At 65.5% G+C, this 57,671-nt stretch carries 40 protein-coding genes (1 of these 40 running past the window's edge); 17 read left to right on the top strand and 23 right to left on the bottom strand.

Annotated elements, in window-relative coordinates; genetic code table 11:
• Positions 1 to 485: 485 nt before the first annotated feature.
• Positions 486 to 1,376 (top strand): alpha/beta hydrolase, encoded by an 891-nt coding sequence (locus ABDW49_RS21925; protein ID WP_343615235.1) that lies wholly within the window; start codon positions 486 to 488, stop codon positions 1,374 to 1,376.
• A gap of 49 nt (positions 1,377 to 1,425) precedes the next feature.
• Here the strand turns inward: ABDW49_RS21925 and ABDW49_RS21920 are convergent, their stop codons facing one another.
• The 4 genes from ABDW49_RS21920 to ABDW49_RS21905 all read right to left on the bottom strand — a co-directional run bounded on the left by ABDW49_RS21920 (position 1,426) and on the right by ABDW49_RS21905 (position 10,186).
• Positions 1,426 to 2,928, bottom strand: coding sequence for a glycosyl hydrolase family 8 (locus ABDW49_RS21920; protein WP_343615233.1), 1,503 nt, complete (start codon positions 2,926 to 2,928; stop codon positions 1,426 to 1,428).
• Positions 2,929 to 2,979: 51 nt separating this feature from the next.
• On the bottom strand, positions 2,980 to 5,637 hold the full coding sequence (locus ABDW49_RS21915) for a glycoside hydrolase family 3 C-terminal domain-containing protein (protein ID WP_343615231.1): 2,658 nt from the start codon (positions 5,635 to 5,637) through the stop codon (positions 2,980 to 2,982).
• Between the two features lie 33 nt (positions 5,638 to 5,670).
• Complete coding sequence (locus ABDW49_RS21910; protein ID WP_343615229.1) at positions 5,671 to 7,215, bottom strand: tryptophan halogenase family protein; 1,545 nt, start codon at positions 7,213 to 7,215, stop codon at positions 5,671 to 5,673.
• Between the two features lie 70 nt (positions 7,216 to 7,285).
• Positions 7,286 to 10,186, bottom strand: a complete 2,901-nt coding sequence (locus tag ABDW49_RS21905; protein ID WP_343615227.1) for a TonB-dependent receptor — start codon at positions 10,184 to 10,186, stop codon at positions 7,286 to 7,288.
• A gap of 326 nt (positions 10,187 to 10,512) precedes the next feature.
• Between ABDW49_RS21905 and ABDW49_RS21900 the strand changes: the two genes are divergently transcribed.
• From ABDW49_RS21900 to ABDW49_RS21890, 3 genes are all read left to right on the top strand, one after another.
• Positions 10,513 to 10,806: a hypothetical protein gene (locus ABDW49_RS21900; protein ID WP_343615225.1), complete on the top strand. Its 294-nt coding sequence runs from the start codon at positions 10,513 to 10,515 to the stop codon at positions 10,804 to 10,806.
• Positions 10,807 to 10,966: 160 nt separating this feature from the next.
• Entirely contained in the window at positions 10,967 to 11,656 is a 690-nt protein-coding gene (locus tag ABDW49_RS21895; protein ID WP_343615223.1) for a SapC family protein, read from the top strand.
• Between the two features lie 12 nt (positions 11,657 to 11,668).
• Positions 11,669 to 12,700 carry a cupin-like domain-containing protein gene (locus ABDW49_RS21890; protein WP_343615221.1) on the top strand — a complete coding sequence of 344 codons (1,032 nt, stop codon included), beginning with the start codon at positions 11,669 to 11,671 and terminating at the stop codon, positions 12,698 to 12,700.
• A 41-nt stretch (positions 12,701 to 12,741) separates the two neighbouring features.
• On the opposite strand, the gene ABDW49_RS21885 is transcribed toward ABDW49_RS21890, so the two are convergent.
• Positions 12,742 to 14,322: an alpha-L-arabinofuranosidase C-terminal domain-containing protein gene (locus ABDW49_RS21885; protein ID WP_343615220.1), complete on the bottom strand. Its 1,581-nt coding sequence runs from the start codon at positions 14,320 to 14,322 to the stop codon at positions 12,742 to 12,744.
• 332 nt (positions 14,323 to 14,654) lie between these two features.
• Here ABDW49_RS21885 and ABDW49_RS21880 point away from each other — a divergent pair, with 332 nt between their 5' ends.
• Positions 14,655 to 15,716, top strand: a complete 1,062-nt coding sequence (locus ABDW49_RS21880; RefSeq protein WP_343615218.1) for a LacI family DNA-binding transcriptional regulator — start codon at positions 14,655 to 14,657, stop codon at positions 15,714 to 15,716.
• A 15-nt stretch (positions 15,717 to 15,731) separates the two neighbouring features.
• On the opposite strand, the gene ABDW49_RS21875 is transcribed toward ABDW49_RS21880, so the two are convergent.
• Positions 15,732 to 17,387: a glycoside hydrolase family 43 protein gene (locus ABDW49_RS21875; RefSeq protein ID WP_343617355.1), complete on the bottom strand. Its 1,656-nt coding sequence runs from the start codon at positions 17,385 to 17,387 to the stop codon at positions 15,732 to 15,734.
• 276 nt (positions 17,388 to 17,663) lie between these two features.
• On the opposite strand from ABDW49_RS21875, the gene ABDW49_RS21870 reads away from it, so the two are divergent.
• The gene (locus ABDW49_RS21870; protein WP_343615217.1) at positions 17,664 to 18,680 is read left to right on the top strand and encodes an alpha/beta hydrolase-fold protein; all 1,017 of its coding nucleotides are present in this window, start codon (positions 17,664 to 17,666) and stop codon (positions 18,678 to 18,680) included.
• A gap of 12 nt (positions 18,681 to 18,692) precedes the next feature.
• Here ABDW49_RS21870 and ABDW49_RS21865 read toward each other — a convergent pair whose 3' ends face one another.
• From ABDW49_RS21865 to ABDW49_RS21855, 3 genes are read right to left on the bottom strand one after another with little or no spacing between them, the layout of a single operon-like run.
• Positions 18,693 to 20,051 carry a Gfo/Idh/MocA family oxidoreductase gene (locus tag ABDW49_RS21865; protein ID WP_343615216.1) on the bottom strand — a complete coding sequence of 453 codons (1,359 nt, stop codon included), beginning with the start codon at positions 20,049 to 20,051 and terminating at the stop codon, positions 18,693 to 18,695.
• A gap of 16 nt (positions 20,052 to 20,067) precedes the next feature.
• Positions 20,068 to 21,219 (bottom strand): Gfo/Idh/MocA family oxidoreductase, encoded by a 1,152-nt coding sequence (locus tag ABDW49_RS21860; protein WP_343615215.1) that lies wholly within the window; start codon positions 21,217 to 21,219, stop codon positions 20,068 to 20,070.
• Positions 21,220 to 21,236: 17 nt separating this feature from the next.
• A complete protein-coding gene (locus tag ABDW49_RS21855; RefSeq protein WP_343615214.1) occupies positions 21,237 to 21,683 on the bottom strand; it encodes a cupin domain-containing protein in 447 nt (148 codons plus the stop codon).
• Between the two features lie 200 nt (positions 21,684 to 21,883).
• Between ABDW49_RS21855 and ABDW49_RS21850 the strand changes: the two genes are divergently transcribed.
• On the top strand, positions 21,884 to 22,930 hold the full coding sequence (locus tag ABDW49_RS21850) for a LacI family DNA-binding transcriptional regulator (RefSeq protein WP_343615213.1): 1,047 nt from the start codon (positions 21,884 to 21,886) through the stop codon (positions 22,928 to 22,930).
• 212 nt (positions 22,931 to 23,142) lie between these two features.
• On the opposite strand, the gene ABDW49_RS21845 is transcribed toward ABDW49_RS21850, so the two are convergent.
• The 6 genes from ABDW49_RS21845 to ABDW49_RS21820 all read right to left on the bottom strand — a co-directional run bounded on the left by ABDW49_RS21845 (position 23,143) and on the right by ABDW49_RS21820 (position 32,799).
• A complete protein-coding gene (locus ABDW49_RS21845) occupies positions 23,143 to 25,035 on the bottom strand; it encodes a sialate O-acetylesterase (RefSeq protein ID WP_343615212.1) in 1,893 nt (630 codons plus the stop codon).
• Positions 25,036 to 25,092: 57 nt separating this feature from the next.
• Positions 25,093 to 26,136 carry a glycoside hydrolase family 43 protein gene (locus tag ABDW49_RS21840; RefSeq protein WP_343617353.1) on the bottom strand — a complete coding sequence of 348 codons (1,044 nt, stop codon included), beginning with the start codon at positions 26,134 to 26,136 and terminating at the stop codon, positions 25,093 to 25,095.
• A gap of 270 nt (positions 26,137 to 26,406) precedes the next feature.
• Entirely contained in the window at positions 26,407 to 28,461 is a 2,055-nt protein-coding gene (locus ABDW49_RS21835) for a glycoside hydrolase domain-containing protein (RefSeq protein ID WP_343615210.1), read from the bottom strand.
• 89 nt (positions 28,462 to 28,550) lie between these two features.
• The gene (locus ABDW49_RS21830) at positions 28,551 to 29,615 is read right to left on the bottom strand and encodes a carotenoid 1,2-hydratase (protein WP_343615208.1); all 1,065 of its coding nucleotides are present in this window, start codon (positions 29,613 to 29,615) and stop codon (positions 28,551 to 28,553) included.
• On the bottom strand, positions 29,615 to 32,128 hold the full coding sequence (locus ABDW49_RS21825; protein WP_343615207.1) for an FtsX-like permease family protein: 2,514 nt from the start codon (positions 32,126 to 32,128) through the stop codon (positions 29,615 to 29,617). The genes ABDW49_RS21830 and ABDW49_RS21825 overlap by 1 nt, the downstream gene beginning before the upstream one ends.
• The gene (locus ABDW49_RS21820) at positions 32,125 to 32,799 is read right to left on the bottom strand and encodes an ABC transporter ATP-binding protein (RefSeq protein WP_343615205.1); all 675 of its coding nucleotides are present in this window, start codon (positions 32,797 to 32,799) and stop codon (positions 32,125 to 32,127) included. The genes ABDW49_RS21825 and ABDW49_RS21820 overlap by 4 nt, the downstream gene beginning before the upstream one ends.
• A 134-nt stretch (positions 32,800 to 32,933) precedes the next feature.
• Between ABDW49_RS21820 and ABDW49_RS21815 the strand changes: the two genes are divergently transcribed.
• Positions 32,934 to 33,848, top strand: coding sequence for a TIM barrel protein (locus ABDW49_RS21815; protein ID WP_343615203.1), 915 nt, complete (start codon positions 32,934 to 32,936; stop codon positions 33,846 to 33,848).
• 17 nt (positions 33,849 to 33,865) lie between these two features.
• Here ABDW49_RS21815 and ABDW49_RS21810 read toward each other — a convergent pair whose 3' ends face one another.
• From ABDW49_RS21810 to ABDW49_RS21785, 6 genes are all read right to left on the bottom strand, one after another.
• Entirely contained in the window at positions 33,866 to 34,261 is a 396-nt protein-coding gene (locus ABDW49_RS21810; protein ID WP_343615201.1) for a YccF domain-containing protein, read from the bottom strand.
• Positions 34,262 to 34,340: 79 nt separating this feature from the next.
• Positions 34,341 to 36,815, bottom strand: coding sequence for a TonB-dependent siderophore receptor (locus ABDW49_RS21805; protein WP_343615199.1), 2,475 nt, complete (start codon positions 36,813 to 36,815; stop codon positions 34,341 to 34,343).
• 104 nt (positions 36,816 to 36,919) lie between these two features.
• On the bottom strand, positions 36,920 to 37,831 hold the full coding sequence (locus ABDW49_RS21800; RefSeq protein WP_343615198.1) for a FecR domain-containing protein: 912 nt from the start codon (positions 37,829 to 37,831) through the stop codon (positions 36,920 to 36,922).
• Positions 37,832 to 37,907: 76 nt separating this feature from the next.
• A complete protein-coding gene (locus ABDW49_RS21795) occupies positions 37,908 to 38,420 on the bottom strand; it encodes an RNA polymerase sigma factor (RefSeq protein ID WP_343615197.1) in 513 nt (170 codons plus the stop codon).
• A 97-nt stretch (positions 38,421 to 38,517) separates the two neighbouring features.
• A complete protein-coding gene (locus tag ABDW49_RS21790; RefSeq protein WP_343615195.1) occupies positions 38,518 to 38,772 on the bottom strand; it encodes a hypothetical protein in 255 nt (84 codons plus the stop codon).
• 92 nt (positions 38,773 to 38,864) lie between these two features.
• Complete coding sequence (locus ABDW49_RS21785) at positions 38,865 to 39,035, bottom strand: hypothetical protein (protein ID WP_343615193.1); 171 nt, start codon at positions 39,033 to 39,035, stop codon at positions 38,865 to 38,867.
• Positions 39,036 to 39,252: 217 nt separating this feature from the next.
• On the opposite strand from ABDW49_RS21785, the gene ABDW49_RS21780 reads away from it, so the two are divergent.
• Complete coding sequence (locus ABDW49_RS21780; protein WP_343615191.1) at positions 39,253 to 39,585, top strand: RcnB family protein; 333 nt, start codon at positions 39,253 to 39,255, stop codon at positions 39,583 to 39,585.
• A gap of 495 nt (positions 39,586 to 40,080) precedes the next feature.
• Entirely contained in the window at positions 40,081 to 48,888 is an 8,808-nt protein-coding gene (locus tag ABDW49_RS21775; protein ID WP_343615189.1) for an autotransporter outer membrane beta-barrel domain-containing protein, read from the top strand.
• 51 nt (positions 48,889 to 48,939) lie between these two features.
• Here the strand turns inward: ABDW49_RS21775 and ABDW49_RS21770 are convergent, their stop codons facing one another.
• A complete protein-coding gene (locus tag ABDW49_RS21770; RefSeq protein ID WP_343615187.1) occupies positions 48,940 to 49,422 on the bottom strand; it encodes an Lrp/AsnC family transcriptional regulator in 483 nt (160 codons plus the stop codon).
• Between the two features lie 125 nt (positions 49,423 to 49,547).
• Here ABDW49_RS21770 and ABDW49_RS21765 point away from each other — a divergent pair, with 125 nt between their 5' ends.
• Both ABDW49_RS21765 and ABDW49_RS21760 read left to right on the top strand, forming a co-directional pair.
• On the top strand, positions 49,548 to 50,612 hold the full coding sequence (locus tag ABDW49_RS21765) for a Glu/Leu/Phe/Val dehydrogenase dimerization domain-containing protein (RefSeq protein WP_343615185.1): 1,065 nt from the start codon (positions 49,548 to 49,550) through the stop codon (positions 50,610 to 50,612).
• A gap of 7 nt (positions 50,613 to 50,619) precedes the next feature.
• On the top strand, positions 50,620 to 50,862 hold the full coding sequence (locus ABDW49_RS21760; protein ID WP_343615183.1) for a hypothetical protein: 243 nt from the start codon (positions 50,620 to 50,622) through the stop codon (positions 50,860 to 50,862).
• A gap of 11 nt (positions 50,863 to 50,873) precedes the next feature.
• Here ABDW49_RS21760 and ABDW49_RS21755 read toward each other — a convergent pair whose 3' ends face one another.
• The gene (locus ABDW49_RS21755; protein ID WP_343615181.1) at positions 50,874 to 52,895 is read right to left on the bottom strand and encodes an energy transducer TonB; all 2,022 of its coding nucleotides are present in this window, start codon (positions 52,893 to 52,895) and stop codon (positions 50,874 to 50,876) included.
• Positions 52,896 to 52,989: 94 nt separating this feature from the next.
• Between ABDW49_RS21755 and ABDW49_RS21750 the strand changes: the two genes are divergently transcribed.
• The 5 genes from ABDW49_RS21750 to ABDW49_RS21730 all read left to right on the top strand — a co-directional run.
• Positions 52,990 to 53,412: a hypothetical protein gene (locus ABDW49_RS21750; protein ID WP_343615179.1), complete on the top strand. Its 423-nt coding sequence runs from the start codon at positions 52,990 to 52,992 to the stop codon at positions 53,410 to 53,412.
• Positions 53,413 to 53,568: 156 nt separating this feature from the next.
• Positions 53,569 to 54,204 carry an aldehyde dehydrogenase iron-sulfur subunit PaoA gene (gene paoA, locus ABDW49_RS21745; RefSeq protein ID WP_343615178.1) on the top strand — a complete coding sequence of 212 codons (636 nt, stop codon included), beginning with the start codon at positions 53,569 to 53,571 and terminating at the stop codon, positions 54,202 to 54,204.
• Complete coding sequence (locus ABDW49_RS21740) at positions 54,201 to 55,151, top strand: xanthine dehydrogenase family protein subunit M (protein WP_343615177.1); 951 nt, start codon at positions 54,201 to 54,203, stop codon at positions 55,149 to 55,151. The genes paoA and ABDW49_RS21740 overlap by 4 nt, the downstream gene beginning before the upstream one ends.
• Positions 55,148 to 57,355, top strand: coding sequence for an aldehyde oxidoreductase molybdenum-binding subunit PaoC (paoC, locus tag ABDW49_RS21735; RefSeq protein ID WP_343615176.1), 2,208 nt, complete (start codon positions 55,148 to 55,150; stop codon positions 57,353 to 57,355). Before ABDW49_RS21740 ends, paoC begins: the two co-directional genes overlap by 4 nt.
• Positions 57,355 to 57,671, top strand: the 5' portion of a protein-coding gene (locus ABDW49_RS21730) for an XdhC family protein (RefSeq protein ID WP_343615175.1). 706 nt of this gene lie beyond the right edge of the window; only the first 317 of its 1,023 coding nucleotides appear in the window; it begins with the start codon at positions 57,355 to 57,357; its stop codon lies off the right edge, out of view. Before paoC ends, ABDW49_RS21730 begins: the two co-directional genes overlap by 1 nt.

Below are 57,671 nucleotides of genomic sequence, written 5' to 3'. Positions count from 1 at the left end.
CTTCCACGAAAAATTCATAACACGAGCAGCAATCAACAATCGATTTTCCGCCGGGGCTAAAACTGGACGAGCCAAGACGATCTGGATCGACAAGCGTGGAATCACGCCTCATCTCATGGCCGGATCCGTAGGCAACCTGGCGCCTGAGCCGCAACCGCATATCCTCTCGCAACCATAAAAGAGCGAGATTGTCCCAGGAAGCGCGATCCGAGATTGCGCGATGGTAACGCTATCTGTAAACTTGAGGCATAAGAAAAGCCGGGAGATCCATCATGATTCGCGCGCCAGAGATGCTGCCCGACGCAGGCTTGGGATCCCGACTTATTGCATATTGATCGGCATGATATCGCGCCAATGCGATACGAATATCATTTTCGATACGGCGATGAACGTCACCAGCAAGGACGAACACATGGCAAGCACGACCGCTGCCTGTATTCCAGCCGCGCACAAGGCGATAAACACAGTGATGGAGATCCTATGATATGATGCGCGCCTTCCTTCTCGGCCTTTCGCTGCTGACCGCCACGTCCGCCATCGCTCAGCCCAATGCGCAAGACCCCGCCCCCGAGCAAAAGCCTGCCTACACCCCGATCCCCCTGTGGCCCAATGGGGCCCCCGGTTCAGCCGCGCGCCGCCATGAGGCAGAGGTCGGGCGCGACTATTGGGTGCGCAACATCCACGATCCCTCGCTCCTCGCCTTTCCGGTCGACCCCGCGCATCGCAATGGCGCGGCGGTGGTCATCATCCCCGGCGGCGGCCACAAACTGCTGGTGTGGACCAATGAGGGCACCAAAGTGGCCACCGCTCTGGGCCGGATGGGGATCACGACCTTCGTGCTCAAATACCGCCTCGCGCATGAGCCCGGCTCGCATTACTCGGTCGATGCAGATGCGGCGGACGATGCGCGCCGGGCCATGCGATGGGTGCGCGCCCATGCGAAGGACTATGGCATCGATCCTGCCCGTGTCGGCGCCATGGGCTTTTCCGCCGGCGGAGAGCTGGTATCCCTGATCGCCGACAACCCCGAACCAGCCAGCCGCCCCGTGACCGATGCCATCGATCGCCTGTCGGCACGGCCCGATTTCCAGATCCTGGTGTTTCCCGGCCCGCATGGCATTCCGGCCACCGCCGCGTCCACCGCGCCTCCGGCGTTTCTGGTGGCTGGAAGCCTCGATCCCTGCTGCGCGGCGCCCTCGGTGCAACTCTATGAGCAATTGCGCAAGGCCGGCATCTCCGCCGAACTTCACATGTATGCCGACAGCACGCATGCCTTCAATCTGGATGAATCGAACCGTATTTCGATCCTGCACTGGCCAGATCGCCTGAACGACTGGCTGGCCGATAGCGGATGGCTGTCACCGCGCACCAAATAAGATCATCGCAGCCATCGCGCCCGCTCTGAGTGCGATGGCTGGCAAGCCGTCAGTGCCGATTGCGCGGCTGAATGATGCGGAACTCGCCGGAGAGATGCATCATGCTCATCAGATAGACCATGCCATCGAAATAGCGCTGTTCTCCCGCAGGCGTGGGCATCGCCCAGACCGCGCGCAGAAAGCCGCGCGAGGCATCCCCCGGCGTTCCCGCCAGGCCCGCCACGGCGGTTGCCGCCACCATGCCCGGCGAATGACGGGTGGAGAGCGGCTTGCCATCCAGCGTATAGCGGTCGGGAAAACCATTCACGCCCTGCTGGGTCAGGAAGCTCTGGATAGCATCGCTGAGCCCCTTCTGGCGCTGATCCTTGCCCCACCAGTTGCTGTCCACCGACCAGTTGCTGGCGGTGCGCCAACTGTCATAGCCGAAGGGGTAGGGCTGGCCGTCATAGGTCTGCATCGCGCTGGCGTCGAGATAGCTGCGATCCGGCGCCAGTCCGGTATGCGGATTGGTCACCTTCACGAAGAAGTCACGGCTGACATCCGCCGCCTTGGCCCAGAAGGCGCGATCCTCCACCGGCCCCCAGCGCGACCATAGTTCGTAAAAGGCAGGCAGGTGATAGGAGGCATCGGTGCCCGGCACCTCGGTCTCGGCCACGAAGCGCACCATGGCGTGGCTCTCATCCACCATCGGCCCCACGCTGGCGGGGCGAGGCGGATGCGGCTTGCGGACAGGCGGCCAGGGGCGACCTGCGGCCCTGGCCTCGGCGGCCTCGGCGCGGTTGTTGATGCTGGGCCATGGCTGGTCGGGCTCAACAAAGGGCGCGTCGCCCGGATGGATGCGGAAGGGCGGCGTTCCGGTCTTCACCGCGCGGTGGCGCATCGCACGCAGGATGCGGTCGGCCTGAGCGCGGTAGTCGTAAATTCCCTTGCCATTGCCCCAGCGGTTGGCCGCGAAATAGAGCGCCATGGCGTAATATTGCTCGCCATCGGGCGCCGCGCCGGTGCTGCGCGGCGTGCCGTCGGTGTTCATCGACCAGGCGAAATAGCCATAGGAGGGATTGGCCGGATCGGTCACCTCCATATAGGTTTTCGACCAATTCCACAGCGCATCGAACTCGCGCTTGTGGCCAAGCTGGACGGCAATCATCATGCCATAGCTCATGCCCTCGCTGCGGGCATCATTGTTGGCCCAGTCGGTGATATAGGCCAGCGGGCCATTGGCATTGGCGCCGGTCTCGAAATAGAGCCGCTGCTCCTGCCCGTCGCCATGGAAGAGTTGCCGGTAGATGGCATCGATGCGCGCATGCGTCTCCTGGGGCGAGACACCCAATTGCTGCGCGAAAAGATTGGGGTATCGGCCGGTATGATAGGCCCCGGTGCCATCGCCGGGGCGCCGTTCCACCGCCCAGAGCGGCGCCTCCACATGATGCCCCATCGCCACGGCAGGCGGCGGGGTGGAGGCGGCGGTGACCTGCCCGGCAGGCTGCGCCCAAAGCGGGCCGGACACACCGGACAAGGCAGCCAGCAGGATCAGATGGCGAGCGGATAGCATGGCAGGTCTCCTGCGCCGCACCGGGCGCATCCGGGATGATCGAAAATGGGTTTAGCGGGGGATCGGCGCGCCATGGCTGACGGTGAAGCCGGTCTCCACCGTGGGCAGGCCCTGCCCCGGCTGCCCGCCGCCGAGGCTGAGTTGATACTGCCCCGCCAGCACCGCGCGCACCCCATCGGGATCGACCGAGCTGAGATCACGCGGGGTCAGATCGAAGCTGACCTCACGCGCTTCGCCGGCCTTCAGCGTCACGCGCTGGAAGCCGCGCAGCGCGATATTGGGCACGCCGGGCGCCTGAGGGAAGCGCAGGTAAAGCTGTACCACCTCGTCACCCGCGCGCTGGCCGGTGTTGCGCAATTGCGCGGTGACATGCAGGCCCTTTGCAGCATCGCCTTCCAGCGGCGTGACGTTCAGCCCCGCATAGGCAAAGCTGGTGTAGCTGAGCCCGAAACCAAAGGGATAGACCGGCTTGCCGGTGAAATAGCGGTAGGTGCGCCCGGCCATGGCATAATCGTCGAAAGCGGGCAGATCGGCCAGCGTGTGATAGAAGGTCAGCGGCAGGCGCCCCGCCGGATTGGCCTCGCCCGAAAGCACATGGCCCACCGCAAGACCGCCCTGTTCGCCGGGATACCAGGCCTCAAGGATGGCATTGGCATTGTCGCGTGCCCAGCTCAGATCGATGGCGCTGCCGTTCATCGCCACCACCACCAGCGGCTTGCCCAGTGCTTTGGCGCTTTCCAGCAAGGCCCGCTGATCGGCGGGCAGGTCGAGCGAGGTCTTGTCGCCACCGGAGAAGCCATCGACCTTGACCGGCATCTCCTCGCCCTCAAGATCGGAGGTGAGGCCCACGGCGGCCAGCACCACATCGGCATTGGCAACGGCACGGTGCAGATCGCCAGCCTCATCGCGCGAGATGCGCTTCCATACGAAGTTGGGCTCTGCCGCGCCGCCTGCTTCCATCTCGAAATGCAGCGGATAGCGCTCGCCCTTTTTCAGCTCCACCTCGACCAGCTTGGGCGCCTCGCCCCATTGCGAGTAATGGTCGGAGGCCACGGCAGGCTTGCCGCCGACGGTGATGGCGCCCTTCACGCCGGTAACGCCGAGGCGGTAGGTGCCCGTTTCCGGCACCACGAAGGAGCCGCTCCACACCACCTTATAGGCATCCGACGCCTGCTTGAGGCGAGACGCATAGGAGACCAGACGGTCTTCGGTGCGCCTTGCGATGGGCGTGGCGGCATAGGTCCGCTCGCCGCGCGGCTTGGCGGGATCGACCGCGTTGAAATAGTCGGCATGCAGGCCGGGCTTGCCGTCGGGCGTCAGGAAATGCCCGGCGGGCACCGGGTCGCCATCGGTGATCGAGGCGGTGAAGGGCACCAGCGTGATCTGCGCATCGGGCATGGCGCGCCGGATGCCCTCCACAATCGAAACGGGCGGCGCGGAGGCGGGCGAGGAGTAATTGCCGCGCAGCACGCGCGTCGCATCGCCCAGCGGCCCGATCACCGCCACACGGACACCCTTGCGCAGCGGCAGCGTGCCGTCGTTCTTGAGCAGCACCAGACTTTCGACCGCAGCGCGCAAAGCCATGGCGCGATGTTCGGGCGTGTCCACCATCGTGGCCGGGACAGGTTTGGTGTTGGGTCCGGCAATGCCGGGCAGATCGCCGTTGCGATATCGCGCAGCAAACAGGCGCACCAGAGCGCGATCCAGATCGTCCTGGGTGAGCAATCCGCGTTTCAGCGCCTCGGCATAGCGCGCGCCAAGGCCGGGGACCTCACCGATGGTGCCGGTGTGGCATTCATTGTCCACCCCCGCGCGGAAGGCCGCAGCCACCCCCGCCGCCGGGTCGGTGGCATATTTGTGATGGTCAGCGATATCGACCACCGCATCGCAGTCCGACACGACATAGCCCTTGAAGCCCCATGCTCCGCGCAGATGGTCTTTCAGCAGATTGTCGCTGGCGCAGGCCGGCTGTCCATCGATGCGGTTGTAGGCGCACATGATCGAACCGGCTTTGCCTTCCACAATCGCGGCGCGGAAGGCGGGCAGATAGGTGTCTTCCAGATCATGGCGCGAGACGAAAACGTCAGCGACATGGCGGGTGGATTCCGGCCCCGAATGCACCGCGAAATGCTTGGGTGTGGCGATCACCAGCGGATGGGCGGGATCGGGCCCCTGCATGCCGGTGACGAAAGCCACGCCCATATGCGCGGTAAGGAAAGGGTCCTCGCCATAGGTTTCCTGCCCCCGGCCCCAGCGTGGATCGCGGAAGATGTTGATGTTGGGCGACCAAGTATCGAGCCCGGTGCCGATCTTGCCCAGATGGCCGGTCTCGCGCCCCAGCGTGTGCATGGCGCGCACTTCGGTGCCGATGACGCCTGCCACATCATGCAGCAGCGGCGGGTTGAAGGTAGCCGCAAGGCCGATGGGCTCGGGGAAGTTGGTGGTGGGCACCGGCCCGAAAGCGCCATGGAGCGATTCCGTCCACCAATTGTAGGCCGGAATGCCAAGGCGCGGGATCGCCGGAGCCACATTGACCAGTTGCGCGATCTTCTCGTCCACCGTCAATTTGGCCACGGTCCCGGTGGCCAGCTCTTCGGGGGTCATCTGCGTCGTTTCGGCAGCAAAGGCCTGTCCAGCGAAGCTGGCGGCCAAAGCGGCGGCCGGAAGCAACGCGCGCAGACAGGCGCGCGCGGCAGGTGATGCGTGCATGGTCAACTCTCCCCGGTTTCGGTGACTGCAACCTCAGACGGGCTGCATGCCATAATCGACAATTTTGCGGATCAATTCTCGGTGGCGCGGCAGGCGCAGGCTGAGCCCATCGATCCGGGCGCGATTTTCGCGCAGAGCCCGCTCTGCCATGCGTTCGTCGGCAGCCAGCATCGCAGGATCCACCTCGGTGCGGAAGTCCATGCCATAGAGCACATATTGATAGCTGGCGGCGGGAAAGACCTCGTCCAGCCGGTCGAACTCATCGTGAAACCATGGGCCCTGATAACGCCACAGATGCAGCAAATCCTGCAGGCGCTCGGGGATGGTGGCCGGATCGCGGTTGTCACGCCAGAAGGCGCTGTCCTCGCGCTTTGAGAGCACATAATGCAGCTTCAGGAAATCGATGATGCGGCCCCAGCGGTAATGGGTCGTCTCGTTGAAGCGCTTGGCCACGATATCCATCACACCGCGCGTCATCGGCATCTGCTCGGCGATCAGCTTGGCCGACAGCTCGATCAGCACGATGGCGGAGGCTTCGAGCGGTTCGAGGAAACCGGCCGCCAGTCCGACGGCGACACAATTGCCCTTCCAGAAGGTCTCGCGATGGCCCGAGCGGATAGGAATCTTGCGGATCGGCAGATCGGCGCCCGCCGGGCCAAGATAGGCGCGCAATTCGCGTTCGGCCTCGCCCTCGCTGATATGGCGGCTGGAATAGACATGGCCCGTGCCCCGGCGCGCGGGCAGGCCGATGTCCCAGATCCACCCGGCGCTTTGCGCGGTCGAGATGGTGTGGGTGGGGATCGGCGCATCCTCGCTCTCGTAAGGCAGTTGCACCGCCAGCGCTGTGTCGCAAAACAGCACGTCGGAGCAGTCGCGAAAGCCCACGCCCATCGTCTGCCCGATCAGCAGCGCGCGAAAGCCGGTGCAATCGACGAAAAGATCGCCCGCGATGATGCCCGCCCGGTCGGTCTCGATGCTGGCGATATCGCCATTGTCGGCCCGGTTGACCTTGGTCACATTGGCCAGCACATGGCGCACGCCCAGCTTTTCGCAGCAATGCTTCTGCAGGAAGGGCGCGAATTTGCCCGCATCCAGATGATAGGCGTAATTCGCCGCGCCTTCATATTCGGGCGTGGTGATGGATTTGGGGGCAAGGCCGTTGTCGCAGATCACGCCCTGAGGGCAGACTGCGTCGCAAAAGCTGCCATTCGTCTTGCCGCTCAGCCAATGGGGGGCAAGGTTCACCTGCTCGAAGCCCTGAGGCAGCATCAGCGGGTGGTAATAGGCATCATTCTCCGCGCCCGTCGTCCAACGGGCGAATTTGGCGCCTTGCTTGAAAGATGCATCGCATTCGCGGAAGAAATCGGTCTCCGACACGCCCATCTTCTGCAGGGTGGAGCGCAAGGTCGGCCAGGTCCCCTCACCCACGCCGATGATCGGCGTGTCGGGCGATTCCACCAGCGTCACGGTAAAGCCCGCAGCCATGCGCCCCTGATGGCGCGCGGCAATGATCCCTGCGGCCAGCCAACCGGCGGTGCCGCCGCCCACGATGACGATATGTCTTGTCTTTTCAGTCATGGATCGCCTGCGGTGTCCGGGAAAGAAGTGGCCGGCCGGTGATCCCTCACCGGCCCGCCGTCAGCTGTTATCAGAAATGATAACGTGCACCGAATGTAAAGCGACGACCATAGCTGTAGGCATCAAGCAGTTGGTTGCTGAAACGCCCATGGGTGCTGTAGGTCGAATTGTTGATGTTGGTGATGCCGCCGAACACCGAGACCTGCTTGGTGATGTCATAGCTCGACGACAGGTCGACCTGCACCTGACTGTTGACGAAGGTCGGCTCGGCGCCGAACTGGCCGGTGTTCTGGTTCTGGCCGAACTGCAGCAGATAGCTGTCGCGCCAGTTGACCGCGACACGCGCCTGGAAGCCGTGCTTGTCGTAGAAGGCCACCAGGTTCGCCGAATTGGCCAAGCCCGTCACGGCAAAGCCGCTCTGGCTGATGTCGCTGGAATCGTAGGGCTTGTTGGTGCCAACGAAAGTGGCGTTGGCGGTGAAGCCGAAGCCGCTGCGGCCAAACACATGCTGCAGGGCGATTTCCACGCCGCGCACCGTCGCGTCGGGTCCGTTGACATTCTGCGAGACGGCAAATTGCGCAAGCTGACCGGTCGTGGGATCGACCACGCCGTTGATCGTCTGCCGCTGCACGCCCGCCACGATGAAGTTGCTGACATGCTTGAGGAAGAAGTCGACCGAGAAGTAGGAGTTGGGCGCATAATACCACTCGGCGGCGGCGTCGAAATTGTCCGAGAGGTAAGGCTTGAGGTTGGGGTTGCCGCCCGTCGCCGTCAGGGCGCCCACGCGCTGGCCCGAGCCCACATTGAGCACCGGATTGAGCTTGGAGAGACCCGGACGCGTCAGCGTGCGCGAACCATCGAGGCGCAGATGCAGCTTGGGCGTCAGCTCCAGCTTCAGATCCATGCTGGGCAGCAGATAGTTGTAGCTGCTTCCCGCCACGATCGTGTTGGTCGCCCCATTGTTGGCATAGACCGTGGTCAGCAGCGTCGGGTCGGCGGTGCTGGTGGTCAGGGCGGTAGGCGTCTGGCCCAGCGCCAGCGTGTCGAGATGGGTGTTCTCGTAACGCAGGCCCGACACGAAGTGGAAGGGCATGCTGGCGATATCGGTGGTGAAGCTGCCGCGCACATAGGCCGACCAGCTCTTTTCCCTGATGGTCGCCACGCTCGAGGGGCTCAGCGCCAGATTGAGCGCGCCGGTAAAGCCCGTGCAGCAGCCATAGTTGTAGCCGGGCACATTGGTCGTCTGCGGATTGCCCAGGCTCTGCAGATAGGCATACACGGCCAGCGGATTGTAGGTCAGGATGCCCGGCGCCAGATTGCCGCTGTAACCCGGAATGAAGTTGGCGGTGCTGATCGTGCCGCCATAGATGCTCGAGGGCAGCGCCACGCCCGTGGTGCGGCCCGAAGCGGTGCCGTAACCGGCATAGGCCTGCCAGTAATTGTTGGTGAAGGTATCGCTGGCCTGCAGGCGGAAGGTGTCTTCCGTATAGGAACCACCGAACTGCAGCTTGAAGTTCTCCTGCTCCCACGTGCCCTTGGCGTGGAACTGGCGCACCACGTCGGTGTTCTGCTGGGCCTGGCGCACCATCACATGCGAGCCGATCACCGAGGTGTTCAGGAACTGCCCGGCATTGCCCGAGGGCCCGATGTCATGCAGCACCGGCAGCGTGTTGCTGCTGTTGCCCGTGACGGCAAGGCCGGTGTTGGCGCCCAGAATGCCGCCATAGCCGATATCGGAGCTGTTGTTGCCGATCTCGCCATTGGGGTTGAGCCAGCTCTTGGCGAAGGCGGCGTCGAAGTCGAACTTCAGATGCTCGGTCGCCTCATATTTGAGGTTGGCGCCCAACTGGTTGGTGTTGATCAGCGAATGGGCGATGCCGGCATTCATGTCCATCGGTGTGCCGGGCTGGTTGAAGTCAACCGTGGTGCCGTTCTTGTCCAGCTTGACGTTGGTCAGGCTGCTCATGTTGAACCATGCGGCATAGCCATAGCTGTTGGTCTGCACGACCTGGCTGCTGAAATTGTCATCGACGGTCAGCAGCAGCTTGTCGGTCGGCTTCCACTGCAGCACGAGGCGTGCATCGACGCGCTCGTCGCGGGTGGTGGTCTGCTCGGCGCCGGCCTGCTGCGGGAACCAGCCCAGCACATTCTGCTTGTCGCTGGCGAGGCCACTGGTGGTCGAGCCCGGATTGCAGGTGGCCGCCGTGCTTCCCGAGAGCTGGCAAGGGGCGTAATAGCCGCCTTCCCAGCCATTGACGAAGACATGGTTGGTGGTGGTGTCGTGGCGCGAATAGGCGATGTCGCCCAGAATGCCGATGGTGTCGTCGGCAAAGGTCTTGCTGACCAGCAAGCCGCCCGAGGGCACGACATTGCCCTTGCGATCCTGGATCGAGCCCGACATCGCGGCCGCCACATGGAAGCCGGGGTGATCGAAGGGCTTGGGGAAGGCGATGTCGATGGTGGCGCCGATGGCGCTGGCCGACACCGAAACGTCGGGCGTCTTGTAGACGCTGAGCTGGCCGACGAAATCGGAGCCAACGGTCGAGAAATCGACCGAGCGCTGGCCGGTGGCCGTCGAGATATGGCGCCCGTCATAGAGCGTTTCGTTGAAGTCGCCGCTGAAGCCGCGCACGGTCACGCCGGTCGCCTCGCCGCGGTTGCCCGAAATCTGCACCGACACGCCCGGCAGGCGCTGGAGCGAGGCGGCCACGTTGGGATCGGGGAACTTGCCGATATCTTCCGCTGAAATGGCGTCAACAACGCCCGGCGCCGCACGCTTGATATCCAGATTGCGCTGCAACGATCCGCGAATGCCCGTCACGATGATGCTCGGCGCGTCCTCAGGCGCAGGGGCCGCGCTCGCCGTAGGTGACGGCGATGCATCCTGCGCAAAGGCCGGCGTGCTGATGGCCGCAACCATGGCGCATGTCGCGCCCGAAACCATCAACCCCCAATTAAGCTGCCAGGCCATACCCTCTCCTCTGTTTTTTTGACGGAATTGCCCTCCGCCCAGGTCCACGCACGACGCACAACTCCCGCTGCAGAGCACCCCCGAAGTTGCCTGCGTCGCTATTCTTCAAATTTTCAAATCGTGATGTTCGGCGCCTTGAAAAAAGCGCGTCCCTTCCCCTGCTTGCGCCTGCTTCGACGCCTTATGCATTGTGGGATAGACCATAACGGTAGCGCTATCAATAGCTATTTGTAGGGGTAAAGTCACGCGATCTGAACTGTCACCCGGAAGCCTCAATCTTGTAAGTTCGATGGCATGGCTGGCGCGGAGTCCATCGGGTAAAGCAGATGCTTCGCGGCAAGAAAATTGATATTTTCTCTTATCTTAGCCCTGCCATTCAACCTCCCACAATTGGCGCGACTGTGCAGACCGCGCTTGAGACAATATCGATCAAGACCTCCGTTCGAACAGAGAAGAACAAGCCGCACGTCACCTTCACCACGCATGGCAGCACATGCAGCATTCCGCGCAACATCAATGTGCAGGCCGCGCCCTCGCGACTCAACCTGAGGACGACGGAGTTGAAGGCCCACACCATGCCTTTGAGACACAAGAGCGACAGAGCGCTGGATCACCGTTGAGCCGCGCGCTACTCTGGACAGGGAGTCGAGGTAGCGCTATCGAAATGGCAACTTATCTGCGCTGGAGTCTGGTCGGCAAAGACCATGGGCCGGACCATCTCACAGACCAGATAGACATCCTGCGCAGAACAGACTTTATAACAGACATAGGGGAGGAAACATGGGGATCGAGAAGCTGGAACTGCTCAACAGCGAGCGCCATCGCAATGTGTCAATGCATGTCGCCGCGACCGATCGCCCGCATTGCGTTCAGGTCATCATCGGCGAATTCGGTCTCGCCGCGACCTCCTGCCCGCTGTTCCTCGTGAAAGACCCGGAGACCGGGCGGTTCAATGTGGTGGCGCTCTTCGGCTTCAGGCCCGGTGAACTGCTGGTGGATGGTGCGGACAAGGGCAAGGCCCTGTTCGTGCCGCTGGAACTGGCGCGGCAGGGCTTTTTCATCGAGGGCGACACCATTGCCATCGACCTTGAAAACCCCCGTTTCGGTGAAGGTGCCAGCGTGCCGCTCTTCGACGCATCGGGCGAACCGAGTGATGAAACGCGCCTGATCCAGCGCATCATCGGCACGCTGGTGCAGGGGCGTGAGGCCACGCGGACCTTCATCGAGGACATGGTGCGCCTGCGGCTGGTCGAACCCGTCGACATCAGCCTGCGCTTTGACGATGGTGAAAGCCTGACGCTGGAAGGGCTCTACACCATCAGCCTCGACGCGCTGCAGGATCTCGACGATGCAACTGCGCTCAGCCTGTTCCGCAACGGCCATCTGGCGGCGGCACTGTGCATTCAGGGATCGCAACGCCAGGTGATGGCGCTGGCCAAAAGGCGCAACGATCTGATCGGCAAGGTCTGAGGACAGCAGGCCGTGGCTGACACGCTGACCACCCCGCCCGGCGTCATGGAGATCGAGGCCGCGAAGCGCGATCCCTCCACCTGGCTCGAGACGCTGACGGCGGGCGCACGTCCGGTCATCTTGCGCGGGCTGGTGAGCGATTGGCCCCTCTGTCACGCCGCGCGCCAATCGCCCGAAGCGCTGTGTGCCATGCTGACGGGTTTCGCCAGCCCGCAGATGGCAGAGGTGTTTCTGGCCGATCAGGCGGTTGCCGGGCGCTATTTCTATGGGGAGAAGCTGGAGGGGTTCAACTTCACCCGCATGCCCACCACGGTCGCCGGCGCGCTCACCACGATCATGGAACGCATGCGCGATCCTGCGCTGGGCTCGGCCTATCTGGGTTCCTTGCCGACGCCAGCCTATCTGCCCGGCCTTGCCGATGCCAATCCGCTGCCGGGCATGGTCAAGGGCGTCCAGCCACGGATCTGGATCGGCACGGCCTCGCACATCGCCGCCCATTACGATGCGGTGGACAATCTGGCCTGCGTGGTGGCCGGGCACCGGCGCTTCACGCTCTATCCGCCACAGGCGATTGCCGACCTTTACGCCGGGCCCATCGACCATACGCTGGCCGGGCAGCCGGTCAGCATGGCCACCGAGGACCCGGACCATCCCGAACGCTATCCCAACTTTCCGCGCGCGCGGGAACAGGCGCTAACCGCCGATCTGGAACCGGGCGACGCGCTCTATCTGCCCAAATTGTGGTGGCATCAGGTCGATGCCGAGGCGCCTTTCAACGCGCTGGTCAACTATTGGTGGGATGCCCATGCCACCGGGCCAGATGCGCCGATGCTCTCGATGCTGCTGGCGATGATCACCATCGCGGAACGCCCCCAGGCCGAGCGCGACGCCTTCCGCGCCTTTTTCGAGCATTATGTGTTTCGCGGGCAAGGTCATCCGCTGGCGCATCTGCCGGAAGACCAGCGCGGCGTTCTCGCCAACATCGACCGCGCCGCTTATGGCCGTATCCGCGCGACCATCATGCGCGAGATGCGGGATGTCTGAACAGGCCGCCGCCCGGATAGCGGGCGGCGGCACAGTTCGGCTCAATCCACCCGCACGACCATCACGGATTTGGCAGGCACCTCGATCACCAGTCCGCCCGTGCCGGACTGCACCTTGACCGCGCGCGGCGCCACCTGATCGGGCGCGGCGAAGGTGTTGACCGCATCGACCTTCGCCGCCGTCAGCACCTGACCGCTTGCCGAACGCCCATGGTCCAGCGCAACACGGACCGGCGCATTCGGGTCGATGTTGATCAAGGACAGCCACAGATGCCCCTCGGCATCACGCGCAGCCACCGCATCGAGACGCGGCATACTGTCCTTGCCATGCTCGTAACGGCCCGCATCGAAGCTGACGGGAACCAGTTTCGCATCCTGGAAAGGCACATACATGCGATAGACATGATAGGTGGGTGTCAGCACCATGCGGGGCCCATCGGTCAGGATCATGGCCTGCAGCACATTGATCATCTGGGCGATGTTGGCGTTCTTCACGCGGTCGGCATGGCGGGCAAAGATGTTGAGGTTGACCGCTGCCAGAATCGCATCGCGCAAACTGTTCTGCTGCGCCAGAAAGCCCGGATGCGACCCCGGCGTGGGGGCCAGCCAGGCGCCCCATTCGTCCACCGAGAGAAACACCTTCTTGCCCGGATCATATTTGTCCATGATCGCGGTCTGCTGGACGATCAGCTTGTCCATGTTGAAGGCTTCGCGGATGGTGGCGGCATAGTCATCCTCGCCAAAGCCCGTGGCCGGGAAATGCGGCGGCCAGCCGCCCACCACGTAATTGTGCAGAGAAACGCCCTCGATGTCCCAGCTATAGACCTTGTCGGCCCAGGCCTTCATCACCTGTTCGGTGTAATCGCTCTTGCCCGAATCCCAGCCCACCGCGACGCGCTTCATCTGCCCGGCATCATGCTGCGCGGGATTGAAGTTGTGAACGTAATGGGCGAAGCGCTTCATCTCCTCGACATAATGGTCGGGCGACATCGCGCCGCCGCAGCCCCAATTCTCATTGCCCAGCCCCAGCAACGCGACCTTGTAGGGCTGGGGATGGCCATTGGCGGCGCGCTCCTTGGCCAGCGTTGTTTCGGTGGGGGCGGTCATATACTCCAGCCAGTCGGCCGCTTCCTCGGGGCTGCCCGAACCGACATTGACCGAGACGTAAGCATCCGCGCCGATCTGATCGGCAAAATCCATGAATTCGTCGGTGCCGAAGGTGTTGGCCTCGGGCACGCCGCCCCAATTGCTGTTGACGTGAACCTTGCGCGCAGCAGCCGGACCGATGCCGTCGCGCCAGTGATATTCGTCGGCAAAGCAGCCGCCCGGCCACCGCACATTCGGCACCTTGATCGCCTTGAGCGCCGCCACCACATCAGACCGGATGCCGCGTACATTGGGAATGGCAGAGTCCTTGCCCACCCAGACGCCGCCATAGATCCCCTGCCCCAGATGTTCGGCGAACTGGCCGAAGATGTTGCGGTCGATGGCCTGTGTGGGCGCAGCATCGGTTGCAATATGCACCGCGACGCGCGCCGTATCGGCCTGTGCCGGGGCAACCGTGACCACGGCACCGATGACGCTCAACGCCGATGCCAGACGCAGGGATTTCAAGCTTTTCATAACAGCCTCTCGATCGGTGGATACATGCGGAAGCGTGGAGGTGTGACGGATGCCCACGGCGATAGCGAAATCGGAAGCCGTCAGATCGCGCCCGGCCGCAGCGAAACGTTTCGGCCCTCGGCGTTGCAGCCGAAGGACACCACGGTCTCCCCCTCAGATTTATATCGGATGTTCACAGTATCCGATCTGTTAGCGCTATCTTGTAACAAGTCGGAGTATTTCCGCAAGCTGCTTTCGACAAGGCTCTTGCGATCAGCGGGCATCTCGTTGCAAGAAACGCGGCCTATAAGCCAACAAACGACTGGCAAACCCGGAGCTCAGATAAGCGGATCATGGCAGACAAGAAAAACAACCGTCGCCAGTCGGGCCGCCCGACGATCAGCGATGTCGCGCGGCTGGCGCAATGCTCTCCCATGACGGTCAGCCGGGTCGTCAATGGCGTGCCGGGCGTGCGCACCCAGGCGCGCGAGGCCGTGGAAGCGGCCATCGCGCAGCTCAACTATGCCCCCAACAAGGCCGCCCAGAGCCTGGCCGGTGCGGTCCAGATCCGCATCGCCCTGCTCTACACCAACCCGTCCGATGCCTATCTGACCGAATTGCTGCTCGGTTGCCTCGACAAGGCCAGCCAGATGGATGCGCATCTTGTCGTCGAACGCTGCAGTTTTGACGGCAATGAAGAGGCCATCATCGACGGCTTGATCGCCTCGGGGATCGACGGTTTTCTGCTCCCGCCCCCGCTTTGCGATGATCCCGCGCTGCTGGACGTGATGCGGCGCCTGCGCACGCATAGCGTGTTGATCGGGCCGGGGCGGGCGGATGCCCATCTGGGCGCCGTGATGATCGATGATTATCAGGCGGCTTACGACATGACCCAATATATCATCAATCTGGGCCATAAGCGCATCGGCTTCGTGATCGGCGATCCCCGGCAATCGGCCAGCAGCCTGCGCCATTCCGGCTTTCGCGACGCGATGGCCGCAGCGGGTCTGTCGATCGACCCTCTTCTCGTGCGCGATGGCCTCTTCACCTACCGCTCGGGGTTTACCGCGGCGACCGAGATGCTGGAGGCCCCTCATCCGCCCACCGCGATCTTCGCCTCCAACGACGACATGGCCGCAGGCTGCGTTGCCGCCGCGCATCGCAAACATCTGGAGGTTCCCGGGGATCTGACGATCTGCGGCTTCGATGACACAGCGACGGCGACCAAGGTCTGGCCCGAACTGACCACCATCCGGCAGCCCATTCATGGCATGGCGCAGCACGCCGTGGACCTGCTGGCCAGAAGCATCCGCGCCGACCGGACAGGGGCATCACAGGACTCCAGAATTATCGTGCTGGACTATTCCTTTGTGCAACGCGGATCGGATGCGGCGGCGCCTGCCAAACGCGGCTGACGCCCGAGGCCGGCCCTATTGCGAATGGGTGTAAGGCCCCACAATCGTACCGACAAAGCCGCCTGCTTTTTCGGTGCTCAGCAAAGCTGCGTCCATGGGGGCGCCAAGCTTCCTGGTCCGGCCGCCGACCGCATAGTCAAAGCCCAGATGCGCTCCTTGCGAACGGAAGGTCAGCCTGACAGGCCCCATGGGCAGCGGCGCCGAAGCGACGAGCGTTTCGCCATGCCCGGCCTCGCGCGTGAACAGGGCCACCACGCGCTTGCCCTCCAACCTTGTCACGCCGAAGAACACATAGGCCTCATCATTCTGCAGGGCGACCAGCCCGGCCCGATCGCCATCCTTGCGCGGCGCGAAGGAGACGTTGACCGAGACCACCGCATTCTGATGCTGCTGACGCCGGGCGATCAGCGCGGGAACCCCATTCCTGTCTCCCAGCGCCGCTGCCGATGACAAGAGCAAAGCCCCGTTTTCCAGCCGATAGAACGGCTTTTGCGGGTTACGCAGCCCTACCCAGGCGTTCGACAGATGCCTGCCCCTGAAATCATCGACATAGGCAAAATCCCCGAGCAGCGGCAGGGAGGGCTTCACACCGACAGGCAAATCGGGGCGCCGGGCCACCAGTGGAATGGCTTTTCCATGGTCGAGAATGGTGGGCCAATCGTCCTTCCAGCTCACCGGCAGCAGGAAGGTTTCCCGACCGATGTTGTACAGGCCCGGACTGTAGGGGCGCGTTGCCAGAAACACCGACCACCAGTCGCCCTTTTGCGTCTGCACCATCATCGCATGGCCCGACGACGTCACCGGATGGGGCCGCGCGGGATCGAGATCGCGCTGCGTCAGGATGGGATTGCCCGCAAAGGGCTGAAAAGGCCCGGTGGGAGCAGAAGCGCGGAAGACCACCTCCGAATGGTTCTCGGCGGTGCCGCCCTCGGCCGCATAGAGGTAATAGAAGGCCCCGCGCCGGAGCATATGTGGCCCCTCGATCCAGATCGGCTTCTTGCTGATGTCCACGCCGCCATCGATGATCTGGCTGCGCGGGCCCGTCATCTTCAGAGCCTTGTGATCGAAGGCCTGAATCCAGATTGCGCGGTGGCCCTCATAGAGCGGCGCTTCCTTCGGCGCGTCATTATGGACGATATAGGCCTTGTCGCCATCCCAGAAGATCGAGGGATCAATGCCGTCGAAACCCAGCCACACCGGATCGGACCATGGCCCGGCAGGATTGCGCGCGGTGATCACGAAATTGCCGCCGCAACCCACGCAGGTGTTGACGATGTAGAACAAGCCATCGTGATAGGAAATATCCGGCGCAAAGACGCCTTCCGAAACCTTTCGCCCGGCCATGTTCAACTGTGTCGGGCGGTCGATGGCATTGCCGATCTGCACCCAGTCGACCAGATTGGTCGAATGAAAGACGGGAATCCCCGGAAAATGGGCAAAGGAAGAATTGATCAGGTAGTAATCCGGGCCCACCCTGACGATCGACGGATCAGGATGGTAACCGGCAAGGATCGGATTTACATAGCTGCCCGCTGCGGCCCGCGATCCCGCTGGCGCGTGGCCGTCATAGGTGAAATGCGTGAAGCGGGCAGGCGCGCTCTGCGCCCAAGCCGGGGATGTGGTCAGGGCCAGCAGGAGGAAAGACTTTTTCAGCGCCGACCGCAGAGACATCACCATTCCCCCATCCTCTTGCCACTCGCCGGCGGCCTTGCAGGTCAAGGCGTAAAGGATCGAGATAGCGCTATCAAGCGCTTTTCACGCGCCGCGACCGAGGCACCACCGGCGCCTGCATGCCGGGTTGGCCGTGCCCCATCTTGCGCAGGCGATCCATTCCTGCTGCTGCGTCACGCATGATGGCAAACACCTTCCGTCAAGAGATTGCGCGGCGGCTCTCAAGGCGGCACAAGGGCAGCCAGGGCGCAGACAGGCGCCAATCGGGAGACGAGGATGCGCAAGACAGCGCCGTGGTTGCTGGTAACCCTGTTGGCCACCGCCGCAGCCCCGCCCGAGGCACCTCAGACCGTCGACATCGCTCCGCCCTATCACGATGCGCCGGAGATGGCGGCCCGGCCTGCCACGCCCAGGGGCACGCTCCACAGCTTTATCATGCTGTCCTCCGAAAGCCGGATCTACCCCGGCATCCGCCAATTGGACAGCGATGCCACCCGCCGCCGCGACAGTTGGGGCAACCGCATCGCCGCCCCCGCCGATCAGCAATCGGCACCGGCACCGTGGCGCCGGGAGGTCTTCGTCTATGTGCCTGCCACCTATCGGCCAGGCAGCGCGGCGCCGCTGCTGGTGGTTCAGGACGGGCGCGATTATGCCGCGCGGGTGGCCGCCGCGCTCGACACGCTGATCGCCGCGCATCGTGTTCCCGCCATGATCGCGGTGATGATCCAGTCAGGCGGCGGCGACGCGCAAGGGTCGCAGCGCGGGCTGGAATATGACACCATGTCGGGCCGCTATGCCGAATTTGTCGAGCATGAGGTTCTGCCCCGCGCCGCCGCACTCTATGGCCTGCGTTTCACCAGCGATCCCGATGGGCGCGCGGCGATGGGCGGCTCATCCGGCGCGGCCGCCGCGCTGTCGATGGCTTGGTATCATCCCGAGTGGTATCACAAGGTGCTCAGCTATTCGGGCACCTTCGTCAATCAGGCCTCGCCCGTCGATCCGGCCACGCCGCGCGGCGCGTGGGAGTATCACGCCAGCCTGATCCCCGGCTCACCCGCCAAGCCGATCCGTATCTGGATGGAGGTGGGCGAGCAGGATTTGCACTGGCAAGACCCCGAGCAAAGCTGGCACAACTGGCCTCTCGCCAATGACCGGATGGCCGCCGCGCTGGCCGCGAAACATTACGACATGCATTATGTGCGGGCGGCAGGCGCCGGGCATGTCGATCCCAATGTCGTCGCCCAGACCCTGCCGGGAGCGCTGGAATGGCTGTGGCGCGATTATCCGCGCTGAAGCCGGCTCCCTTCAGATCGCGTAAGCCGCGCGCTGCGGGCGGCTGAGCATCGCATTGGCTTCATCGTCACCGATAAAGCGCTCGGCCACCGGGTCCCAGCGCAGGCGGCGGCCGGTCTTCATGGCGGTCCAGTGCAGCAGGCAGGTCGAACAGGCACGGTGACCGATTTCGGCAGGCGCCGCATTGGGCGCGCGGGTGCGGATCGAATCCAGCCAGTTGCGGTGATGCTCCGGGCTTTGCATCAGGCGGATCTCATGCGGGCCGATCACGCTGGTCAGGATTTTGGGATCGCTGGCCACCAGCGCCTTATCCGCCCCACCCGCCGGGTCGGAGGCGGTGACGCCACCGCTGCGGGCCACAAAGATCCAGCCCTTGTCGCCGATAAAGCGCACGCCATTGGGCAACGCGCCAGAGATCGTCATCTGCACGCCATTGGCATAGAGCCCATGCGTCTCGAAGGCGCCATGCACATCCCACAGTCCGCTTTTGGGGAAGTCGGCATGGCCCCAGATCTCGATGGGGCCGGTGTGCTCGGTATCCATGCCCCAATGGGCGGTGTCGACGTGATGCGCGCCCCAGCCGGTGATCATCCCCGCCCCGAACTGCTCGCAGCGCAGCCAGCCCGGCCGGTCCTCCAGCGAGGCCTGAGGATGGACGCGCATCTCGGTGTAATAGGCCTCCGGCGTGGAGCCCAGCCAGGCGTCGTAATTGAGGTTGGCGGGCACCGGCATGGGCGGCGCCACCGGCCCGGAAGGGTCACCCGGCAGGCCCACCTCCACGCGGGTCAGCTTGCCGATGCGGCCATTGCGCACCAGCTCACAGGCGCGGTGGAACTGCGGCCAGGGGTCCATGGCGCGCTGCTGCGAGCCGATCTGGACGATGCGGTCGGACGCCTTGGCGACATCGGCCATCTTGCGCCCCTCGGCAATGGTGAGCGAGGCGGGTTTCTGGAGATAGACATCCTTGCCCGCGCGGATGGCATCGATCGCCAATCGGGCATGCTGATGATCGGGAGTGGAAATCAGCACCGCATCGATGTCGGCATTGGCCAGCAGGGCGTGATGATCGCCATAGATCCGCGTGCCCGCATAAGGCTTGCCATCGCGTGCGGCATAGGCCTCATCCACCAGCTTTTGCCCCGCCGCCAGCCGGTGCGTGTCGAGATCGCAGACCGCGACGATATGGGCATCCCGATGCTTGAGCACCTCTCTCATGTCATGCGTGCGGCTGATGCGCCCCACGCCGATGGCGCCGATGTTGATCCGCTTGCTGGGCGCGGTGGCTCCCAGCACGCTGGCCGGAATGATGACGGGAAATCCGGCGGCAACGGCAGTCTTGATCGCGGTGCGACGGGTGATAATCGCTTTCATCGAGAACACTCCTGCTTCAGGCCTGAACGGGGCGAGTGGCGTTCTTCTGGGCCAGCAGCACCAGCTCGGCGGCCAGCAGCGCGCCTTCCTGATCCTGCGCCACGCTGGTCCGCTCGACGATATCGGCAATGAATTGCGGGCCGAAGGGCAGCGGCACCTTGCTGCAATCCATATGGCGCACGCCCTTGCCATCGGCGATGAACAGATGGTCGCCGCCCGGACGCCCCATGATATCGACGTATTTGCGCAGCTCGATATAACCCTGCGTGCCCAGCAGAAAGAGCCGCCCGTCGCCCCATGTCGGCAAGCCGTCGGGCGTGAACCAGTCGACGCGGATATAGCCGCTGCCCCCATCGCCGCTGACCATCATATCGCCGAAATCCTCGAAGGCGGGATGGTCGTGATGCGCCAGATTGCCCGTCTGAGAGGCCACGACATGGGCCCTGGTGGTGCCGGTGTAATAGACGAACTGATCGGCCTGATGGCTGCCGATGTCGGTCAGGATGCCGCCATAGCGGGCCTTGTCCCAGAACCAGTCGGGGCGGGTGGGCGCGCTGATGCGATGCGGCGCGAGGTTGACCGTCTGCACCACCTTGCCGATGGCGCCCTGCTTCACCAGCTCGCCCGCCATGACGGCGGCGCGCACCTCCAGCCGCTCGGAATAGAGGATGGCGAATTTGCGCCCGGTCTCCTTGATCGCGGCGCGCACCTGCGCCAGTTGATCGAGCGTGGTGATGGCCGGCTTGTCACCCAGAAAATCCTTGCCCGCCCGCATCGCGCGGATGCCCAGCGGCGCGCGCAGATCAGGAATGGGCGCGCCCGCCACCAGCTTGATCGCCTTGTCCTCCAGAATCTCGGCCTCGCTGCGGGCCAGCTTCACCGCGCCATAGCGCTTGCGGAAGGTGGCGATCTGCGCCGGATCCGTGGCATAAAAGGCGGACAGGATCCCGCCGCCCCGGATCACCGCATCGGTGATGGCATAGATATGCGCATGGTCCAGCCCGATCACCGCAAAGGGAAGGCGATAGCGGGCGGTGGGATCGGGCATGGTCGGGGCCGCGACCTGAGACACGGCATTGCCCTGCGACATCGACTGGGCAAAGGCCTCGCTGGCCAGACCCGCGGCAAGACCGGCCCCGAGCAGGCCGCGACGATCGATCGCATTCATCGCAAATCTCCCGAATGTCAGTGATTGGGTGTGGTGGCGCTCTTCCAGTTGATCACGTGATATTGCGCGGGCTCCGTGCCGATGTTGCGCAGCGCATGCTCCGAATTGGCGGCGTTGAAGATGATCGAGCCGGGCCCCAGCCGTTTCCACTGGCCGCCCGACAGGGTCTCGACCGTGCCGCGATCGATGATCACCAGCTCCTCATTGGGATGGTGATGCGGCGGATGCGAGGCCACGCCCGGATTGAGCGTGGTGACATGCATCTCCAGCTCCTCCAGCGTGGCGGTGGGCTGCTGCACGATCGAGCGCACCTCGCCGGTTTCGGTTCTGGTGACCTTCATCGCGTTCCAGTCGAACACCGCCGGGCCCAGCACCGCCGGGCGCCCCTGAGCCATGGCCATGGCCGCACAACACACCATTGCCGTCGTGGCGACGAGCACAGCGTCTCTGGCTTTCAGCCGCATCCTTTTTCTCCCGCGCCCGGCCCCCTTTTGGGTGACTCCGTTGTGGTAGCGCTCTCACGAAGAGGTGTAGGTTTGATGACAGGACTTCGTCAACCGCCATTGATCATGTGAAGCCCGCGCCGTCAACGATGGCTCTTGAGGCATGGCTTGCACTCCGCTTCCCCGCCGCGATAGACAGGCACAGGAAATGGGGATTCACGATGTCAGATAAAAAATCCAATCGTCGGCACTCCGGGCGTCCGACGGTCAGCGACGTCGCCCGTTTTGCGCAATGCTCCCCCATGACGGTCAGCCGCGTCATCAACGGCCACCCCAGCGTGCGCGCCGAAGCGCGCGAGGCGGTGGAAGCCGCGATCAAGGCGCTGAATTACGCCCCCAACCGCGCGGCGCGCAGCCTGGCAGGCGCCGGGCAGATCCGTATCGCCCTGCTCTACACCAACCCCTCGGCGGCCTATCTGAGCGCGCTGCTGCTGGGCTGCCTCGACGAGGCGAGCCGCGCCGATGTCCATCTGGTGGTCGAACGCTGCGCCTTTGGCGAGGATGAGGAGAAAGCCGTCAAGCGGCAGATGGCGGGCGGGATCGACGGCTTCCTGCTGCCGCCGCCGCTCTGCGACGAAACCTCGCTGCTCGACCTGCTGCACGGGCTGAAGGCCCCCGCCGTGCAGATCGGGCCGGGCGAGGCCGACCCGCATCACGATGCCGTGATGATCGACGATTATCAGGCCGCCCATGACATGACGCGCCAGATCATCGCGCTGGGGCATCGCCGCATCGGCTTTATCATCGGCAATCCGCATCAGTCCGCCAGCGCCCTGCGCCTGTCCGGCTTTCGCGATGCCATGGCGGCGGCCAAGCTTGCCGTGGACGAAACGCTGATCCAGCAAGGCGATTTCACCTATCGCTCGGGCTTTGACGGTGCCTCCGCCCTGCTGGAGCTGGCCAGCCCGCCCACCGCCATCTTCGCCTCCAACGACGATATGGCGGCCGGCTGCGTGGCCGCCGCCCAGCGCCGCCATCTGGAGGTGCCGCGCGACCTGACCGTCTGCGGTTTCGACGATACGGCGATCGCCACCAAGATCTGGCCGGAGCTGACCACCGTGCGCCAGCCCATCCACGCCATGGCCTGCACCGCGCTGAACCTGCTGGTCGAGCGGATCAGGGCCCAGCGCGGCAGCCTTGCGCCCGCCGTCCAGCGCAAGGTGCTGGATTATGAACTGGTGAAGCGCGATTCCGATAGGAAGCTTTGACAGAAGGGGAGACGTGCCTCCGGCGGGCAAAGGGCCATCGCCCTTTGCGATCCCTTTATTGTCTGCGTTGCGCATCGGGTTCGGCCACAGAGCAACGTCGCCGCGCCGCAGGCAGAAAGCTTGTTGCCAGCGGCGCGGAGAGGCCAGTTTCTTATGAAAGGGATCGCAAAGGGCGATGGCCCTTTGCCCGCCGGAGGCGAAACTTCTTCCCCCTAACGATCCCCAATCGCCATCTCAAACCCCGGCACCGGCAGGTCGCGCCCGTCATAGAGATTGACCCGCGGACTGTCCGCCCAGGCATAGCGCACCACCTCCGCGCCGCGCCCATCGGCAATCACCACGCCGTCGCCATCGACTTTGGCCTCGACCAGACGGCAATCGCGGCCTTCATGCCCGCATAGCTCGAAGCCGATCGGCCCGACGCCGCTCCAGGCCTGAAGGCCGCCCTCCACGCCGCTGAAGCGCAGGCGGATAGCATCCCCTTCGCGCCGCGCCGAAAGCGGCATCGGCATGGGCACGCCCCGTGCCGACAGCGCCAAGCGGGTTCCCAGCGTTTCCTTGTTGGCCGGATGGATATCGCTGCTCTCGCCAAGGTCGATGGCGCTGACCAGAGCCGTGCCCGGCGCCTGCGCCGCCACGAACCGCTGGTCATCGCGCAGCCGCGCCGTGTTGGAGGCCACCGCCCCCTTCTGCACCGGGCCATAATTGGCCAATTGCACCACCAGCACCCGCAGATCGGCACCGAACTGCCCGCGCCAGCCATCAATCAGCGCGGAAAGGCGCTGGCGGTAGCCGGGCGTATCGACATCGCTCTCGCCCTGATACCAGGCGACGCCTTTCAGCGCCAAAGAGCCCAGCGGCGCGATCATGCGGTTGTGCATCACCCCGATCCCGCCATTGGCATCCCAGGGCGCGCGGGGCGGATAGGTCTTCGCGCCCGAAATGCTGAAGCGCCAGCCCTCGGCCAGCGGCAGCGAGGCACCGCCCTTGATCGCCAGTTGCAGCACCTCGGGCTTGCTCTGGAAGCCGCCGTCGGCATAGCTGTTGGTCACGGCGACCATGATCTCGTTCACGCCGGCATGCAGATAGGCCGGCGGTACGGCGTATTCCCGCTCATAATCCCAGCCGAAGCTGTTGCCCACCGGACGGCCGTTGACGAAGGTCATATCCATATCGTCGAGCACGCCCAGCTTGAGCACGGCCCCGGCGGTGGCCTGCGCCTGCGTCAGCGTGATCTGGCGGCGCAGCCAGATGGTGCCGGTCGCCTTGGTGGCCAGGGGCGTACCCTCCCACGCCAGCCAACCGGCGATTTTCGGCACGGCGCTCCATGACAGGCTGTCCGGCTTCAGCCATGGCTCGGTGCCTTGGGTGGTGCCGCGATACCATTGCTCCCAGCGCGGCGCGAAGCGGGTGACGGCATCGAGAGGATCGCGGCCAAAGGCCTCCAGCATGGCCATGTCAGCCGCGCCATAGAGCGCCAGCCCGGATTTGGGACTCAGCCAGGCGCGGGCCTGCGATCCGCCCCAGCTCGAATGGATCGCGCCGATCGGCACATGCAGCGCCTTGCGCAGATCGCGGGCCATAAAATAGCAGGCCGCCGAAAAATCGCTGGCCGATTGCGGGCTGCTTGCCGCCCAGCCCACCGGGCCGCCAAAGCTGGTCTGCGGCTGCATGGCCGTCTTTTTGGGCACGGTCAGCAAACGCAGGCCGCCATCACCTGCTCCGGCCACCTCACCGGGGCCGTTCAGGGCGCGGGCGACCGGATATTCCATGTTCGATTGCCCCGAACAAAGCCACACATCGCCCACCAGCAGATCGCTGGCCTGCACTCTGTCAGCGCCGGACGAGACCGTCAGCGTCACCCCGGCATCGCTGGCCGGGCGCGCGGGAAAGCGCAGGGCGAAATGGCCGGAGGCATCGCTGGCGGCGGTGGCATGCGCGTCCCCCAGATCACCCGAGACGGCACGCCTGGGCGCGGTCCAGCCCTCGACCAGGATGGGGCGGTCGCGCTGGATCACCCCGTGATCGCCCCAGACAGGCGCCAGCGTCAAAGACGCGGGGGCCTGTGCCTGCACCGGCGCGGCCGTCAGCATCAAAACAGCCATCAACGCAGCATAACGCATCCGATATCCTCCCCCACCCATTGCCTTTATGCGCCGATCTTATCGCGGCTTCATGGGATCGATGGTCTGGATCGTCCCGTCCGGGTTGAAGGTCAGTTGGGTGACCTTCACATTGCGCAGATGGTTGTGGTTCGAAAGCTGCGTGTCAGCATAGAACAGCCACCATGCCCCATGCCATTCGATGATCGAATGATGGGTCGTCCAGCCCTGCACCGGCTTGAGGATATGGCCCTTGTAATGGAAGGGGCCATAAGGATTGTCGCCAATGGCGTAATTGACGAAATGCGTGTCGCCGGTCGAATAGGTGTAGTAATATTTCCCATCCTTGCGGAACATCCATGAGGCTTCGAAGAAGCGCTTCTCATGGTCTCCGCCCAGCACCGGCTTGCCGTTTTCATCGAGGATGACCGCATCGCGCGGCTTTTCCGCGAAGCTCTTCATGTCGGCGCCCATCCGCACGACCTTGCCCGAGAGCGCGGGCGCATCATCGCGCATCAGATCGGTATTCGAACCGTTGGGGTCGAAACGACCGGTCGCCCAGCGCTGCAACTGGCCGCCCCAGATGCCGCCGAAATACATGTAGCTCTTGCCGTCCGCATCGGTGAAGACTGCCGGGTCCATCGAGAAACTGCCCGCAATGGGCGTCCTTTCGGCCTTGAACGGGCCGGTCGGGCTTTTGGAGGTCGCCACGCCGATGCGGAAGGTGCCCAGCCCCTCCTTGTCGCGGGCTTTGTCGCGCGCCGGAAAATAGAGGTAATAGAGGCCCTTGTGATAGGCCGCATCGGGCGCCCACATCTGCTTGGAGGCCCAGGGCACATCCTTCACATCCAGCGCCACGCCGCCCACCTTCACCGGCCCGCCGATGCGGTCCATGCTGAGCACGCGATAGTCGCGCATGGCATATTCATTGCCCAGATCGTCGTCGGGAATGTTCGTGGGCACGTCATGCGAAGGATAGACATAGATCTTGCCGCCGAACACATGGGCCGAGGGGTCAGCGGTGTAGATGCTTTTGACGAGCGGCTGATCGCGAAAAGCACTGGCCGGTGCGGCGGGATCGCCAAAAGCCACGGTGCCATGCATCAGACCCACCACGACAGCCCCGCACAGGGCAACGGTCTTCCCTCTCATCTTCAACATCCTCGCTTGCGCCATTCTTATGACCTTCGAGCGATGATAGCGCTACCTCTCAGGGGCGGCAATCCCTAATCGGGAGCAGCTGCCGCCATCCTGTGTTTTTCACAGATGCATGGGGCCCGACGTGCCCATGGCAGGCGAAATGGCGCAGGCTCCCGCCTAGCCATCCCGCGCAGGACGATACGCCATGTCCGTTTCATCCCACCGATCGTCGCATTACCTTGCGGAATCGAAGGAGAGTGTTCCGCCATGCACCAGCGCCGCATGGTCGATCCGGCGATCCGGCAGCGCGCGCCCATCAAGCGTCAGTCTGCCTGCGCGCTCGCCGGTGCCGTGGCGCAGAATGGTGAAGGTGTGGCCCTCCACGCTCAGGCTGGCGCGGCGCACGCCCGGCAAGGTTGCAACGTACCAGGGTTCCCCCGGCACCACGGGATAGAGGCCCAGCGAGGCCCAGACATACCAGGCCGACATCGCGCCGCCATCATCGTCCATCCCATCGGCAAAGCCGGGCGAGAGCGAGAAGCTGTTCTGGATGAAGGGTTTCGCCAACTTGGCCTGATTGTCGTACCAATGTTCATAAGGCCCGTCGCGCAGAGCAGCGACAAGGGCATCGGCGCGCTCCGGCTGCCCGGCCAGCGCAAAGAGGAAGGGCGCCTGAATGTCGGGCTCATTGGTCATGTTGAACAGCTTGCGGTCGAAGAAGGTGCCGAGTTGCTGCGCAAAACGCTCACGGCCCAGCGCGGTGTCGCGCAGCCAGGGCAGATCGAAGACCGGCGCCCAGCGATATTGCCACAAGGTGCCCTGATAGAGCCCCCGCGCCTTCACCGTATCGGCATCGCTGCCCAGCGGTTCGAAGACCTTTTGCCACAAGGGGCGATAGGCCTGCCAGCGCTGGGTGAAACGCTCCGCCAAGGCGTTTTGCCCCAGATCATGGGCAAGCTGGGCGATCGCCCATTCGTCATAGGCCAGTTCCAGCCGCTGATCGGGCGTGGCACTGGGCAGTTCATCGGCCTCGCGCGCCATGGGCGGCAGCGCTGTGGCGAGATCGGCGGGCGCCAACCCCTTGCGCGCCAGATCGAGCAGCGCGATCCCGGCATGCTCGGTGCGGACCGAGAGGAATGGCTCGGCATCGCCCGCCCATTGCGCCTTGCGGCTGGTGAAAAGGCCCACCAGCGAGGCGGCCATATCGCGCGCCACCTCGGGCGCCACCAGCGCGACCAGCGGCACCTGTGTGCGATAATTGTCCCACAACGACCAGCCGCCATAGCGATGATGGCCGGCCGGCGCCTGATGCAGCGCCCCGTCCGGCGTGCGGAAGCGCCCTTGCGCATCGTCGAGGCGCGCGGGCATCTGCAGCACGCGGAACAGGCAGGTGTAGAACAGGCGACGCTTGTCATCCGCATCGTCAATGCCCACCCGCGTGAGGATCGCATCCCAATCGCGCCTTGTGCGGGCCATCAGCGTGGCGATATCGGCGGTGCCCAATTCTCGCTGAAGCACATCATGCGCCGAGGCATCATCCACCGTGGAGAGCGCCACGCGCAGCTCGAGTGCATCGCCACCACGAACCGGTATGCTAAGCGCCAGCACACCCGCGGCATCGGGACTGGCCTGCGCCTTCAGAGGCTGACCGTTCAGCGTCAGCGTCGCCGCGACATGGAGGTGATAGATGCCCTGCCCGCAGACCGTGCGGTTGTCGATGCCCAGCCGCAGATCGCCCGGCGCCGTCGAGGACCAGCTCTGCCCGACATGTTTGGCGTAACTATGCGTGGGGTCGAACACGATACGCAGCAGCCCCGCGCGCGGCAAGGCAAAATGGCTGATCGACACCGATTGCCCCGCAGCCAGCGTGGCGGCGATCCCGCTTGCGCCATAGCGAACCTTGTACCAGCCCGCGCCCGCCTGCTGCGAGCCCTTGGCAATGGCCGATGGACCGGGCTCGTCCGCATAGGCGACCGAGGCGAGCAGATCGCCGCCGCCTCCGCCGCAGCCGACACCCTGCGCCCGCGTCTGTGAAAAGCCGAGCAGCACCGGCGCATCGCGATCATAACCGATGTGGTTGGCTGGCGTGGTGTCCGGCGCAAGCTGCACCATGCCGAAAGGCGCCGCCGCCGCCGGAGACAATTGCCCGCGATCCCCGCTCGTCCCCATAAAGGGATCGACCAGATCGACAGGCTGTTGTGTCCGCGCCGTCGCAGGCGACGCAGCCCAAAGCAAGCCGCAGCCCAGCAGCAGGGTCCGCATCCGGATGGCGCGCTTTGGTGGTCTCATCGCACTTGGCTCCTCTCGACCGGAACGGTGGTGCAGGAAACGATGCCGGTCAATGACTTGTACGCGATCGGCGGAAAGCCGCACACCGCTCAAAGATGCAAATCGCCCGCATAGCCGGTCAGTTCGAGATAGCCGCGCCCACCCGGCACGGTGACGGCGCCCTCCCAATAGACCGGACTGCCCGCAGGCCGCCCATCCAGCTCCTGATCGTCGAACAGCGGCACCATCGGCCATTCGCGCACCCCGCCGGGCAGGCTCACCCGCAACACCGGATCGACCGGATAGAGCCCCCCCGTGCGCACGGAGCGCCAGCGTCGCCTGACCGTGAAAGCGATATCCTGCGGCCTCAGCACGACAACACCGCCCTGAGGCGCGCGATAGGTGCCGCCCGCCCATAGCGCGCTGCCATCCTTGCGGCGGATGCGGAACGCCATCAGCGCCCCGCCATCCGCAAAGTTGAGCCCTGTCCAGTCCCACCCCACCGCGCCCTCGGGCAGATAGCTCGACGACCATTCGCGGTCGAGCCAGGCTTCGCCGCTGGCTTTCCGCACCTGCCCCTGCTCGGTCACGGTTCCGCTCACCGCCAGATGGGGCATGCTGTAGTAATGGCTGGCCGAGCTTGCCTCGGGTCCCTTGCGGCTGAAACCATGGTCGCCTTGCAACAGGATGGGCTGGCCGGGGCTGAAGGCCAGATCCAGCGCAAAGCCCTGCCCCGCGACATGGGCGACAAAACGTCCATCCGGCAGGCGGCGCAGATGCCAGTCATCCAGCACGACATCGGCATCGCTGCGGGAGGCCCGAGCCAGCCCCAGCCCCTCACGGGCGATGCGTTCGCCATGCAGCAGATGGCCCAGGGCAGGGTCCGAAAGCGCCGCGTGGGCCAGCAGGATCTGGCGCGGGGCAAAAGCGCTGCGGCTGTGCGCGGAGAGCCCGGTGGCCGAACGAAAGAAGGTGATCTGGAAGCCGCGATGCCGCCCACCGGGCTCATCAAGCCAGCCGGTCAGATACCACCATTCGCTGCGATAGGCAGGATGCGCGCCATGATCGCGCGGAAAGCTCAGGACCACCCCCGGCCTCACCGGCGCAAAGCGCCGGTCCGCGGGCACCGCCGCGATCAGGGCGAGCATCACCAGCGCCGCGATCACACGCCGCATCACCAATCCTCCCTCACCGCCCGCACCGCATCGGCGGAGAGGGCGCGGCGCCCGGCAATCATCGCCGTGAGCGAGGAGGCCGCAACCAGCGCCAGCGCGACACCGGCCAGCACCGCGAAAGGCAGGCGCGTGTCCATCGTCCAGTTGAAGGATTGCGGATTGACCACCTGGATCAACACCTGCGCCAGCACGCAGCCCAGCGCCACCCCCGCCACGCCGCCGACCAGCCCGAGCAGAGCGCCCTCCATCCCCAGCATCGCCACGATCTGCCGCCGCGTGACACCCAGATGGCGCAGCATGCCGAACTCGCGGCTGCGCGCGATGGTCTGTGCCGAGGTCGTGGCGGCCACACCCGCCAGCCCGACCAGCACCGCGATGACCTCCAGCCCATAGGTGATCGCGAAACTGCGGTCGAAAATCGCGAGCGCCCGCGTCTTGAGCGCGCGGGTCGGCACGATCTCCAGCTCTTGCACCATGGCGGGGGGCAGGGCCTCTCGCAGCCTCTGCATGACGGCGGCGGGATCAGCGCCCGGTGCCAGGCGGATAGCAGCCTCGCCGCGCGCGGTGTCCTGCGTCAGTCTGGTGTAGGCTCCGCCCTCCAGCGCGATGGCGCCGTCCTGCCGCCCGTAATCGCGATAGATGCCGGTGACGAAAGCGCGAGGAGGATGCGCGCCGATCGGCAGGGAAAATTCGTCCCCCCGCGCCAGATGATAAAGCCGCGCGGCAGGTTCCGACAGGCGCACGCCCAGCCTTCCGGGTGGCGGGGTTTTCGGCGCAGCGAATGTTGCAGGCTGGGCCGCCTCCCCATCGCGCACCACCAGAACCACCGGCGGGCGTTCGGGTGCGAGAATGATGCGATGCTGCGCCCCGAAGGTGATCGCCGCCACGCCCGGCAGATGCGTGAGGGTGCCCTGCGTGTCACGGTCGAAGGGCGCATCACCCTGTGCGGTAACATAGATGTCGGCGGTCAGGATCGCATCGAGCCATGTCTCGACCGAGAAGCGAAAGCTGGAGACCATCACCGCCATGGCGATCATCAACCCCACGCTGGCCACGATGCCCGACAGCGCCACTGCCGCCTGACTGGGCGCGCCCCACAGCCGCGCAAGGGCCAGTTGCACCGCAGGCGTTGCAAATTGCCGTCTGGCCAGCGGCGCCAGCAGGACACGGGCCAGCCAGGGCATGGCCATGATCCCCGCCGTCAGCAACAAGGCCATCGCGCCATAGCCGAACAGCGCGATGCCTCCCACGGCGGGCAACAGGGCGCAGCCCCCTCCCGCCAGCGCGAGCAGCAGCGCGGGCAGCACGCGCGGCCTGTGTCCCGGATCGACCGCATCGCCCGAATTGCGCAGTGTCACCGCCGGAGCGATCCGCGAGACGTGCCATGCCGGCACCAGACTGCCGATCAGCGCCGCCGCCAGCCCCAGCAGCGAGAACGCCGCCGCCGCGCCGAAGGAGACATGCACGACCGGCGTGCCCTCGCCCGAAAAATAGGCTCCGCCCAGATCGCCGCCCACCAGATGCAGCACGCCCATGGCGATCAGCAGCCCCAGCACAAGGCCAAGCGCCGCGCCGATGCCGCCCAGCAACAGCCCCTCGGCCACCAACTGCCCCAGCAGCAGGCGCCGCGATGCGCCCAGCACCCGCAGCAGCGCGAAATGCGACCGACGCCGCGCAATCGACAAAGCCTGCGCCGAATAGACCAGAAACCCGCCGGTCAGCAGCGCCACCAGCGCCAGCATATCGAGATTGACCCGATAGGCGCGCGACAGGGCATCGGTGCGGCTCGCATCGTCCTGAGCATCAGTCAGCACGGCATCGCCCGGCAGCATGGAGGCGATGGCAGCCCGAACCCGCGCGGCATCGGCGCCCGGCGCCAGCCTGAGGTCGATCCGGTCGAGCCGCCCCACCCTGCCGAACCGGTCCTGAGCGGCGGCGATGTCGATCACCGCCAGCGCCCGCCCGCTCACCGCGGGCAGCACACCGGCAAGGCGAAAGCGCTCGCTGTGTCCGTGAGAGACCAGCAGCACGCTTTGTCCCACCCTTCGCGCGGTCGACCAGTCTTTCGGCAGAAACACCGAATCCGGCGCGAAGACCGCGCTTTCATCGCCCTTGGCCGGAAGCGGCAGCAGGCCCGGCGTCACCGCCCCCGCGCGCAACACATCAAGCCCCAGCACATCCAGCGCGCGGCCATCCAAACGGGCATGCACCATCACGACGGGACTCGCCCCGGCGATCCCCGGCAGACGGGCGAGGCGCGGGTAAAGCGCCTCGTCGAAGCCTTGCGCTCCGGCGGCCTGCACCCGCAGATCGGCGCCGCCGTTCACCACCGCCAGCCCCCGCGCAAAGCGATCCAGCGCCGAGGCATTGACCAGATGCACCGCAAAACCCAGCGCCACCCCGATGGCAATCGCCATGATCGCTGTGGCGATCCGCAGGGGATGCGCGCGCCATTCCCCCACCATCATCCAGCGCGGGATGACGGTCGCCCGCAAGGCGGGCAGGCCCTTCATCCCGCCACCAGACCGGCGGCGGTCAGGCGCAGGATGCGGTCTGCCGAAGCCGCCGCCACATCCGAATGGGTGACCAACAGCGCACCCGCCCCCGCCTCGCGCAGTTGTGCCACCAGCAGCGCGAGCACGCGGGCGGCGGTCTCGGGGTCGAGGTTGCCGGTGGGCTCATCGGCCAGAATCAGCGCGGGGCAGTGGACCAGCGCACGGGCGATGGCCACGCGCTGCAGCTCTCCACCTGACAGTGCCGCGGGATAATCGCCCGCGCGCCCCTCCAGCCCGACCGAGGCCAGTAGCTGCGTGGCGCTGGCCATGCTCCGGGCGGGGTCGGCGCGCAGCAGCGCCAGCGGCAAGGCGACATTCTGCCCGAGCGTGAGATGCGGCAGGATGTGAAAGGCCTGAAAGACAAAGCCGATGGACCGGCTGCGCAGCGCCGCGCGTGCATCCTCATCCAGCGCGCCAAGCTCGGTGCCTTGCAGCAGCACCTGACCCTCGTCAGCCGTATCGAGCCCGGCGGCCAGATTGAGCAGGGTGGATTTGCCGACGCCCGATTCCCCCATGATCGCCACCACCTCGCCGGGCGAGACCTGCAGCGATAAGCCATCGAACAGCACCCGCCCATTGGGCAGGGTCTTGCGCAAGGCGGTGAGCGAAAGGAGGGGCTGGTCCGTCACGGTTTTAGATAAAACACTGTTCCGCCTTTTGTGTCAGCCTTTTTGCGCGAAACGAAGATCCCTCAACAGCTGTTGGTGGTTTGACGACAGGCGGTTATGACCACACCATCGCGTTCGCTGATGGAGCAAGCCCTATGCATCCCCAATCCGAAACACCGCGCAAGCGGGCGGAACAGCTTCCCGTCAGCCGGCGCATGCTGGGCCGCTTTGCACTCGGCGCCTCGCTGGCCTCGCTCGCGCCATTTCCCGCGATCGGCGCGGTTTCCGCTGCCCCGCGCTTCTCGGTGATGGGCTGGGCGCTGCGCGGCGTTCCCTTTGAGCGCCAGCTCGATGTCATCAGCCGGGCGGGCTATCAGGGGATCGAGCTGACCAATGAGTTCCGCAACTGGTCGAAGGCCGAGCTGAACGATGCCGCCTCGCGGATCAGGAGCCATGGGCTGGTCGTCGACGCCATGGCGGGGGTGCGCACCGGCTTTGCCCGGCTTGGAGACACCGCGCAGTTTCTGAGCGAACTGTCACAGGTGATCGACAGCGCGGGCCTCCTGGGCTGCAAGCGGATCATCCTTGTTTCGGGGGCTGCCCCGACCGACATGGCTCCGGCCCAGCAGCAGGCCGGTGTGGCCGACGCCCTGCGCAAGGCCGCCGACCTTGCCGGAGCCGCCTCGATCGAACTGCTGATCGAGCCGATCGATCCTTTCGAAAACCGGACCGCCTTCCTCACCGGCGCGCGCCAGGCGAAGGAGATTCTGGGGCAGGTGGGCAAGCCCAACGTCAAGATCCTCTACGATATTTTCCATGAGCAGCGCGCCTTTGGCAATGTGCTGGAAACGCTCGAACTGCTGATCAAGGATATCGCCCTGATCCATATCGCCGACTCCCCCCAGCGCGGCGCGCCCGGCACCGGAGAGCTCAATTTCGCGGCCATTTACAGAACTCTGGCCCGTCTGGGCTACAGTGACTGGATCGCCATGGAATTCTATCCCGATGGCGATCCGGTGGCACCGCTCGACGTGGCCCGGCATCAGGCGATCGAGGCTATGGCGCGTTAGGCCGGGGCGCGTCAGCGCTATCGCATGACAATGGTTTTCCCGACCGGGAACAGCGCCAGACCCGCCAGTTTGAAATGCTGTATCCCGAAGGGAATGCCGATGATCGTCAGGCAATTGGCGACGCCCCAGACCAGATGACCCACAGCCAGCCAGAAACCGCCGCACACAAACCAGACGATGTTCCCCAGCATGCCGAGCGCGCCGGTGCCCAGATCATCCACGCCCGTCAGGTCGCGGCGGCTGACCGCCTCACGCCCGAAAGGCAGGAAGGTCATCTGGCCGATCACGAAACAGGCCCTTGCCCAGGGCAGGCCGATGATGGTGATCGCCGCAATGGCTCCGAAGAACCACCAGCCCAGCCCCATCCAGAAACCATTGAGGATGAACCACAGGATATTGGCCAGGGTCCGCATCGGCATTCTCCTTCAAGCGGCGGGCAGGCTGACAGGAAAAGCTTGGGCTGTCACCCTGCCCGGCCATCGCGCCGCCCCATCAGAACCGGTATCTGGCGCTGATCAGGAAGCTGCGCGGATCGCCATAGACCCCGGTGCCATAGGACCCCAGCCCCGGCATATAGGTCTTGTCGAACAGATTGTTGAGGTTGGCCGAGAGCGACAGGCCATTGTCAAAGGCATAGCGCATCATCAGCCCCACCAGCGCATAGGCGGGCTGGTCGGCGCGGAAATAGGGGCTGCCCGATTGCTGGTAATAGGTGCCGCTCTGCCAGGACAGGCTGCCGCCCACCGTCAGCCGATGCAGCGCGGCGGGCAGGCGGTAGGATGTGCTCATTTTCAGCAGATGCTCGGGCTGGTTGGTGTTGACCGCGCTCAGGATCACATCGGGCTGGGGCGGCATCGTCGAGGTGCGATAGGTGTAGCCGCCATAGATGTTCCAGTCTTTGGTGATGTTGCCTGACAGTTCAAGCTCGACGCCCTTGCTGGTGATGCCGCTGACGGCGACATAGGATTCATCGCCCTGAGGGGTGAAGCCGCCATCGACCTGCGCGTAATTGTTCTGGCGGATGCGGAACAGCGCCAGGCTGACATTCAGCCGGTCCTCCAGCACCGTGCCCTTGATGCCCGCTTCCAGACTTTGCCCGGTCAGCGGCGCCAGCGGCGCACCATTGCTGTATTTGTAGTAGGTCTGCGGGCGGAAGATATCGGTGTAGCTGCCATAGAGCGACCATTGCGGCGTCACATCGTAAACCACGCCCGCATAGGGCGTGACCTTGCCCTTGATCGAGAGATCATCCGAGACGCTGACCGCCCCGTTGCCGACAGCACGGCTGCCGTCATAAAGGCTGTACCAGCTTACCCGCGCGCCGCCGATCACCGAAAGCCGGTCGGTCGGGCGCAGGCGGATGGCACCGGCAAGTCCCTTCTCATTGGTCCGCGTATCGCGGTCGGAGGTCTTGGTGAAGGCGGGCTGGGCGATCGTGCCGTCCCATGCGAAGTAATTGTCGATCGGCGTGAAGATCGAGCCATAGAGCTGCGAGGCGCGGGTCTGGCGTGAAAAGGTGCCGTTGAGCATCAGCTCATGCCGGTGCCCCAGCAGCTCGAACCCGCCGGTCAGCGCCAGATTGACGGCATTGGTCGTGGCCTGATTGGGGATATAGCCCGAGAGCATGCGGATGCCCCCGCCCGTCGCCTTGTCGATCTGGCCGAAATAGGCCGAACCGAACAGCGCGTCGCGCGTCTGGCGCAGATGGCTGGCCGAGAGGTCCAGCTTCCAGTCCTGCCCCCATTCATGCTTCAACTGGGCGAAGATGTTGGTGCTTTCATTGTTCCAATAGGCCCAGCGCGCGGCGGGGTTGAAGGAGCGGTCGAAATTGGTGCGCGTGCCGTCGCTGTAGAACAGGGGGATATGGCCGAAGCTCGATCCCCTGGCCCGCGTGGTCATGTAATCCACCCCTGCCGAGAGCGTGGTACGCGGCCCCAGATCGCCCTCCACGATGCCGTAGAAATTGCGCGTATCGCGGCTGTAATGGTTCACATAGGAGCCCGCGTTCTGCACGGCGGCCACCACGCGGGCACGGAGCTTGCCCCCGGCGGCCAGCGGTGCGGAGACATCCGCCACGCCGCGATAACGGTCCCATGACCCGCCCGACACTTCGGCCGAAGCCTGAAATTCGCGCGTCGGCCGCTTGCGCACCAGATTGAGCGTGGCCGAGGGATAGCCCGCCCCCGTCAGCAGGCCGGTGGCGCCCTTGACCACCTCAACGCGGTCATAGACCGCGCTGTCGGCCAGCGTAGTGGTGTATTGGCTGGCGGCATCGACGGTGTTGGGCACGCCGTCGAACTGGATGTTCTCCACCTCGAAACCGCGCGAATAGAAGGTGAAGCGCTCGCTGTCGTTGCGGCCCACCGTGATGCCTGGCACCCGATCGAGCACCTGCGGCAGGTCGGTCAGCGCCAGATCGTCGATCTGCTGGCGGGTGACGACGCTGATCGACTGCGGCGTCTCGCGGATCGTGAGGCCCATTTTGGTCGCCGTGGTGCTGGGGCGGACCATGGCATAGGAGCCGCTGCCCTCCGTCGCGGCGGGGTCGCTGGTCAGCGAGGCGGGAGTGGCACCTTCCCCCGCCACCTGCACCGCGCCCAGTTGCACGACATGGCCCGCGGCGGCGGGCGCGGGCTCCAGCGTGAAGGCATGCTCCCCGGTCTGGCGATAGGCCAGGCCCGTGCCCGCCAGCAGATGCGACAGCGCCTCGGCGGTGCCGAAATGGCCCGACACCGCGCTGGACTGGCGATTGCCCGACAAGTCGGCCGGATAGGTGATCTGGGCGCCGGTGGCGCGCATCAGGGCCCGGATCGCGGCGTCGAGCGGTTGGGCGGGAATGTCGATCCGCACGGCGGCGCCCTGAGCCATGGCGGCAATGGGCCATGTGCCCGCTGCGGTGCCGGCCAGCAGCAGCGCCGTCAGCAACAGGTGGCCGCGCGGTCTGGCGGTAAAAGTCGAAAAGCCCATCTCTGATCCCCGTCTGGCAACAGCCAAATCAATGCTGTTGAAAATCACTTGCAACAGTTAGACGGGTGGCTTCTCTCGATCTCACAAAACAAAATTGGATTTTTTCAGCGCAGGATCAAAAGCCTGTCCGACAGGCGGATCAGCGTGCCGCCGCTCAGCCGCGCCAGATCCGCCATGGCCGAGGCGGGATCACGCGTGTCATAACCGCCGCTGACCTTCACCGCCGCCAGCCGGGGATTGGCGAGGATGATCCAGCCGCGATGATAGCGCCGCAGATCCTGCACCACATCGCCCAGCCGGGCCTGCGAAAAGAACAGCCGATGGTCGAGCCAGGCAAAGGTGATATCGGCAGGCGCCGCGCGCACCGGCAGAAAGCCATCCACATAGCCTCCGATCTGGCCTGCCGCCAGATGCTGTTCCGGCCCGGTGCCGTCGGGGCGGAAGGCGACCTCGCCCTGCTCCACCGCGACATGGACGGTGTCGCCCGCCCGCTCGACCGAAAAGCGCGTGCCGACATCGCGCACCGTGATCCGCCCCGCCGCGACGCGGAAGGCGCGCCGGTCTTTGCCAACATCGAAAAAGGCGCGGCCATCGCGCAGCGCCATGCGGCGCTCGGTGGCGGTATAGGTCACATCGACCGCCGCGCTGCTGTCGAGCACCAGCCTTGTGCCATCGTCCAGCCGGGCGACCTCCTGCCCGCCAATGGCTGCGGTATGGTTTGCCGGCAGGCGCCACGGCAAGCCCGCCAGCCGCATCCCGCCCGCGCCGACCAGCACCAGCAAGGCCACCGAGGCGGCGATCCGCATCAGGGGCCAGCGTCGGGCAGGCGTTGGCTGCGCGGCCAGCGCCTCGGCAAAAGCAGGCGCCCCCCAGACCGCCTGCACGCGGGCATAGGCTGCCGCATGCGCCGGATTGCTGTCACGCCACGCCGCAAAGGCCGGGTCGCCCGCCCCCTGCCCGGCCTGATGGCGCAGGAACCAGTCCAGCGCCTCGCTCTCGGCCTGTTGCTGGGTCATGGCGCGGTCGTCTTGCACAGCGGCTCCGTCTGGTCCTGATCGTATGACGCGCTGGCCCCTGCTGTCTCACAAAGGGTCACAGGTCGATCTCCGAGGTCCGGGCGATGATGGCGGCCATGGCGGCCTTGATGTCATTATAGACCGTGCCGGTGGAACAGCCCAGATGCGCGGCGATCCTGGGGTGAGACCAGCCCTGCAGGCGGTTGAGCGTCAGGGCCTGGCGCTGCCTGTCCGGCAAAGCGGCAAGGGCGGCGTCAAAGGCGCGCTTGCGCTGCCGCGCGATCAGCGCCTGCTCGGCGGAAGGTTCCGGGCTGGCCACCGCCATGGCCTCGCTGCTGTCGAGCAGGGTGCCGCTGATCCTTTCGCGTGTGGCGCGGCGGCGCAGCGCATCGATCGACAGATTGCCCGCCACCCGGAACAGATAGGCGCGCAGATTGCCGATTGTCTCGCTGTCATGGTTGGCGATGACGCGGGCCATCGCTTCCTGCACGATATCCTCGGGATCGTTCGCCGCGCCAAAGCGCCTTTGCACAAAGGACAGCAGAGCGCTTTTGTGCAGGATCACATCGGAAGGCGAGCGGTCGGACAAGAAAGGCGGGTCTCGGGCAGGGCGGAAAGCATCGTGTGCAACGCGCCCTAACGCAGCTGCAAATCAATCGCAATAACTTCCTGCCCTGTGAGCCGGCTCAGCCGCCCTGCAGCAAGGCGGCGACCATCGCCTGCCAGACAGCCAGACTGTCCCCACGCTCAAGCTTGGCATCGCCCTTGCCGATCATCGCCGCGCTCGGCTCCATCACGGCCATGAAGGCCACGCGCGCATTGTCCCGATACAGTTTGCGCATCGGTTCGGCGTCAGGATCGCTCCAGTCCCAATCGGGCTGGACATTGTCATACATGGCGCGAGCGGCGCGCTCGAGCGGCGCCAGTTCAATCTCAGTCATGGCCGGTCTGTAGCCTGTATGGTCGCCATGGTGAAGTCGGCGGGGGTGAAGTCGGCGGGCGCCAGGCGATCCCGACGCCCGCCCTGCCGGCTTTACATGGCGTTCAGCCGAGCCAAGCTCCCCGCCAAAGCATTGGCTCGCCTGTCAAAAAGGGCCGCCCTGATCCGATGCCGGTCGGCCTCATGCGCATCGGTATCGGTGGCTTTCTCGCGCTCTTCATCAGCGCGCATACGATAGTAAGCTGCGTCGATCTGGTCGAACATGGTTTTCCTCTCCTGACGGTCGCCTTTGGCGACTCGCGCAGGTTCAATAGCACAAGATGACGCCCCGTTCAGGTCCGATATGAGCCGCCCAGCGCGCCCATTGTCCCGAAGCCGGTCACCTGCGACAATTTCTAACAATTTCAGCGCCCACCATTCAGCTTTCGCTCCGCGCCGGTCTCGTAACCCGTGTCAGCCCCATCCATGGAGTTTGCGAAACATGACCAAGATCACCACCGCCCTTATCACCGCCGCCCTGGCCCTGCCGGTCTTTGCCGGAACCGCGATGGCCGCGCCGGGGCATGGCCCGGCCAATGCCCATAACCCGATGGATCATGGCCAAATCAATCACGGCCAGATGGACCATTGGAACAAGGGCGAAAAGTTCGATCAGCGCCGCGCCTCCCACTATCAGGTGGTGGATTATCGCCAGCACCGGGGCCTGAAGGCGCCGCCGCGCGGCTATCACTATGTCCGCTCGGGCAATGACATTCTGCTGGTCGGCATTACCAGCGGCGTGGTGGCCTCGATCCTGGGCGGCGCGTTCCACTGATCGCGCCAAACTGACCGCGCGGGGCCGTCCATGACATGCGGCGGCCCCGCCCTCGGTCCGGCAGCGCAAAAAGCGGGCTCATCCCGCTCATAACAGAACAACATCGCGCCCTATTACAAAATTTTACATCTGCCCGCAAAAAGCACAGATCATTTCTAAAGATCGCGCTTCAAGACCACTCATCCCGCGCCCAGATTACGGGAAATCCCGTGGTTAACATGATCTTTCGGCGATCCGCGAAGGGGCGCCGCATTCTTGCGCAACCTGCCTTATGCAAAGGATTTTTTACAGAAATTTCATACGCATATTTCCCATAACCGAGGGGTTTGAATTTACCCCGTGTTAAGCGTGTTCCCCGCAATCGCGCGACGAATTGAATACCAGTTACGAACAGGGGAATCCATGCTGCCAACGAGCCGCCCGTCGAGCCACGCCCTTCTCACGCGCGGGCAGTTCGCAAACGGAAGGCGTCGCCTCCTGCTCGGCGCTGGCGGCATGGCCGTCACCCTTGCGATGCTGCTCCCCGGCCAGGCCATGGCAGGCACCTATACGGCGGGCACGGAGAGCGAGCTGCAGACGGCCATCGCCAACGCCAATGCCGACGCCGATGCCAGCGCCACCATCACGCTGACCTCCAACTTCTCGGTCTCCAGCACGGCGCTGCCCGGCGCCACCAAGCCGATCACCATCGACACCGCCGGCTTCACCCTGTCGGGTTCGGGATCGAGCATCATCATCAGCGGCAACAGCACCACCACCGGTACGCTGACCCTCAATGGCACGATCCTGGGCAATTCCACCGGCACAGCCGGCACAGCGCTCAGCCTGAGCACGGGCGGCAATGTCGTCAGCACCGCCACCATCACCGGCGGCAACCAGAGCGCCGCGAATGTCGCGGGCACCAATGGCGTCGCGCTGAGTGCCTCGCAGAGCTTCTCCAACAATGGCACGATCACCGGCGGCAGCGCCATCGCCTATACCGGCGGCGCGGCGGGCGCCGGGGCGGGCCTCACCCTTTCCAGCGGCGGGGCGTTGACCAATGCCGCCTCGGGCACCATTCAGGGCGGCAGCAGCGCGGGCGCCGGAGCCGGCGCGGGCGTTTACGTGAATACCGCGAGCAACACGGCCACCCTCACCAATGCCGGGACCATTCGGGGCGGCTCGGACAGCACCAGCAGCGGCGCCACCGGCGGCGCGGCGATCAACGGCACCGGCAGCTTTGCCACCACCATCACCAACAGCGGCACGCTGACGGGCGGCAATGGCGCGGCGGCCATCGCGGCCTATGGCAGCGGGCAATGGGTGGCCACGGTGGTCAACAGCGGCACCATCCAGGCAGGCACCGGCAGCAGTACCGCGATCCAGTTCGGCACCACGGCCAACAGCACGTCGGTCCTGGAATTGCAGGCCGGATCGAACATCATCGGCAATGTGATCGCCAGCCCCGGCACCACCGACATCTTCCGTCTGGGCGGCGACACCAATGCCAGCTTCGATGTCTCCACCATCGGCTCGCAATATCAGGGCTTCGACAGCTACCAGAAGAGCGGCGCCAACACCTGGACCCTCACCGGTGACAACACGTCGGGTCTGGGCTGGACGATCAACCAGGGCACGCTCAAGACCGGCAACGGCACCATCACCTTCGGCACGATGACCGACAATGGCACGCTGGAACTGGGTGGCAGCGGTGCGGTTTCGGTGGGAACGCTCTATGGCACGGGCACGCTGGTCCAGTCGGGCAGCGGCACCACCACGCTGAGCAACTTCAGCAACTATTACACGGGCGGCACCACCATCACCGGGGGCACGCTTGTCGGCTCGACGGATGCCTCGCTGGGTGACGCGGCCGGGGCACTCACGCTGAATGGTGGCACCTTGCGCCTCACCAGCTTCAGCTCCAGCGCGACACGGTCCGTCAATCTGGGGAGCAATGGCGGCACCTTCGACATCACCACCTCGGGTTCCTATTACACGATCAACAATGGCCTCACCGGCTCGGGCAGCCTGACCAAGATCGGCGTGGGCGGCGTTATTCTGGCCGGCAACAACAGCTACACCGGCGGCACGACCATCAGCGCGGGCAGCCTGCAGATCGGCAATGGCGGCGCCACCGGCACCCTTGCCGGCGATGTGCTCGACAATGGCGCTCTGGTCTTCAGCAGCAGCACCGACTGGACCTATGGCGGAGCGATCTCGGGCACGGGTTTGGTCACCAAAACCGGCTCGGACACGCTGACGCTGACCGGCAACAACACCTATGCCGGCGCGACCACCATTTCAGGCGGAACGCTGCTGCTGTCGGGCGGCCAGATCACCGGCACCAGCAGCCTGTCCATCAACGGCGGCAGCGGCGCCCTGATCGTCGATGGCGCCAACGCCCGGTTTATCGACAGCGGCGCGGCAACGATCACCGCCGCCGGAACCTCGTTGACGGTGCGGAACGGCGGCACCGCCTCGGTCGGCAACCTCAGCATGGGCTCATCGGGCACCAGCACGATCACCGTGACCGGCGCGGGATCGAATTTCACCAACACCGGCACGGTGGTCAGCGCCACGCTCGGCTCGGCGGTGATCAATGTGCTGGCCGGAGGGACCATGACCTCCAATTCGGGCAGCTTCCTGGTCGGCGGGCAGTTGCCCTCCAATTCGCTGGGCACGGTCACGGTGTCGGGCGCGGGCTCGCTGTGGACGGTGAATGGCGCGATCAACGCCCGGCGCGGCAGCCTGACGATTGCCGATGGCGGCGTGGTGAATGCCACCACCGCCGTGCTGGGCTATGATCTGGGCACCGGCGTCACCAATGCCAATTTCGCTGCGGTGGTGACCGGCGCGGGCTCACGCCTGACGACCACCGGCGCGCTGACCATCGCCAACAGCACCCGTAACGGTGGCAGCGGATCACTGACAATCGCCGATGGCGCGGTGGTTCAGCCGGGCACCGGCGAACTGACCATGGGGCCCAGCACGGCGGTGCTCAACATCGGCGCGGCTTCGGGCTCGGCGGCGGTGGGTTCGGGCACGCTCAATGCCAGCAGTGTGACGACCGGCAGCGGCAGCACGATCAACTTCAACCACACCGACACCGGCTACACCTTCGCGTCGCTGATCAGCGGTGCGGGCGTGCTCAACCAGCTCTCGGGCACCACGATCCTGACGGGCAACAACAGCTACACCGGCGCCACCACCATCTCGGGCGGCGTGCTGCGCATCAATGGCGACCAGTCGGCCGCGACAGGCCTCACCACCGTGGCCAGCGGCGCCACGCTGGGCGGCAGCGGCACCATTGGCGGCAGCGTCTCGGTGGCCGATGGCGGCATCCTTGCGCCGGGCAACAGCCCCGGCACGCTGACGATCAATGGCGATCTGACGCTTTCGACCGGCTCGGTGCTCAATTACGAACTGGGTCAGGCCAACACGGTGGGCGGTTCGCTCAACGATCTGACCGTGGTGAAGGGCAACCTCGCGCTGAACGGCACGATCAATGTGACCGAGCCGACAGGCGGCACCTTTGGCTCCGGCCTCTATCGCGTGATCAGCTATGATGGCACGCTGAGCGGCAGTGGCCTGTCGCTCGGCACCATGCCCAGCGGCAGCACGGTGACGGTGCAGACGTCGGTGGCCAATCAGGTCAATCTGATCAACACCGGCGGCCAGACGCTGAACTTCTGGGACGGCACAGCCGCGAAGTACAACAACCAGATCGACGGCGGCAGCGGCACATGGCAGGCAAGCGCGGGCAACACCAACTGGGCCAATGCCAGCGGCGCGGTCAATGCGGGCTTCAGCGACGGTGCTCTGGCGATCTTCAGCGGCACGCCGGGCACCGTCACCATCGACAACAGCCTTGGCGCGGTGACGGCCTCGGGTCTGCAATTCGCCAGCAATGGCTATACGATCAACGGCAATCCGCTGACGCTGACGGGCACGCAATCGACGATCCGCGTGGGTGACGGCACCTCGGCCGGGGCGGGCTATACCGCCACCGTCGCCTCGGTGATCCAGGGCTCTTCGCAACTGGTGAAGAGCGATCTGGGCACGCTGGTCCTTTCGGGCACCAACACCTACACCGGCGGGACTGAGATCGACGCGGGCACGCTGTCGGTGTCCTCCAACGCCAATCTGGGTGCGGCGGGCACTGATCTGACCATCAACGGTGGCACGCTGCTGTGGACCGGCGGCGCGGCCGTCATGGCGCGCAGGGTGAACTGGGGCGCCAATGGCGGGGGGATCAACGTTGCCACCACCGCTTCAAACGGCCTTACCATCAACAATGCGCTGGTGGGCGGCGCGCTGACCAAGAGCGGCGTCGGCAAGCTGATCCTCACGGGTGACAACATCTTCAATGGCGGCACCACCATCTCGGCGGGCACGCTGCAGATCGGCACCTCCACCCTCAATGCCTCGATCACCGGCGATATCGTCAACAATGGCGCGCTGGCGATGGCCACCGCGAACGACTGGACCTACACCGGGTCGATCACCGGCACCGGCGGGATCACCAGCATCGCTTCGGGCACCATCACCTTCACCGGCAACAGCAGCTACAGTGGCGGAACGACCCTTTCCAGCGGCGGCGGCACCTTCCGCTATCTGGGGGCAACGGTCAGTTCCGGCGCGACCTCGTTGACCAACGGCAACCTCATCGTCGATGCGGGGGCGACCTACAACACGACCACCCTTGTTGCACGCTCCACCGCCAGCGGGCCATCGACCGTCAGCGTGGTCAATGGCGGCGTGCTGAACACCACCGGCACCTTCACCCTGCAGACGGCGCTGGGCACCACGCTTGACTCGCTGACCGTTTCGGGTGCGGGCTCGCAGGCCAACATCGGCGGCGCGGTGGTGCTCGCCGCCGGAGCCACCAGCAACAATTTCATTACCGTCAGCAACGGCGGCAAGGTGACCACTGCTGGTGCGACCACCATGGGCGCGGCAGCGGGCAATGGCACGCTGCCCTCGATCAGCATCGATGGCAAGGGAAGCGACTGGACCAGCCAGGGCGCGCTGACCATGACCGATGGCAGCCTCTCGCTGACCAATGGCGGCACGGCGACCTTCAGCGGCATCACGGCGGGCACGGTCTCTTCGGCCTATCCGGCAACGATCCTGATTTCGGGCAGCGGCTCGGGCCTGACCACCACCGGCAACCTGACCGTGGGCAGCGGCACGGGCAGTGGCACGATCACGCTTGCGGACGGCGGCGCGGCCTCTGTCGGCGGCACGCTGGTGCTGGGCGACGCCTCGACGGCGACGGGCACGCTCAACATTGGCGCAGCTTCGGGCTCGGCGGCATCGGCGGCCGGCGCGCTCTCGGCCAGCGGCATTGCGGTGAACGCCAACAGCGCGATCAACTTCAACCATACCGATACGGGCTATACGCTGGCCGCGCTAATCAGCGGCGCGGGCGTGGTCAACCAGCTTGCCGGCACCACGATCCTGACAGGCAACAACAGCTACACCGGCGCCACCACCGTCTCGGGCGGCACGCTGCGCATCAATGGCGACCAGTCGCTGGCAACGGGCCTGACCTCCGTGGGCAGCGGCGCGACGCTGGGCGGCAGCGGCATTGTCGGCGGCGATGTGACTGTGGCCGATGGCGGCGCGATTGCTCCGGGCAACAGCCCCGGCACGCTGACGATCAACGGCAATCTGTCGCTCTCGAACGGCTCGCTGCTCAATTACGAGATCGGGCAGGCCAATGTCGTCGCCGGTTCCTACAACGATCTGACCGTGGTGAAGGGCAACCTCACGCTGGATGGCACGATCAATGTGACCGTGCCGACGGGCGGAACCTTCGGGCCCGGCCTCTATCGCGTGATCAGCTACAATGGCGCGTTGACCGACAATGGCCTCTCGCTGGGCACCATGCCCGCGGGCAGCGATGTGTCGGTGCAGACCTCGGTGGCCAATCAGGTCAATCTGATCAACACCGGCGGGCAGACGCTCAGCTTCTGGGACGGCGCGGCGGGGCCCAAGTTCAACAATCAGGTCGATGGCGGCAATGGCGTCTGGCAGGCAAGCGCGGGCAACACCAACTGGGCCAACTCGACCGGCGCGGTGAATGCGGGCTACAGCGACGGCGCGCTGGCGATCTTCTCGGCGGCTCCGGGCACCGTCACCATCGACAACAGCCTTGGCGCGGTGACCGCTTCGGGCCTGCAATTCGCCTCTGACGGCTATAGGCTGACCGGCGATGCGCTGACACTGACCGCGCTGCAATCCATGATCCGCGTGGGTGACGGCACCTCGGTGGGTGCGGGCTTTACCGCCACCATCGATGCCGCGATCCAGGGCAATGCCCAGCTCGTGAAGAGCGATGTGGGCACGCTGGTGCTGACCGGCGCCAACAGCTACACCGGCGGCACGGCGATCAATGGCGGCACGCTGCGCATTGCCTCTGACGGCAATCTGGGCGCTGCGGCAAGCGGGCTCAGCTTCAACGGCGGCACGCTGAGCACCTCGGCGGATGTGGCGAACAACCGTGCGGTCAGCCTTGTCGGCGATGGCGCCGTGGCGCCGGACGCGGGCACCACGCTGACGCTGAACGGGTTGGTCTCCGGCACGGGCGCGCTGTTCCAGAACGGCAGCGGTACTTTGATCCTGTCAGGCACCAACAGCTACACCGGCGCGACCACCGTCGGCGCGGGCACCTTGCTGGTGAACGGCAACCAGTCGGCCGCGACGGGCCTGACCAGCGTGGCCAATGGCGCAACCCTGGGCGGCAACGGCACGATCGGCAGCGATGTGACGCTGGCCGATGGCGCCACCCTCTCGCCCGGCACCGGCGGCACGGCGGGCACGCTGACCATCAACGGCAACCTCTCGCTGTCGGGCGGCAGCGTGCTGAACTATCAGCTCGGGCAGGCTGGCGCGGCGGGCGGATCGCTCAACGATCTGGTCAATGTCGGCGGCAAGCTGGTGCTCGATGGCACGCTCAATGTCTCGGTGACCACGGGCGGCAGCTTCGACGCGGGCATCTATCGCCTGTTCAACTATGGCGGATCGCTGACCGACAACGGGCTGACCCTGGGCGCCATGCCAAGCGACAGCGCGGTGACGGTGCAGACCTCGGTGGCGGGTCAGGTCAATCTGGTCAACACCAACGGCCTGCTGCTCAGCTATTGGGATGGCGCCGGCAACGGCAAGAACAACGACATCATCAATGGCGGCAACGGCCTGTGGCAATCCGCCACCGGCAATGACAATTGGACCACCGTCAGCGGCAGCGTGAATGCGCCCAATGCCATCAACAGCTTCGCCGTCTTCGCGGGCAATGCGGGCACCGTGACGGTGGACAACAGCCTTGGCGGGGTGACCGCTTCGGGCCTGCAGTTTGCCACCACGGGTTATCGCATCAATGGCGGCACGCTGACGCTGGTGGGCCCGCAATCCACGATCCGCGTGGGTGATGGCACATCGGCAGGCGCGGGTTACACCGCCACCATCGACGCCGTGCTGGCCGGTGCCACGCAACTGGTGAAGACCGACGCGGGCACGCTGGTGCTCACGGGCGCCAACCAGTACGCCGATGGCACCAGCATCAACGGCGGCACGCTGCAGATCGCCTCGGACGCCAATCTGGGTCTGGCCACCGGCGGCGTGACGCTGAACGGCGGCACGCTGGCCACCACCGCCGATCTGACCACCGCGCGCCAGTTCGATGTGACGGACACCAGCGGCATCACCACCGCCAATGCCACCACACTGACCCTGACCGGCGGGCTGACAGGCTCGGGCGCGCTGACCAAGAGTGGTCTGGGCACCCTGCTGATCGCCGGGGACGGCAGCAGCTATTCCGGCGCGGCGACGGTTGCGGCGGGCACGCTGGCCGTGACGGGGCAGTTGGGCGGTTCGCTGACGGTCGGTTCAGGCGCCTCGCTGGCCGGTACGGGTCAGGTGGGCAGCGTGATCAATGGCGGCACGGTCTCGCCGGGGCTGAACGGCTTCGGCACGCTGAGCGTCAATGGCGACTACACCGGCGCCAATGGCACGCTGGCGATCAAGACCGTGCTGGGCGGCGATGCCTCGCGCAGCGATCTGCTGGTGGTGAAGGGCTCGACCGCCGGGAACACCACCATCAAGGTCACCAATATGGGCGGGCTGGGCGCGGCCACCGTCAATGGCATCAAGCTGGTGGATGTGACCGGGGCCTCGAACGGCACCTTCACGCTGGCGGGCGACTATCTCTTCCAGGGCCAGCAGGCCGTGGTGGCGGGGGCCTATGGCTATCGCCTCTACAAGAATGGCGTCAACACCGCCGATGGCGACTGGTATCTGCGCTCCAGCCTGCTGGACAGCGGCACATCGACGGGCAATGCGGGCAATGAGGGCGGCGCATCGGACGGCACGCCGGTTGCTCCGGCCCAGCCGCTCTATCAGCCGGGCGTGCCGGTCTATGAGGCCTACAGCCAGACGCTGCTGGCGCTCAATGATCTGGGGACGATGCAGCAGCGCGTCGGCGACCGCCAGTGGATGCAGGGCGGCGATCACCAGTCCGGCCTGTGGCAGCGCTTCGAGGGTCAGGGTCTGCGCGCCAATGCGGCGCAGTCGAGCAGCCTCGCCCATGTCAGCGTCGATATCTGGAAGGTCGAGGTCGGTGCCGATCAGGTGCTGAGCCAGCGCGCCGACGGTTCGGCGCTGGTGCTGGGCGTGGTGGCCGGTTACGGCGAGGCGACCAGCAATGTCGGCTCGGTCTTCGGCAATGGCAGCATCAAGACCTCGGCCTACAGCCTTGGCGGCACGCTGAGCTGGTTCGGTCCGCAGGGCTTCTATGTGGATGGGCACGCGCAGGTGAACTGGTATGACAGCCGCCTGACCTCCTCGGTGCTGGGCTCGCTGGTCGATGGCAACAAGGGGCACGGCGAGGCCTACAGCCTTGAGATCGGCAAGCGCTGGCCGGTGGGCGGGCATCTGTCGGTGACGCCGCAGGTGCAGATGGTCTATTCTACCATCGGCTTCGACGGCTTCACCGATCCGCATGGCGCGGTGGTGACCTCGCGCCTTGGCGACAGCCTGAAGAGCCGCTGGGGCATCTCGCTCGACCGGCAGGACGGGCGCAGCCACCTCTATGCCGTGGCCAGCCTGAGCTATGAGTGGCTGGACGGCACGGTGACCGATGTCTCGGGCGCAGCGATCGGGCGCGAGAACTTCCACCTGTGGGGCGAGGCCGGTGTGGGCGCCAATGTGGTGCTGGGCCGGGGCTTCTCGATCTTCGCTCAGGCTTCGGGCAAGAGTGCCACGCAGGACTTCGGCAAGAGCTATGGCTGGAAGGGCAATGCGGGCTTCCGCCTGGCTTTCTGATCGATGAAGGGGGCGCTCGTCGTGTGACGGGTGCCCCTTTTCCATGGGGCGCTATTCGGGCTCGACCAGTTCCAGCGGCAGAGCCGTGGTCGACTTGATTTCGGACAGGGCGACCATCGAGGTCACTTCCTGCACGCCGGGCACCTGCGACAGCTTGTCGAAGAAAAAGCGCTCATAGGTTTCGATGTCGCGCGTGACGATGCGCAGCATGAAATCGGTCGAGCCCATCAGCACGAAACAATCCAGCACCTCCGAAAAGCCCCGGATGGCATCGGAAAATTCGGCCAGATGCGCGCGCCCATGCGCGTTCAGCTTCACCTGCGCGAAGATCTGCGCGCGCAGCCCCAGCTTGCGGCGATCGAGCACACAGACCTGCGCGCGGATATAGCCCTCATCCTTCAGCCGCTGGATGCGGCGCCAGCAGGGCGCCTGCGACAGGCCGATCTCCTGAGCGATATCGGTGGTCGAGCGCGAGGCATCCACCTGCAGAATCGCCAGAATGCGTCTTTCATACTCATCGAGATCATCCAGCATAAATTTATCCATATATTGCCATTTCTGGAATGTATCATTTCCATAACGCCACCATAAGGCCGATATAAGAAATTTTTATCACGGCCGAGCGTGATACCTATGCCCCATCAAAGGAGCATGGAACCATGGTGCAATCCGCCCGTCACGACACGTCCGCCGATCATCTGCCCGAACATCTGCAGATGATCGATGATCCCGCCAGCGGCGCGCGGGGGGTGATTGCCCTCCATTCGACGGCGCTTGGGCCCGCAGCGGGCGGTTGCCGTTTCTGGCACTATGCCTCCGATCAGGATGCGATGACCGACGCCATCCGTCTGGCGCGCGGCATGAGCTACAAGAACGCTCTGGCCGGTCTGCCGCTGGGCGGGGGCAAGGCGGTGTTGCAGCGGCCCGCCGGTGACTTCGACCGCAAGGCGCTGTTCGCAGCCTTTGCCGAGGCAGTCGAGGCGCTGGGCGGCCAATATGTCACCGCCGAGGACGTGGGCACCAGCGTGGAGGACATGGAAGAGGTCGCCCGCCACACGCGCCATGTCGCCGGGCTCACCCGTCAGGCGGGACGTGCCGGTGGAGACCCCTCGCCCTGGACCGCGCTGGGCATCTTCAAGGCGATGCAGGCGGCGGCCCGCCATACGCTGGGCCGCGATCTCGATGCCTTGACGGTGGCCGTGCAGGGTGTCGGCAATGTCGGCGCGCATCTGTGCTCGCTGCTGCATGAAGCTGGCGCGCGTCTGATCGTCGCCGACATCGATCCCGCCCGTGCCCGCGCCGTGGCCGAGGCGCATGGCGGCAGCGTCGTCTCCGTCGAGGAGATCCTTGGCGTCGAGGCCGATGTGCTGTCGCCCTGCGCACTGGGCGCGGTGCTGAACGCGCAGACCATCCCCGCCCTCAAGGCCGCGCTGGTGTGCGGCGGCGCCAACAACCAGTTGGCAACGGCCGAGGATGGCGACGCCCTGTTTGCGCGCGGCATCGCCTATGCCCCCGATTATGTGGTCAATGCTGGCGGGATCATCAATGTCTCGGCGGAATATCTGGGCGAGACCGTGGAAGAGGTGCAGGCGCGCATCGCGACGATCCCCGGCCGGGTCGAGCAGATCCTGCAGCAAGCCGCGCGCGACAACCGCCCCAGCCATGCCATCGCCGACGACATGGCCCGCGCCATCATCGCCGCGGCACAACGGGTGCCTGCCTGACGCCGCCATGCTCACCCGCTTCCAGATCCGCGCGGAGGCCGAGGCAGCCGCGCTGGTTCGCCTGCTCGACCCTTTCGCCCAGCGTGGGCTCGTGCCGGCCGCCGTGCGTGCCATCTGTGTCGATGACGATCTCGAGATCGTCATCGACATGCCCCTGCTGGATGAGGCCGTCGCCACGCAGATCTGCGCCCGGATGGGCAATATGATCGCGGTTCTCTCAGCGACCAGCCATGCTCTGGCTGGTCGCTGACCCCGGAAGGTTCAGACCTTCTTCTTGGTCGTCACGGAGACCGTGTTCATATTGCTGGGGATCGTGAACTTGACCATCTCATTGTTGGCGCTGCAGGCGGCACCACCATCGGGGCGGAAGCTCGACTGGTAACGCGCGCCATTCAGGATGCGCTGGGCCGCATTGGCGAAAATGAAGGGCGGATAGGACACCACCGCCCGCGCCCCTGCGGTATGGCCATCGGCCTGAATGTCAAACTCGGTGCGCACCCAGCCCTCGAAGCCCCAGCGCAATGCATCCATCGGGAAAGCCGTGGCGCCCGCCCCGTTGGAGGACATGGCGGGCTTGGGGCCGATCAGGGCGCATTGCTCCGCGCTGAGCCCGGTGGCCGCGAACAGGGTCTGGGCCTGAGCCAGATCGCCCTTGCGGGCGGCATCATTGGCCAGCCGCAACTGGGCGAACTGGCGCAGCGGGTGATGATCGCCCAGACGCGTATCCCCGGCCACGCGCTGCAGGGTCTCGGCGGTTTTCGGATTGTCGGACCCTCTGGCGCGGCGCGTCACCGACAGCAGCAGCGCCGTATCCTGCGCCAGAGCATCCTGAGCCAGGGTCGGATCATCGGCCAACATCAATTGGGCTGCCGCGGCCGTGCCATCATCCCTGCGGCGATCCCGCTGCTCGGGCACCACATCGGCCAGCAGCACCAGCGCCGCATTGCGCACTTCTGGCGCCTGAGGCGATTCCTGCGTCAGGGCGCGGGCCCGGTCGATCGAGGCGCGAACCGTGGCCACAGGGCGCAGGTCGCGCGGCGCCAACAGCGTGCGGAGCGCCAGTTCGGCAGCGTCATCCTTGCGGTCCTGCGCGGCCTGCACCGCCGTCACCAGCACCGGCCAGGTCAGCGGCTTGTCATCGGCCAGGGTCTGGGCAGGCAGATATGACACAGCCACCCCCTGCGCCCACTGGTCGAAACGGTGGCGGAGCGGGGCCAGCGGCGAGGCGCCACCGCTGCCATTGCCATCCGCATTGGTGCAGCGCAGCTCGATCCGCGAGGCCGCGCGGAAGAAGGCCGGAATGTTGGCCGCATCCTGCGGCGACCATGCCCAGTTGGAAACCGCGCGGGCAAAGGCGGTGGCCTTGGCGTAATTGCCCGAGGCGTAAATCGGCTGGGCACTGCTGACCATGCCGTCATCCCCGATGCTGAACTCCACCACGGCGCTGTCCTCCATGGTCAGGCCGGTGTCGGGGCCGCAACTGGGCGGCTCCATCATCCGGGCCCTGACGAAGGGCGATTTGTCGATCCGCCCCGCCCCCGACAGCGCCATGAACTTATAGGCCTCATCCTTGTCGTGATCGAGCATCGCGGCCTGCGCCACATCGGCGCGCAGCAGCGCCTCGGCCAGCGTGACATGGTCCTTTTCGCCGCCGGACAGCGCCAGCGCCGCCTTCAATTCGGCGCGCCCGCCTTTGACATCGCCCTGATTGAGCAGAATCCGCGCATGCAGCGTGTGCCACTCCGCCAGCGCCGTCTTGCTGGGCGTGGCGCCTGCCGGTTGCGCCAGGCGCAGCGCCTCATCCACCGCGTCCAGCCCCTCACGCCCGCCGTCGAAAGCGGTCAGTTGGGCGATGCGGGCCAGCGCATCGAGGCGCCCGGTGCCATGCTCCAGCGCCAGCGAAGCGCGCAGATGGGCCAGCGCCGTATCATGGTCCCAGCGATACATGGCCTGCACGCCAAGCTGATATTCGGCCATGGCGATATCGACATCGAAGCCCTGCCCCTTGGCGCGCACCACCGGCAGGGCGGCGGAGATCATGGCCTCACCCTCATCCTGATGCCCTGTCCGGATCAGGCACAGGCCCCGGCGCAGCCCGACCACGGACCCCGGCAGACTGCCCGGCTTGAAATGCGGATCGCCGGCCAGCGCGGTGAAGATCGGCACGGCGGTGGCGCAATCGTTCTTTTCCCAGGCCTCGCTGGCGGTGTTGAACCGGTCCTGCAGGCTGACCTTGCCGGCGGGCGCCGCGACCGGCTCCTTCTGTTCCTGTGCCTGCAACACGGCGCCCTGCGCAAAAATAAACGCAACCAACAACCAGGATCTCACGTAAATCCTCCTGTTTACAGACATCAATTCATTCAACTACTAAGCACCCATGCGAAGATCGTCCATCCTGTTCAGTCTGGTGCCCGCAATTTTTCTGATGATGGTGTTGCCGTCATCGCTTCGGGCCCAGGACTCCGGGCGGCGGGTCATCCTGCTGGGCGCCCGCTGGTGCGCGCCCTGCATGGCGGAGTGGCGCAACCTGCCGCGTCTGGCCGCGATGGTCGCGCCCGACCGGATCGTGCTGGCCTGGGTCGACCGGCCGATCGCTGTCCCCCCGGCGCTGGCCTCGCAGGTGACCACCATGCCCGCAGCCGAGGCGCAAGCGCTGGCGGTGCGCTATGGCGGGCAGGGGTTTGGCCTGCCCATGGCCGCCATCGTCGATGCGCAAGGCCATGCATGCCCGGTTTGGCGCCGCCCCCTGCGCCCCGAGGATGTCGCCGATTTCTACCGGACATGCCGCGCGCCGTCCTGAACGAGCCGCCATTCGTGAAGCCTGCTCATGACGTCATGCCGCTGGAAGCATCAATAAACGGAAACCGCTGGCCATGTTCATGTGTTATCCCCTGATGACAGGATTTCGGGGCGGGCCAAAACTGCGCCATCGCCCCGGCAGCGGAGGGAAGACACCATGGATTCCAGCGATGCTTTCGGCTTTTCCCGAAGAGGCGTGCTGATCGGCGGCAGCGCCGCAAGCGCCGTTCTGGTCCATGTCGGTCCTGCCCAGGCGGCGCCAGCCAGGGGCGATGTGCCCGTCACCATGCCCGTCTCGCTGGAGGTGAACGGCACGCGCCACGATCTGCAGCTCGATACGCGCACCACCCTGCTCGACGCGCTGCGCGAACATCTGCGCCTCACCGGCACCAAGAAGGGCTGCGACCATGGGCAGTGCGGCGCCTGCACGGTGATCGTCAATGGCGAGCGGATCAATTCCTGCCTCAGCCTCGCCCTCCAGCATCAGGGCGACAAGGTGACGACCATCGAGGGGCTCGGCACGCCTGAAAAACTCCATCCGATGCAGGCCGCCTTCATCGAGCATGACGGCTTCCAGTGCGGCTATTGCACGCCGGGGCAGATCTGTTCCGCCGTGGCGGTGCTGGGCGAGATCAAACGCGGCGTGCCCAGCCATGTGCAGGAGGACATCGTGGCCGCCCCCGCCCTCTCCAACCACGAATTGCGCGAGAGGATGAGCGGCAACATCTGCCGCTGCGGCGCCTATTCGAACATCATGGAAGCGATGCTGCAGGTCGGGGGGACAAGCGCATGAAGGCCTTCACCTATGAACGCGCCCAGAGCCCGGCACAGGCCGCCGCCGCCGTGGCGCGCAAGCCGGGCGCCAAATTTCTGGCGGGCGGCACCAATCTGCTCGACCTGATGAAGCTGCAGATCGAGACACCCACCCATCTGGTCGATGTGCAGGACCTGGCGCTCGACAAGATCGAGGAGACGCCGGAAGGCGGCCTGCGCATCGGCGCGCTGGTGCGCAACACGGCGCTGGCTTCGGACATGCGAGTGAGGCGCGATTACGGCGTGCTGACCAAGGCCATCGTGGCGGGCGCCTCGGGCCAGTTGCGCAACAAGGCGACCACGGCGGGCAATCTGCTCCAGCGCACGCGCTGCCCCTATTTCTATGACACCAACCAGCCCTGCAACAAGCGCCAGCCGGGCTCGGGCTGCGGGGCGATCGGCGGCGTGTCGCGCCAGTTGGGGGTGATCGGCGTGTCGGATGCCTGCATCGCCACCTATCCGGGCGATATGGCGGTCGCGCTGCGCCTGCTCGACGCCCATGTCGAGACGGTCGATCCGCAGGGCGCGGTGCGCTCGATCCCCATCGGCGAGTTCCATCGCCTGTGGGGCGATACGCCGCATCTCGAAACCAGCCTGAAGCGCGGTGAGTTGATCACCGCCGTCACCCTGCCCCGCCCCATCGGCGGACGGCATCTCTATCACAAGGTGCGCGACAGGGCCTCCTATGCCTTTGCGCTGGTCTCGGTGGCGGCGGTGATCCAGCCCGATGGCTCGGGCCGGGTGGCCTTTGGCGGGGTCGCCCCCCGGCCATGGCGCATCGAGGCGGCGGAAGAGGCAATGCCGCGCGGCGCGCAGGCGGTCACCGCCCAGGTCTTTGCCGAGGCCCGCCCGACGGCGGACAACCGTTTCAAACTGCAACTGGCCACCCGCACCCTTGCGGGCGTGATGGTGGAGGCGCGCTCATGAAGTTCGACACGCCAGCGGGCAAGAACCCCATCGACCAGTTGAAGGTCGTCGGCCGCGCCACATCGCGGATCGACGGCAGGCTGAAAACCACCGGCACCGCGCCCTATGCCTATGAACGGCACGATGTGGCGAAGAATCAGGCCTATGGCTTTGTCGTCGGCGCGGCCATCGCCAAGGGGCGCATCACGGCCATGGATGTGGCGGCGGCCAAGGCGGCGCCGGGCGTGCTGGCGGTGGTGACCACGCTCGATCATGCCGCGCCCTTGCCGCTTGGCATGATGAATGCGGCCCCTCTCTTTGGCGGCGATCAGGTGGTGCATTACCATCAGGCGATCGCCGTGGTGGTGGCCGACAGCTTCGAGCAGGCCCGCGCCGCCGCCGCCCTGATCCGCACCGATTACGCCCGCTCGCCGGGCCAGTTCGATCTGGCCGCCTCGGCCGATGCCGCGCCGCTGGTGCCCGGCGGCAATGGGCAGCCCGCGATCCACCGCGTCGGCAATTTCGACAGCGCCTTTGCCGCCGCGCCGGTGACCATCGACCGCCGCTACACCACCCCCGACGAGAGCCATGCGATGATGGAGCCCCATGCCACCATCGCATCATGGGAAGGCGAAAAGCTGACCGTCTGGACATCGAACCAGATGATCGCCTGGGGCAAGGGCAGTCTGGCCAAGACGCTGGGCATCAAGCCGGAGAATGTGCGGCTGGATTCGCCCTTTATCGGTGGCGGTTTCGGGGGGAAGCTGTTTATCCGCGCGGATGTGGTGCTGGCGGCCCTGGCGGCCAAGGCGGCACAAAGGCCGGTGAAGATCGCGCTGCCCCGGCCTTTCATGATGAACAACACCACCCATCGCCCCGCCACCATCCAGCGCGTGAAGCTGGGCGCGACGCGTGACGGACGGCTGACGGCGATCTCGCACAGTTCCATCAGCGGCAATCTGGCAGAGGGCAAGCCGGAATCGGCGGTCCAGCAGACCCAGCTTCTCTATGCCGCCCCCCATCGCGAGACCTTCATGAAGCTGGCCGCGCTGGACCTGCCCGAGGGCAATGCCATGCGCGCACCCGGCGAGGCGCCCGGCCTGATGGTGCTGGAAATGGCCATGGACGAAATGGCCGAAGCGCTGGGCATGGACCCGGTCGAGTTCCGCATCCTCAACGACACGCAGGTCGATCCCACCAAGCCGGAGCGCAAGTTCTCCCAGCGCCATCTGGTGGAATGCCTGCGCACCGGCGCGGAAAAATTCGGCTGGTCGAAGCGCAATCCCAAACCGGGGCAACAGCGCGAAGGGCGCTGGCTGATCGGCATGGGTGTCGCGGTGGGGTTCCGCAACAATCTGCTGACGAAATCGGCGGCGCGCATCCGGCTGGAGCGCAATGGACGGCTGACGGTGGAAACCGACATGACCGACATCGGCACCGGCACCTACACCATTCTGGCCCAGACCGCCGCCGAGATGATGGGGGTGCCGCTCGAAGCGGTGACCGTCCGGTTGGGCGACAGCGATTTTCCCGCCTCGGCCGGTTCGGGCGGGCAATGGGGGGCGAACAACTCCACCGCCGGCCTCTATGCCGCCTGCGTCAAGCTGCGCGCCATGGTGGCGCAGAAGCTGGGGCTGGGCGAGGAGGCGCATTTCGCCGATGGCATGGTCATCGCCGGAAACCAGCGCCTTCCGCTGGCGCAGGCCGCGCGGGATGGGGCGATCGCCGCCGAGGACATCATCGAATATGGCACGCTGGACAAGACCTATCAGCAATCGACCTTCGCCAGCCATTTCGTCGAGGTGGCGGTGGATGGCTATACCGGCGAGACGCGCATCCGCCGCATGCTGGCCGTGTGCGATGCGGGCCGCATCCTGAACCCCACCGCCGCGCGCAGCCAGGTGATCGGCGCCATGACCATGGGCGTCGGCGCGGCGCTGAGCGAGGAGCTGGCGGTGGACCCGCGTTTCGGCTTTTTCGTGAACCATGATCTGGCCGGTTACGAGGTGGCCGTCCATGCCGATGTGCCCCATCAGGAGGTGATCTTCCTCGATTATCCGGACGACAAATCCTCCCCCATGAAGGCCAAGGGCGTGGGCGAGCTGGGGCTGTGCGGCGTGGGCGCGGCCATTGCCAATGCGATCTACAACGCCACAGGCGTGCGGGTGCGCGATTATCCCATCACGCTGGACAAGCATCTCGATCATCTGCCGGTGATCGTTTGATGGCGGCGGACCTCTCCGCCAACGCTGGCGCGGGCCTCTCCGCCAGCCCCGGCGCGGTTTACACCGACTGGGTACTGCCCTTTCTGGACGAGGCCATGGCGCAGGGGCAGCGGGTCGCTCTGGTCACGCTGGTGGGTGTCAGCGGGTCTTCGCCGCGTCCCTTGGGCAGCCAGTTGGCCGTGCGTGAGGATGGCGCATCGGTGGGACTGATCAGCGGCGGCTGCGTCGAGCCGAGCCTTGTACTCGATGCCGTGCAGGCGATCAGGGACCGGCGCTGCCATCTGGAGCGCTATGGGCAGGGATCGCGCTTTATCGA

This window comes from Novosphingobium sp. (genome assembly GCF_039595395.1).
Lineage (GTDB): Bacteria > Pseudomonadota > Alphaproteobacteria > Sphingomonadales > Sphingomonadaceae > Novosphingobium.
The sequence above is the reverse complement of the archived record's forward strand: the minus strand, read 5'-3'. Positions and strand labels throughout refer to the sequence as shown.

What these genes read in the sequence shown, in the direction of transcription:
- ABDW49_RS21925 (WP_343615235.1), top strand. Translation starts at nt 486, where the DNA reads ATGATGCGCGCCTTCCTTCTCGGCCTTTCGCTGCTGACCGCCACGTCC.
- ABDW49_RS21920 (WP_343615233.1), bottom strand. Translation starts at nt 2,928, where the DNA reads ATGCTATCCGCTCGCCATCTGATCCTGCTGGCTGCCTTGTCCGGTGTG.
- ABDW49_RS21915 (WP_343615231.1), bottom strand. Translation starts at nt 5,637, where the DNA reads ATGCACGCATCACCTGCCGCGCGCGCCTGTCTGCGCGCGTTGCTTCCG.
- ABDW49_RS21910 (WP_343615229.1), bottom strand. Translation starts at nt 7,215, where the DNA reads ATGACTGAAAAGACAAGACATATCGTCATCGTGGGCGGCGGCACCGCC.
- ABDW49_RS21905 (WP_343615227.1), bottom strand. Translation starts at nt 10,186, where the DNA reads ATGGCCTGGCAGCTTAATTGGGGGTTGATGGTTTCGGGCGCGACATGC.
- ABDW49_RS21900 (WP_343615225.1), top strand. Translation starts at nt 10,513, where the DNA reads ATGCTTCGCGGCAAGAAAATTGATATTTTCTCTTATCTTAGCCCTGCC.
- ABDW49_RS21895 (WP_343615223.1), top strand. Translation starts at nt 10,967, where the DNA reads ATGGGGATCGAGAAGCTGGAACTGCTCAACAGCGAGCGCCATCGCAAT.
- ABDW49_RS21885 (WP_343615220.1), bottom strand. Translation starts at nt 14,322, where the DNA reads ATGAAAAGCTTGAAATCCCTGCGTCTGGCATCGGCGTTGAGCGTCATC.
- ABDW49_RS21880 (WP_343615218.1), top strand. Translation starts at nt 14,655, where the DNA reads ATGGCAGACAAGAAAAACAACCGTCGCCAGTCGGGCCGCCCGACGATC.
- ABDW49_RS21875 (WP_343617355.1), bottom strand. Translation starts at nt 17,387, where the DNA reads ATGTCTCTGCGGTCGGCGCTGAAAAAGTCTTTCCTCCTGCTGGCCCTG.
- ABDW49_RS21870 (WP_343615217.1), top strand. Translation starts at nt 17,664, where the DNA reads ATGCGCAAGACAGCGCCGTGGTTGCTGGTAACCCTGTTGGCCACCGCC.
- ABDW49_RS21865 (WP_343615216.1), bottom strand. Translation starts at nt 20,051, where the DNA reads ATGAAAGCGATTATCACCCGTCGCACCGCGATCAAGACTGCCGTTGCC.
- ABDW49_RS21860 (WP_343615215.1), bottom strand. Translation starts at nt 21,219, where the DNA reads ATGAATGCGATCGATCGTCGCGGCCTGCTCGGGGCCGGTCTTGCCGCG.
- ABDW49_RS21855 (WP_343615214.1), bottom strand. Translation starts at nt 21,683, where the DNA reads ATGCGGCTGAAAGCCAGAGACGCTGTGCTCGTCGCCACGACGGCAATG.
- ABDW49_RS21850 (WP_343615213.1), top strand. Translation starts at nt 21,884, where the DNA reads ATGTCAGATAAAAAATCCAATCGTCGGCACTCCGGGCGTCCGACGGTC.
- ABDW49_RS21845 (WP_343615212.1), bottom strand. Translation starts at nt 25,035, where the DNA reads ATGGCTGTTTTGATGCTGACGGCCGCGCCGGTGCAGGCACAGGCCCCC.
- ABDW49_RS21840 (WP_343617353.1), bottom strand. Translation starts at nt 26,136, where the DNA reads ATGCATGGCACCGTGGCTTTTGGCGATCCCGCCGCACCGGCCAGTGCT.
- ABDW49_RS21835 (WP_343615210.1), bottom strand. Translation starts at nt 28,461, where the DNA reads ATGAGACCACCAAAGCGCGCCATCCGGATGCGGACCCTGCTGCTGGGC.
- ABDW49_RS21830 (WP_343615208.1), bottom strand. Translation starts at nt 29,615, where the DNA reads ATGCGGCGTGTGATCGCGGCGCTGGTGATGCTCGCCCTGATCGCGGCG.
- ABDW49_RS21825 (WP_343615207.1), bottom strand. Translation starts at nt 32,128, where the DNA reads ATGAAGGGCCTGCCCGCCTTGCGGGCGACCGTCATCCCGCGCTGGATG.
- ABDW49_RS21815 (WP_343615203.1), top strand. Translation starts at nt 32,934, where the DNA reads ATGCATCCCCAATCCGAAACACCGCGCAAGCGGGCGGAACAGCTTCCC.
- ABDW49_RS21810 (WP_343615201.1), bottom strand. Translation starts at nt 34,261, where the DNA reads ATGCGGACCCTGGCCAATATCCTGTGGTTCATCCTCAATGGTTTCTGG.
- ABDW49_RS21805 (WP_343615199.1), bottom strand. Translation starts at nt 36,815, where the DNA reads ATGGGCTTTTCGACTTTTACCGCCAGACCGCGCGGCCACCTGTTGCTG.
- ABDW49_RS21800 (WP_343615198.1), bottom strand. Translation starts at nt 37,831, where the DNA reads ATGACCCAGCAACAGGCCGAGAGCGAGGCGCTGGACTGGTTCCTGCGC.
- ABDW49_RS21790 (WP_343615195.1), bottom strand. Translation starts at nt 38,772, where the DNA reads ATGACTGAGATTGAACTGGCGCCGCTCGAGCGCGCCGCTCGCGCCATG.
- ABDW49_RS21785 (WP_343615193.1), bottom strand. Translation starts at nt 39,035, where the DNA reads ATGTTCGACCAGATCGACGCAGCTTACTATCGTATGCGCGCTGATGAA.
- ABDW49_RS21780 (WP_343615191.1), top strand. Translation starts at nt 39,253, where the DNA reads ATGACCAAGATCACCACCGCCCTTATCACCGCCGCCCTGGCCCTGCCG.
- ABDW49_RS21775 (WP_343615189.1), top strand. Translation starts at nt 40,081, where the DNA reads ATGGCCGTCACCCTTGCGATGCTGCTCCCCGGCCAGGCCATGGCAGGC.
- ABDW49_RS21770 (WP_343615187.1), bottom strand. Translation starts at nt 49,422, where the DNA reads ATGCTGGATGATCTCGATGAGTATGAAAGACGCATTCTGGCGATTCTG.
- ABDW49_RS21765 (WP_343615185.1), top strand. Translation starts at nt 49,548, where the DNA reads ATGGTGCAATCCGCCCGTCACGACACGTCCGCCGATCATCTGCCCGAA.
- ABDW49_RS21760 (WP_343615183.1), top strand. Translation starts at nt 50,620, where the DNA reads ATGCTCACCCGCTTCCAGATCCGCGCGGAGGCCGAGGCAGCCGCGCTG.
- ABDW49_RS21750 (WP_343615179.1), top strand. Translation starts at nt 52,990, where the DNA reads ATGCGAAGATCGTCCATCCTGTTCAGTCTGGTGCCCGCAATTTTTCTG.
- paoA (WP_343615178.1), top strand. Translation starts at nt 53,569, where the DNA reads ATGGATTCCAGCGATGCTTTCGGCTTTTCCCGAAGAGGCGTGCTGATC.
- ABDW49_RS21740 (WP_343615177.1), top strand. Translation starts at nt 54,201, where the DNA reads ATGAAGGCCTTCACCTATGAACGCGCCCAGAGCCCGGCACAGGCCGCC.
- paoC (WP_343615176.1), top strand. Translation starts at nt 55,148, where the DNA reads ATGAAGTTCGACACGCCAGCGGGCAAGAACCCCATCGACCAGTTGAAG.